General features: G+C 37.8%; 40 protein-coding genes, 2 tRNA genes and 1 riboswitch. Of the genes, 7 read left to right on the plus strand and 35 right to left on the minus strand.

Annotation, left to right across the window (positions count from 1 at the left end; translation table 11 throughout):
• Positions 1-86: 86 nt before the first annotated feature.
• Positions 87-1,643: an SLAP domain-containing protein gene (locus tag GYV61_RS05555; RefSeq protein WP_174795080.1), complete on the minus strand. Its 1,557-nt coding sequence runs from the start codon at positions 1,641-1,643 to the stop codon at positions 87-89.
• Between the two features lie 145 nt (positions 1,644-1,788).
• Complete coding sequence (locus GYV61_RS05560) at positions 1,789-3,141, minus strand: MFS transporter (protein WP_174795120.1); 1,353 nt, start codon at positions 3,139-3,141, stop codon at positions 1,789-1,791.
• Between the two features lie 410 nt (positions 3,142-3,551).
• Between GYV61_RS05560 and GYV61_RS05565 the strand changes: the two genes are divergently transcribed.
• Complete coding sequence (locus tag GYV61_RS05565) at positions 3,552-14,474, plus strand: SLAP domain-containing protein (RefSeq protein WP_174795081.1); 10,923 nt, start codon at positions 3,552-3,554, stop codon at positions 14,472-14,474.
• A 111-nt stretch (positions 14,475-14,585) separates the two neighbouring features.
• Here the strand turns inward: GYV61_RS05565 and glmU are convergent, their stop codons facing one another.
• The 11 genes from glmU to trpS all read right to left on the minus strand — a co-directional run bounded on the left by glmU (position 14,586) and on the right by trpS (position 26,708).
• Complete coding sequence (glmU, locus tag GYV61_RS05570) at positions 14,586-15,971, minus strand: bifunctional UDP-N-acetylglucosamine diphosphorylase/glucosamine-1-phosphate N-acetyltransferase GlmU (protein ID WP_174795082.1); 1,386 nt, start codon at positions 15,969-15,971, stop codon at positions 14,586-14,588.
• 63 nt (positions 15,972-16,034) lie between these two features.
• Positions 16,035-16,865, minus strand: a complete 831-nt coding sequence (gene purR / locus GYV61_RS05575; protein ID WP_122037953.1) for a pur operon repressor — start codon at positions 16,863-16,865, stop codon at positions 16,035-16,037.
• A gap of 122 nt (positions 16,866-16,987) precedes the next feature.
• A complete protein-coding gene (locus GYV61_RS05580) occupies positions 16,988-17,233 on the minus strand; it encodes a Veg family protein (protein WP_034978009.1) in 246 nt (81 codons plus the stop codon).
• An 84-nt stretch (positions 17,234-17,317) separates the two neighbouring features.
• Positions 17,318-18,211, minus strand: coding sequence for a 16S rRNA (adenine(1518)-N(6)/adenine(1519)-N(6))-dimethyltransferase RsmA (gene rsmA, locus GYV61_RS05585; RefSeq protein WP_174795083.1), 894 nt, complete (start codon positions 18,209-18,211; stop codon positions 17,318-17,320).
• The gene (gene rnmV, locus GYV61_RS05590; RefSeq protein WP_174795084.1) at positions 18,201-18,767 is read right to left on the minus strand and encodes a ribonuclease M5; all 567 of its coding nucleotides are present in this window, start codon (positions 18,765-18,767) and stop codon (positions 18,201-18,203) included. The genes rsmA and rnmV overlap by 11 nt, the downstream gene beginning before the upstream one ends.
• A complete protein-coding gene (locus tag GYV61_RS05595; RefSeq protein WP_174795085.1) occupies positions 18,754-19,521 on the minus strand; it encodes a TatD family hydrolase in 768 nt (255 codons plus the stop codon). The genes rnmV and GYV61_RS05595 overlap by 14 nt, the downstream gene beginning before the upstream one ends.
• Positions 19,521-21,497 carry a methionine--tRNA ligase gene (metG, locus tag GYV61_RS05600; protein WP_174795086.1) on the minus strand — a complete coding sequence of 659 codons (1,977 nt, stop codon included), beginning with the start codon at positions 21,495-21,497 and terminating at the stop codon, positions 19,521-19,523. The genes GYV61_RS05595 and metG overlap by 1 nt, the downstream gene beginning before the upstream one ends.
• Positions 21,498-21,613: 116 nt before the next feature.
• Complete coding sequence (mgtA, locus tag GYV61_RS05605) at positions 21,614-24,304, minus strand: magnesium-translocating P-type ATPase (protein ID WP_174795087.1); 2,691 nt, start codon at positions 24,302-24,304, stop codon at positions 21,614-21,616.
• A 90-nt stretch (positions 24,305-24,394) separates the two neighbouring features.
• A riboswitch (M-box (ykoK) riboswitch) is annotated at positions 24,395-24,561 on the minus strand.
• Between the two features lie 57 nt (positions 24,562-24,618).
• A complete protein-coding gene (locus GYV61_RS05610; RefSeq protein ID WP_238786756.1) occupies positions 24,619-25,275 on the minus strand; it encodes a TPM domain-containing protein in 657 nt (218 codons plus the stop codon).
• The gene (locus tag GYV61_RS05615; RefSeq protein WP_045928576.1) at positions 25,205-25,684 is read right to left on the minus strand and encodes a deoxycytidylate deaminase; all 480 of its coding nucleotides are present in this window, start codon (positions 25,682-25,684) and stop codon (positions 25,205-25,207) included. The genes GYV61_RS05610 and GYV61_RS05615 overlap by 71 nt, the downstream gene beginning before the upstream one ends.
• Before the next feature lie 4 nt (positions 25,685-25,688).
• Positions 25,689-26,708: a tryptophan--tRNA ligase gene (gene trpS / locus GYV61_RS05620; RefSeq protein ID WP_174795088.1), complete on the minus strand. Its 1,020-nt coding sequence runs from the start codon at positions 26,706-26,708 to the stop codon at positions 25,689-25,691.
• Positions 26,709-26,805: 97 nt separating this feature from the next.
• Here trpS and GYV61_RS05625 point away from each other — a divergent pair, with 97 nt between their 5' ends.
• Together GYV61_RS05625 and GYV61_RS05630 are read left to right on the plus strand one after the other, a co-directional pair.
• A complete protein-coding gene (locus GYV61_RS05625; protein ID WP_174795089.1) occupies positions 26,806-27,411 on the plus strand; it encodes an SOS response-associated peptidase family protein in 606 nt (201 codons plus the stop codon).
• A gap of 156 nt (positions 27,412-27,567) precedes the next feature.
• Positions 27,568-27,638, plus strand: a tRNA-Gly gene (locus tag GYV61_RS05630).
• A gap of 123 nt (positions 27,639-27,761) precedes the next feature.
• Here the strand turns inward: GYV61_RS05630 and GYV61_RS05635 are convergent.
• The 4 genes from GYV61_RS05635 to greA form a co-directional block, all read right to left on the minus strand.
• On the minus strand, positions 27,762-28,424 hold the full coding sequence (locus GYV61_RS05635; protein ID WP_174795090.1) for a CPBP family glutamic-type intramembrane protease: 663 nt from the start codon (positions 28,422-28,424) through the stop codon (positions 27,762-27,764).
• 88 nt (positions 28,425-28,512) lie between these two features.
• The gene (locus GYV61_RS05640) at positions 28,513-28,869 is read right to left on the minus strand and encodes a hypothetical protein (RefSeq protein WP_110446526.1); all 357 of its coding nucleotides are present in this window, start codon (positions 28,867-28,869) and stop codon (positions 28,513-28,515) included.
• Positions 28,862-30,175, minus strand: coding sequence for a Y-family DNA polymerase (locus tag GYV61_RS05645; protein WP_174795091.1), 1,314 nt, complete (start codon positions 30,173-30,175; stop codon positions 28,862-28,864). Before GYV61_RS05645 ends, GYV61_RS05640 begins: the two co-directional genes overlap by 8 nt.
• A gap of 78 nt (positions 30,176-30,253) precedes the next feature.
• A complete protein-coding gene (gene greA, locus GYV61_RS05650; RefSeq protein WP_174795092.1) occupies positions 30,254-30,715 on the minus strand; it encodes a transcription elongation factor GreA in 462 nt (153 codons plus the stop codon).
• Between the two features lie 209 nt (positions 30,716-30,924).
• On the opposite strand from greA, the gene GYV61_RS05655 reads away from it, so the two are divergent.
• Entirely contained in the window at positions 30,925-31,347 is a 423-nt protein-coding gene (locus tag GYV61_RS05655) for an Hsp20/alpha crystallin family protein (RefSeq protein ID WP_046325466.1), read from the plus strand.
• Between the two features lie 138 nt (positions 31,348-31,485).
• Positions 31,486-32,802 carry a C1 family peptidase gene (locus GYV61_RS05660; protein WP_174795093.1) on the plus strand — a complete coding sequence of 439 codons (1,317 nt, stop codon included), beginning with the start codon at positions 31,486-31,488 and terminating at the stop codon, positions 32,800-32,802.
• A 75-nt stretch (positions 32,803-32,877) separates the two neighbouring features.
• Here the strand turns inward: GYV61_RS05660 and GYV61_RS05665 are convergent, their stop codons facing one another.
• The 6 genes from GYV61_RS05665 to GYV61_RS05690 all read right to left on the minus strand — a co-directional run bounded on the left by GYV61_RS05665 (position 32,878) and on the right by GYV61_RS05690 (position 39,808).
• Entirely contained in the window at positions 32,878-33,813 is a 936-nt protein-coding gene (locus GYV61_RS05665) for a nucleoside hydrolase (RefSeq protein ID WP_174795094.1), read from the minus strand.
• 9 nt (positions 33,814-33,822) lie between these two features.
• Entirely contained in the window at positions 33,823-34,779 is a 957-nt protein-coding gene (locus GYV61_RS05670; protein WP_046325476.1) for an ABC transporter permease, read from the minus strand.
• Positions 34,779-35,924: an ABC transporter permease gene (locus GYV61_RS05675; protein ID WP_174795095.1), complete on the minus strand. Its 1,146-nt coding sequence runs from the start codon at positions 35,922-35,924 to the stop codon at positions 34,779-34,781. Before GYV61_RS05675 ends, GYV61_RS05670 begins: the two co-directional genes overlap by 1 nt.
• Positions 35,917-37,452: an ABC transporter ATP-binding protein gene (locus tag GYV61_RS05680; RefSeq protein WP_274600321.1), complete on the minus strand. Its 1,536-nt coding sequence runs from the start codon at positions 37,450-37,452 to the stop codon at positions 35,917-35,919. Before GYV61_RS05680 ends, GYV61_RS05675 begins: the two co-directional genes overlap by 8 nt.
• Positions 37,453-37,526: 74 nt before the next feature.
• On the minus strand, positions 37,527-38,597 hold the full coding sequence (locus GYV61_RS05685) for a BMP family lipoprotein (protein WP_174795096.1): 1,071 nt from the start codon (positions 38,595-38,597) through the stop codon (positions 37,527-37,529).
• A 119-nt stretch (positions 38,598-38,716) separates the two neighbouring features.
• Positions 38,717-39,808: a BMP family lipoprotein gene (locus GYV61_RS05690; RefSeq protein WP_174795097.1), complete on the minus strand. Its 1,092-nt coding sequence runs from the start codon at positions 39,806-39,808 to the stop codon at positions 38,717-38,719.
• A 281-nt stretch (positions 39,809-40,089) separates the two neighbouring features.
• Between GYV61_RS05690 and GYV61_RS05695 the strand changes: the two genes are divergently transcribed.
• Complete coding sequence (locus tag GYV61_RS05695; protein ID WP_174795098.1) at positions 40,090-40,623, plus strand: methylated-DNA--[protein]-cysteine S-methyltransferase; 534 nt, start codon at positions 40,090-40,092, stop codon at positions 40,621-40,623.
• Between the two features lie 57 nt (positions 40,624-40,680).
• Here the strand turns inward: GYV61_RS05695 and GYV61_RS05700 are convergent, their stop codons facing one another.
• The 12 genes from GYV61_RS05700 to GYV61_RS05755 form a co-directional block, all read right to left on the minus strand.
• Entirely contained in the window at positions 40,681-41,334 is a 654-nt protein-coding gene (locus tag GYV61_RS05700; protein WP_174795099.1) for an HD domain-containing protein, read from the minus strand.
• Between the two features lie 227 nt (positions 41,335-41,561).
• Entirely contained in the window at positions 41,562-42,398 is an 837-nt protein-coding gene (locus GYV61_RS05705) for a hypothetical protein (protein ID WP_174795100.1), read from the minus strand.
• 240 nt (positions 42,399-42,638) lie between these two features.
• Positions 42,639-42,711, minus strand: a tRNA-Thr gene (locus GYV61_RS05710).
• 63 nt (positions 42,712-42,774) lie between these two features.
• Positions 42,775-43,113, minus strand: coding sequence for a heavy metal-binding domain-containing protein (locus GYV61_RS05715; RefSeq protein ID WP_174795101.1), 339 nt, complete (start codon positions 43,111-43,113; stop codon positions 42,775-42,777).
• A 75-nt stretch (positions 43,114-43,188) separates the two neighbouring features.
• Positions 43,189-43,584 (minus strand): NUDIX domain-containing protein, encoded by a 396-nt coding sequence (locus tag GYV61_RS05720; RefSeq protein ID WP_174795102.1) that lies wholly within the window; start codon positions 43,582-43,584, stop codon positions 43,189-43,191.
• 98 nt (positions 43,585-43,682) lie between these two features.
• Complete coding sequence (tyrS, locus tag GYV61_RS05725) at positions 43,683-44,948, minus strand: tyrosine--tRNA ligase (RefSeq protein WP_174795103.1); 1,266 nt, start codon at positions 44,946-44,948, stop codon at positions 43,683-43,685.
• Positions 44,949-45,218: 270 nt separating this feature from the next.
• Positions 45,219-48,191 (minus strand): LTA synthase family protein, encoded by a 2,973-nt coding sequence (locus tag GYV61_RS05730; RefSeq protein ID WP_174795104.1) that lies wholly within the window; start codon positions 48,189-48,191, stop codon positions 45,219-45,221.
• Between the two features lie 21 nt (positions 48,192-48,212).
• A complete protein-coding gene (locus tag GYV61_RS05735; RefSeq protein WP_174795105.1) occupies positions 48,213-48,845 on the minus strand; it encodes a glycerol-3-phosphate acyltransferase in 633 nt (210 codons plus the stop codon).
• Entirely contained in the window at positions 48,845-49,969 is a 1,125-nt protein-coding gene (locus tag GYV61_RS05740) for an LCP family glycopolymer transferase (protein WP_174795106.1), read from the minus strand. Before GYV61_RS05740 ends, GYV61_RS05735 begins: the two co-directional genes overlap by 1 nt.
• A gap of 103 nt (positions 49,970-50,072) precedes the next feature.
• Positions 50,073-50,639: an aldose epimerase family protein gene (locus GYV61_RS05745; protein ID WP_122037983.1), complete on the minus strand. Its 567-nt coding sequence runs from the start codon at positions 50,637-50,639 to the stop codon at positions 50,073-50,075.
• A 258-nt stretch (positions 50,640-50,897) separates the two neighbouring features.
• On the minus strand, positions 50,898-51,185 hold the full coding sequence (locus tag GYV61_RS05750) for a type II toxin-antitoxin system HicB family antitoxin (protein ID WP_174795107.1): 288 nt from the start codon (positions 51,183-51,185) through the stop codon (positions 50,898-50,900).
• A gap of 139 nt (positions 51,186-51,324) precedes the next feature.
• Entirely contained in the window at positions 51,325-52,758 is a 1,434-nt protein-coding gene (locus GYV61_RS05755; RefSeq protein ID WP_174795108.1) for an MFS transporter, read from the minus strand.
• A gap of 345 nt (positions 52,759-53,103) precedes the next feature.
• Here GYV61_RS05755 and hflX point away from each other — a divergent pair, with 345 nt between their 5' ends.
• Positions 53,104-54,384, plus strand: coding sequence for a GTPase HflX (gene hflX, locus GYV61_RS05760; RefSeq protein WP_174795109.1), 1,281 nt, complete (start codon positions 53,104-53,106; stop codon positions 54,382-54,384).
• Positions 54,385-54,529 lie beyond the last annotated feature (145 nt).

Genomic DNA, 54,529 nt, shown 5'->3' on the forward strand with positions numbered 1-54,529 from the left:
AGCTTTATATAATTTACTAAAAAAGAACACAGTTCACATTTTCAGTGAATTGCGTTCTTTCTAGTTTATCTGATTTTATTTACACTTTATTTATTTGTCGTGACGTAATCAGTGATAGTTACAGGTTTTTGGAAACCATTAGCACTAATAATTGTCAGTATCGTATTATTGTTGCTAAATTGTACAGCACTCTTGTCTACACCATTTACGCTGGCAACTAGATCAACAATTTGACTGGCTTCAGTTAATGACAAGTTCTTTAAATCACTAACAATTATCTTTTTACCATTTAAAGCTGCTTTAGCAGTATTAATTTTAGTTAAAGCATCATTTACTTGAGTAACAGTTGACTTAGCAGTGTTAACCTGACTTCCACTGGATATAGCTGCGTCATAAGCATCGCGTAATGATTTAGCAGAAAGCTTATAAGCATCACTGGCTTTAACAGTTGTATCTTGACTCAAAGCATCCTGCAACGCTTTTTTATCGGTTGCTGAAGCAAAAGTATTTTCATTCTTAGCTGCTTCTGGAGTGTTGACTGGTGATAATTTAACACCATTAACATTACTAATATCTGATTCTCTCAGATAGCCATTTTTATCACTTTGCAACTTGTAAAACAGTGCAGATTGGTTTTCAGCTGCTACCCAAATATAACGTAATTCTGTTACACGTGCAGTGTGGCCTTTAGCAAAAGTCTTAGTTGATTGCAGAACACCTTTATTGTTGTAGACATTAGCGGTGCGAGCTAAAGTAACAGTGGTCACATTTTCGTCACTTTCAGGCTTTGAATTTGCAGGCTCAAGTTGCTTGCCAGTAACAATTCCCACATTATTCTTTTTAACCCATTGATCATTACCTGGGTAATTAGTGTCATTAATATGATAATAAAGCTTTTTACCTATATATTGTAATTTATCAACTGTGACTTTTTCACCACTCCTAATCAGAGTCTTGGTGGTGTCACCGTTACTATCATAGACATAAGCATTGTGATTAAGAAGAATTACAGTTGGGTCGTTTTGATTATCGCTTGGTACATTTTCATTTTTACCAGGTTTTTTATTTACTGGCTTCAGTTTAGCACCACTGGTTTTACCAACATTTGCGGCTTTTATAAACTGATTACTTTGACCACTAATTCTGTAAAACAACTTTTTACCAATATAAATTAACTGGTCGACGGTAACAGTTTGACCTTTCTTAATTTTCTTCTTGTCTGTTTTGCCTTTAGCATTATAAATATATGAATTATGCTTAATTTTTGCAGTAGCTACTGGTGCACTTTTAGTCACCTTTTTACCATTAACATAGCCAACATTAGCAGCTTTAATGAAGGCATTATTACCAATGCTGTAATAATCCTTCTTATTAATAGTTACTTTACTACTAAATGTAAGAGTAATGCCCTTAGCGATTTTAGTGTTTTTAGCACTACCCATGTAGGTCTTCAAGCGTTTACCATTTTTATCATAAACATAAGCATTATGACTCAACTTAATGGTATTCTTCTTTGTCGTCTTTTTCTTAGCGGTAGTCTTGTTAGCGGCCTGAACCACAACAGCTTGACTTGCACTAAGCACAGGACTGACACCTATTAATGCAGCAGCAGATACCATTAATAATTTTCGACTAATCTTCATTTGTTTCCAACCTCGTTATTTTTAAAATTATATCGGTACATAATATTGTATACTTAAAAACCGCTAATTCAAATAGCTTAAAGCATTACTTACCTTTTTTTAACACTCTTGCATCAATGTAAAATGTCTGCAAAATTCTTTTAATCTAATTATTGTTACTTTCTGCTTCTTGGCGCATCTTGTTTTCACTAATAGCGGTATAAATTAAGAAAATTAATGCCGCAAATGAGGCAACGTAAAGAACCGAGTTGCTGGCGATCCAGCCAAATTTATCAACTAGTATCCCGATTAAAGCTGTTGCTAGAGTTTCACCAAAAATGTATTGGAAAAAGCCCATGAAACCCGTTGACGCACCTACTGCATATTTCGGGACAACCTCATTAATCATTAGTCCCACAAGTGTCAGCGGTGCGTAAATCAAATTACCCATTATGATTAAAGCGGCAATTATCAGAGCATGATTATTACTGAAAAAATATAGCGTTAAGCAAATTAACGTCCCAATTACGCAGGCGATTGAAACTAATGCGCGGCGTCCTTTTAAAGCATCTGAAATCGCTCCAATAATAATTACTCCCGGAACTGATGCTAATTCAAAAATGCCGATAATCCATTTAGCAGCTGCAGGATCGAAGCCTTTATTCTGGACCAAATAAGATGGGATCCAGCTCTGAATGCCGTAGCGGACCAGATAAAGTGACATTGAAGTCAAAGTAACTGCCCAAACTAATTTATTTTGCAAGATATATTTAACAAAAATCTGGCCCACACTCAAATCAGTCTGATCCGCAGTAGAAACTTGGCCATTATCCAGAATAACTTTGTCACCTGTATAAGTAGAAATATCAGGTAACCCGACCACCTTAGGTCTATCAGCACCCAAAACTAAAATTAAGATGCAAATGATAAAGGAAACTGCTGAGGATGTATAAAAGACAGCTGGAATTGAACCTGAAAAAAGGAAAACCGCCAGTTGCACTATGGCCACACAAATAAATGAGCCGGCATTATGTGCTGAAGACCAAATGGAATACATTGTTCCCCTCATTCTTGGTCCCCACCAGAGCTGAATCATTTTTTGGCAAGCTGCAGCCCCCATTCCTTGTGTGACTGCCATTAAAAACATTAACAACATCATTAAATAAAGGTTGTGAGTTGAACCTAAAAAAATATTTAATATTGCAGACAATAACAGTCCTACCATTAAATACCGGTTGGAATCACACCTATCTGCCAATACCCCCATAAAGAGTTTTGCTATGCCGTAGCCAATACCAAAACAAGACAAAATGAGACCAATATTAGCTGTAGAGAAATGATATTCTTTCATAATATCATTTTGTTCTGTGGTAAATACAAGGCGAATGATGTAGTACCCAATATAGCCAATACAAGTTGCTAGTAAAACCCCTAATTGCCGCCATCTGTATGTTTGTGCCACTTTTTCTTTAGGAACTAGCATATTCGAATCAGGCTGTTTTAAAATCCATTTAAACATCATAAATGCCTCCTCCCCTTCAGGATATCATAGAACTTTCTCAATACTTAAAATGGTGCAACTAATTTGAAACATAACAAATCATGCATTGCGGCAACCGCATTTTTCCTTCGTATTTTAGCAAATTAAATAAATTATATAACAATATTATTTAAATATATATATAAATTTTAGCTGTCTTATTTTGAACAATTTTTTTAATATCATCATCTAATTTTTGCCTATAAAAGCCAATTATTGTTATCTAAAATTTAATGCTAGCGTTATCTTTATTTAATTTACGCTGTCTTATTTTTGCAAAACTTGTTATTTATAAACTAATACTTTATAAAACGCAATAATTGACATTTATATCATCATCTACTAAATTGATAATTATATAGTAAATGGAAATTAGAAAGGAAATTTCTATGTTAGGAAAGAATAATTACAATGAACGGGTGAAAAAAATGGCAAGGCAGGCTAAGCAAGACCATTTCTCAATTCGTAAATTGAGTATCGGTACTACTTCTGTATTGCTTGGCTTTACTTTTTTAGGCTTAAACAGCAAAACAGTTAAGGCTGATACAGTTGTTCCACCTCAACAAACTGAGAAGAAGGCCTATTCTCAAGGGGAAATCTTTTCGCAAGACAGCAACAAAAATACCGCACGAGATATATCTACTACTACATACAAAACAAACAAGCCAGAAGGGGAACCAAATTTAACCGCATTTTCTGGCTTGAGTTCGTTTTTGAGGGAGAATAATAGTAACAGTAAACAAAATGACACTGCTCAAACAGATCAAACTCCTGCCAATAATGACGAGCCAGACAAAGAAGAGCCTAACGCAAACAGTACAGATAACAATGAAATTAACAAGGGCAATATAGATAAAACAGATATTAACACTGATAATTCTGACAAGGAAGAGCCCAATGCAGACGATACTGCTAAGCAGGAAACTGGCAAAACAGATCAAAATAATGACGCCGCAAAGTCTAAGATCACCGCAAAAGATGCAAAAGACGCTGGTAAAAAAGTAAGCGTTGGTAACTGGAAGGATTTTATTAGCGCCCTAACCAATAGTAATGTAAGTGAAATTGATATTACCAATAATATTATTGCTGACAGAGAGACAGGTCATAATCGCCAGGCTTTTCAAGGTAGAAAATTATTAATTAAGTCTGCAGGTAATGCGAAATATACTCTTGATTTCAAGAGTAACCACCCTACTCTTACCGGTAATTCTTCTTTAGATATTACTTATGAAAACTTAATACTTAAAAGTACCGACTATTATGGTGTCGCTGACACTTACAATATGACTAGAGGGCAAACGGCTAAAATCACTTTTAGAAACATTATCTTTTATGGTTCACAATTAGCTTATACCAAAAACAATACTGACATTATTTTTGAAGGTCAAATTCACGCGGAAACTGTCAAAATTCCAAGCAACATTGGCGGTTGGTTTGACGGTAATAATCAGCAACTTTTAGAATTTACCAACAGCAATAATAGCATTACTTTTAAAGCAGGCTGCCACTTTGACGGTTCGACATTTGGTGGTACCTTGATTGAAATGAGAGGAGAAGGCAATTCTCTTACTGTTGAACAAGGAGCAGTTGTTAACCTGACCCCACTTAAAACGTATGATGGCTCAAATGGTGCTAATAATGGTGAACACGGCAATCCAATCAGTGCCATCTTTATTAGTGACGATGCGCAAGTAACTGTTCACGGTCAAGTGAATATTAACATCGGGCAAAGTGAAGGAATTAAGTATGCGGGCAAGCAAAATAACGGGCAAGCCAGAGCAATTTACCTAGATAGCGCCAAATCAAAAGTTAACATTGGAAAAGGCGGTATTATTACCGTTAGCACGAATGGAAATATTTCAACTAGAAATAAGCAAAACTTGATTTATATTGGGGGCGATTTTGCCATTAATTCTGGCGGTGCTCTCAAAATTACTGGGCAAAACATGGGCAATTATACTGGTTCGCTAGTGCAAATTGATGGTAAAGCTAACGTGCAAAACGGCGGCTTTGAAATCCAATTAGTTGGTGATGCCGGTACTGGTGCAATAAAATTGGTTGATGTGGCCAATACCGGGCAACTAATTGTTAATAACCCTACTTCTCTTGTATTAGATGCTCATCTGAACAACAATGACCGTACCAGCATTATCGGTGATAATAAAATTACGGTCACAAATGTTCGCCAGTCCTTAAACCTTGGTGAACTGTTAAATGGATCAGTTGCTGGCAGCAACTTAGTCTTGCCGCCTTTTCATGTTTTACAAGTCGAAAAAACTGCTAAAACTGTCGCAGTTAACAAACTGGAAGTATTAAACGGTCAAAGGATCTTCGACTTAGAAAAAGTCAAAAAAGATAGCCCCCAGCTTAGCGCCATTCTCAGTAAAGCACCTGAAAACTTCCAGAAATTGCTGAAAAATTACAATCATCAAAGCTATGACCAGCTCTTTCGAGCCATCGTGGAAGCAGCTTTTTCCAATAAAGACAACCCAGGCTACAATAACATCAGATTTACACCGGCCAATCAAAGCGGTTTCTTAGACATAGACCCAGAAGATGTGACGGTAATTAATCAAGAAGATGGTTCAAAACTAGTCAAAGGTCATGTATTATACTATGATCCTGCAAAAGATGGTCCTGATAGTGACAGCTTTTTTAAAAACATCTTACCTGGTGGTACCGAAGCCTATGTTTTAGCCAGGTTTAAAGATAGTGGTGTATACAGAAATGGTCAAGCTGTTATTGATTCAACAATCGCTAATCCCTACGCTGAAACTGTTGATACTTATCGCGGTGAAGCAAATGATTTGGCAGCATTACCTACCAAATTTGCCGCTAAAGTTGCTCCTGATGGCTCCTTCACCATTACCATCCCTGCCGAAATTACTACCAGGATGGCTAAAGACGCCACAATTCAACTAACTCCTCACGCAAACTTCATTGAATATAGTCCGTTAGACATTGCCAGTGGCGACCGCCCTACTACAGTTAGTCTTGGAATCAAACCATTTAGCGAGGTACAGCAAGAAGCAGCTCAGGAAATTACTGATGCTATTAATGCTGCTAAAACTAAAAAGCCGGCTAATTTAACTGCAGATCAGGAAAAAGCACTGACAGATGCATTGAATGAAGCCGCCCAGTATGCTGCTACCAATAAAAATAACAATTATGATTCTAAAAAATCAGTTTATGGCGTCCAATCTTCCAAGACGGCAATCAGTGAAATAAATAATAGGAAAAAGACGGCTTTAGACTTGGTCAATAAGGCTATACAAACAGCCCAAAGTCAAGGAGAATATGAAAAAGCTAAAGCGGCTGCAATTGACAAACTAACTCAGCAAGCTGAGGAGCAAGTTAAAAAGTTCCCTGCACAAGAACAATCTATCACTGCCGCTAAAAACCAAGCCATTAGTAAAGTACAGGCTGCAGCTACAAATAACACTAACATCGATCAGGTTGTTAATGACGGTATTAATGCCATTAATCAAGCAGGAAAAGATTACCGAGATAATGTAAAAACTGATATTAACCAGGCAATTACAAAAGTCGAAAATGCTATTGACACAGTCTCAAAAGATGAGAATGTTAAATCACCGGTAGACGAGTTAATTAACGGTATAAAAGACAAGCTCAAGCGACCAAAAGAAATTGTTGCTCCTGACGGTGATCTTGATCAAGACGAAGATGAAGCGGCTATTAATAACCATCAAAAAGAAGCCAAAGCTCTACTCCCAGGTGTGCAAGATACTATTGATGCAATTGCAGCATTAGAAGCTGCTGCTAAAAAGCAAATAGCACAGTATGGTGACGACCAACCTGAAATTCAAGCTACTTTAAATCAAGCTATCAAAGATATTATTAACAGCAATAATCCTAAAGAGGATCTTAACAATGGTATTGATAAGATTAATGGCACACATACGGATAAAGTAAAAGACCAAGCAGCAAAAGATATTAAGGAAACAGCTGCTCAAGCTAAAGAACGGATTCAAAATTCTGATTTAACAGCGGATGAACAAAAAACATACCTTGATGAAATAGATGAAGCAGTTGCTGCTGCAACAGCTACTACTGGTGATACTGCCCAATCTATTTATGGCACTGATGACGGTGAAATTATCAATAAGAGAAAAGCTGCTGCTAAAAGTTTAATTAACAAAGCAGCTGCCAAAGCTGAAATTGCTGGTTATACTAAGGGCTACGAGAATGTCCTTGGTCAAGTTGGCCAAGCCGAAACCGCCATGACAGATGCCCTAGCGGCAATTGATAAAATTGAGGATAATGCTGCAAGTAGTTCAAATATTGCCCAAGCAGAAAATGCAGCTAAAGAAAATATCTTAAACGCATTTAAAGAAAATGCTAAAGCTCAAGTTAAGGCAGACGCAGAGACAGCTAAAGGCAATTTAGGAGTTGAACAAGAGTCTAATATTGATGAGGCGGTTGCTAATGCTACCAAAGCGATTGCCAGTCATAGCTCTGCTCTTGACATCAAACAAGACATTATTGACGGCAAAAAGAACGTTTTAAATGCCTATAAGGCTGCTGCTAAAGCACAAATTGAGCAAGATGCAACTGAAGCTAAAAACAATTTAGGAGTTGAGCAAGAGTCTAATATTGATGAAGCTGTCACTAATGCTACCAACACGATTGCTAGCCATGACTCACTTACCGCTATTAACCAGGATATTATTGACGGTAAGCAGAACGTTTTAAATGCCTATAAGGCTGCTGCTAAAAAGCAACTGGAAACAGTTAAACAAGACATTGTTAACAAAATTCAGAATAATCCTAATTTAACGGCCAAGAATAAAGACGATGCTGCCAATAAAGCCAGTGAATTGCTTACCGGAAGTCAAGGCTATAATAGCCGCATTGATAATGCCGAAACTATAGCTGATACTAATACAGCTACTAAAGAAGGTACTGCCGCATTAAACAATTTACTTGATGAGCAAAACTTAAGTGGTCGACGTAATCAAGCTATTGCAGCAATTCAGGATGCAAAAGACAAAGCCATTGCTACGATTACAAATAATAAAAATCTGAGTGACGAGGAAAAAACCAAATATCAAGAACTAATTAATACTGCAACTGCTGCTGGTGTTGCTAAAATCACTCAAGATGAAAATGAAACTGCAATTGCAACAGACGAAGACAATGCTATTAAAAATATTACTGGTTATCAAGAAAATGCTGCTAATACCGGCTCTACTAATTTAAATAAGCAGCGCCAAGATGCAATTAAGGAAGTTGAAGAAGCAGCTAATAACGCTTTAAGTACAATTGACGACTTTGACGATACTGTTTTAAGTCCAGAAGATAAACAACATTATCAAGAAACTATTAATAAAGACTTAGCTAACGCCAAAGCAGCAATTAATGCAGCTAAAGACAATGATGGTGTTAATTCCGCTAGACAAGCTGGTAAAACTAGTATCAATGAGGATTTGGCGGCTGGTCAATTAATAGTCGCAAAATCTCAGGCAAATATAGCGTTGCAAGATGATAAGAAAAAAGACTTAGATACTATTAATCAGGCTTTTACCGATAATAAAATTAATAGCGAGCAAAAAGACGCCTTAACAGGCAAAATTAATAGCTTCTACGAAACAGCAACCAGCAAAGTTTACAATGACTCGACTGCTGAACAAGTGGCTAAAGATAGAGATGATGGCATTGCTGCTATGGCCAGCGTTGCTAGCAGTATTGCCAGTGAAGAAGCAAAATACTTAGAGCAACAAAAAGATGATGCTTTAACCAATAAAGACACTGGCCTAAATGCTCTAGCAGAGAAAATTCGGACAAGTATCGAAAAAGATCCTAACCTTTCCGGCAAAGAAAAAAGTGATTACTATGACGAAATTAGTTCTGCTTTAACTTCAGCCAAAACTGATATTCAAAATGCTCATTCTCAAGATGAAATTGCTACTGCAACAAACGCTGGTCGGGAAGCTTTAAATAAAATTCTTGCTAACGTTGTATTGCAATCAAGTAGAAGCGCTGCCCTTAAAGAATTGTTGAACACCTGCACCGATGTTTCTAATCAAATTACCAACTTACAAAATGTTAACAGCACTACTAAAGACGGATTAATTAAACAGTTAACTGATTACTATAATGATGCAGTTGCTAAAGTAAAGAATGTTCCTGCTGCTCAAGTCGATTCTGAAAAGCAGCAAGGCATTGATAATATGAACACAGTTGTTAGGGATGCGCAAAGCCTTGATACCAATATTGATCATGCTAAGCAAGAAGTCGACAAGCAGGCTGATCAAGCAATTTCTACCATTAATCAATCTGCGATGTCTGACGCGGATAAAACTCAAACCATTGCAAAAATCAACGATGAAAGAGCTAAAGCTAAGCAAAATATTGAATTGCAAAAAAATAATGATGCCGTAGACAAAGCCAAAAATGATGGTAAAGATGCTATTGGTCAGGTTGCAGCCACAGCTATGACAGCTGATTTGGAGAATGCTAAACATCACAGCGAAGAGGCTATTAACCAAGCTGCTCAAGAAGCAATTAGCAGATTAAAATCTTCATATGACACTCTAAGCGCTGAAGAAAAAGAAGAAGCTAGTTCCCAATATGAGCAGGCAATCTCTGATATCAATCAGGCTGTTGCGGATGCCAAGAGTAAATTACAAAACGGCAAGGCAAAAGATGGTATCAATAAAATCACTACTGATACCATTAATGCAATCAATAAAGCGGAAGCAAGTGGTAACTTAGCAATCACCAAAGCACAGACCAGAAAAGCTATTAAAGATGTCGCAGACGAAATCAAAAACAGCTTAAAAGATAAAAAGGATCAAGACAATGTTGATTCCATTCTAGAAAATGCTGCTGCAGAAATTGCTGCTGCAAAGGATAGTGGCTCTGTTTTAGGCATTAGAGATTCTACCATTAATCACATCAAAGGAATTAAGACTACAGCAGATTCTAATGATGCTGCCAAAATAAAAAATGCTAAAGACGAAGCAATTAAAGCATTGACAGCAGAACTAAACGGTCAAACTAATAATCCTGGTGCTCCGGGTATTTTAGCTCAAATTGATCAAATTACAGGCTTAAGTGCTGAAGAAAAAGCTCAGTATAAGAGTCAGGCAACTGCTGCCAAAAATAAAGCCGTTAGTCAGGTTAACGGTCAGCAAACAACAGACGATATTGCATCCGCTAAGACTACTGGTATTATCAACATTGACAAAGCTTTAAGCGCTGCTCAATTACAAGCGTCTAAGAATAATGCCAATAAATATTTAGAAAATATTGCCCAAACAGCTGCAGATAATATCCAGAAGATCGAACAGTCAGCTCTAAGTGATACTGAGAAAGCCCAGCAAATTGACTTAATCAACTCAAATAAAGAGATAGCTATCCAAAATATTAACAAGGCGCAAAGTCCAGACGAGGTAGAAAAAGCCAAACAAGGCGCTGAAAATGCCATTACCGGTATTGTACAAAATGCTAAAGATAACGCCGCTTTGCTGCAGGAACAAAATGCCGCCTACAACTCACTGGTTGAGCAGGCTAAAAAGCTGAGCCAGCGCTTAAGCGATGACCGTTTGCACAATAAAGTTGATCAAAATCAATATGATGACTTAAGTAAGGCTATTAGTGACGCTTTAAGTGCAGCTAAAGCCGAGATTTCTGCTGCCACTGATCTGGATAAAATTAATGCTGCCAAAGGTAATGGTGAGACAGCTCTTAACAAGGTCAATAATAATATTGCTAACGAAGAAGCTCTAGCCCAAGCTCTCAATGATTTACAAACTGCAGCCACCAACGCCAAAGCTAAAGCTGCTGAAACTGAAGACAGCACCGTTGCTGACCAAATGAAAGCACAAATAGATCAGGAACAAAAGAAAGCAGCAGCAAAGATTATTAACGCTAGGAGCAGTAAGCAAAACACTATTACGCAAATTCAATCAGCTGCAGAAGATGGCATTACCACAATTAACAAACTAGGTGAAGACTTTGATAATAAAAATCAAATAGTTAAAGGCCTAAAAGAATATGCTGCAAGTGCCAAAACTGATATTGATAGTATAGGTTTAGCCGGCAACGATGCCGCTAGTGGCTATCAAGACATTGACCAAGCCTTAAATGATGGTATTAGTTCAATTTATGGCGGGACAAGTGAACAGCTATCCCAGTTAGAACAAGATGCCAAAACAAACATTGATCAGGCAAAATTGCCAAGCAAACTGACTGCAGAAAAGAATAAACAAATTAACAAGTTTAAGGACTATGTTAACAGTAAAGGTGAAATTGCCAGTGTGGCAACCAACCTTGAGCAAGATCAAATTGACGCGCTTCAAAAGCAATTGGAAGAAGCCGTTAACAAAACCATTGCTAACATTGCCGGTATTAAGCTTGAAAACAACTACGAAGATGCTAAAACACAAGTTGAAAATACCGAACAAGGTATAGTGCCAGAAGGTGAAACTGCTAATTTTGGTGAGAAAGAAATCGACCGTATTTTCCAAGTTGCACAAGAAAAAGCCGAAATAGTTAGAGCGAAACAAGAAGCAATCTCTCAGGTAGAACAAGCACAAAAAGAAGCAAATGATGCCATAGAAAAATCTGGTTTGTCCCCAGCAGACCAGCAAAAGCAGAAGGAACAAGTTCAAAAACTTGTTGAACAAGCAAAAACTGACATTAATTCTGTTTCGCAATCTGAAACAACTGCTAAAGACCAAATAGATAATAATAGAAAACAAGCTATTACTAATATCAACAGCATTAAAGAACAGACAGCCCTGGCTGGACAAAAGACGAAAGCCGAGAGTGTTCTAAAGGATAAACAAACTAAGGCTTATGCTGTAATTGATCAATCTCAATTAACTGCCGAGCAAAAGGCAGCAGCCAAAAAAGCAGTTGATGATGCATACAAGCAGAGCTACCAAGATATCGAAAGTGCTGCTGCAAGTGCCGACATCCCAGAAGAAGCTGATATTGGGCAAAACATTGATCGGCTGTTGGCTAAGCCTGAAACTGGCACTGAACCAGAATGGTTTAATAATGAACAAAATAATGCCCTTAAGGGCGCTGAAGGAGTAGACGGCATTAACAATGCATATAGTAGATTAAAAGACAGGTTGAAAGATAAGCTGTCACCAGAATTGCTAGATCATATTGACGAGCAAATTAAAGCTATTAATAATGCTACTGATATCCAGACTACCAGTGCCGCTTATGATGAGGTTATGACTATTATCAATAAGGAGCAGGCTAAAGCTGACATTGACGAAGAAGCTGCAAAAGTAACTGCAGAAATCGACAGTAACGATAAATTAGCTGCTGAAACAAAGAACAGGCTGAAAGAGCAAATTAAAGATGATAGCCAGAAAGCCAAGGATCAAATTGATGCAATTATTGCTCCTAAAGGTGATACATTAGGCAAAAAGGACCAGATTGATAAAATCACAGAAACCGCTAAATCCGATATTGACAGTGCTGGTAATGCCGCTAAAGAGGAATCTATTAGTTCGCTTAAAGCAGAAGCCAACAATGAATTAGCTGCTGAACATCAAAAAGCAGTAGCTGAACTAAAAGACAAGTTTGGTGAAAATGCTGATACCACCAATGTTGATAAAGCATATCACGAGCACTCACAGGTGAATGGTGACTCAATTGCAGATATTACAGCAGCTAAGATTGCAGCTGCAAAAGAAATAGCTAAAGGCTCAGTAGCTGACACTGCTGCCAACGCTAAAAACCAAGTTGATAAATTAAAGCATCAAGATGGCAGCGATTATACTAGTGCTGAAAAGCAGGCAATTAAAGATTACTTTGACCAAGAAGCAGCTAAAGCTAACTCGGATCAAACGGGCACTATTGATCAGGCTCAAGATTCTGCTGGCGTAGAAAAGGCCAGAAAAGAAGCTGTCGAGCAAATAAACAATATTATTGGTGCTGATAGTAACGAACTGGATGATATTTTAAATAGCAACAGCACTGTACTAAAAGAGAGATTAACAGCTGCCTATGATTCCGCTGTTAAAGCTCTTACAGACAGGTTTAAGGATAAAGCAAACACCACTAGCGTTGATCAAGCATACGAAAGTGCTGAAGATGCGCTCATTGATCCTGCTAACGCGGATAAACTCGCTGCAACAGAATTAGCTGGTGAAAAGGCAATTGCTGCTGGAGCTCTGGCAGCCGCACAAAAAGCAGCTACAAGTGAAATTCAATCTTCAAGCAAATACACTGAGCAAGAAAAGCGAGCTATTATTAAGCAAATTGAGACAGATATGTCCCAGGCAAACGCTGCTCTCAAACAGCCTGAGGTTAATGACAGTCAGACAATTACCAAATTACGTGATGATGCTATTAAGCAAATGTATCTTAATGTTACGGATTCTGCCACAATAGACCATATTCTTCATGATATTAATCACGAAAATGAACATAGTTCTAGCAATCATTCCGTTCCTGCCCCTGCTAACAATACGGCTGTTAATACTACCAGCAAAGAAGATAATGAGGCAAAACTTGATTTAAGCAGCAGAGAAGAATTAACTTTAATGCATAACGCTTACCTTTACGATGAAAATGGCAAACGTGCTAACAAAGTTATTCTTGGTGCCGGCTCAATCATTACTTCATACGGCACCAAAGAAATTAACGGGCAGAGCTATTACGTCTTGGTCGATAAAGGCAATCAGAATAAAATTTACTATATTGCTCTGGGTAATGTTATTCCTACAAGTCAGAAATTAAAACATAATGCCTATGTTTACAATAAACATGGCAATCGCATAAAGAAAGCTGGTGTATTAAGAAAAGGCAATAATATTAAAACCTATGGGACTGCAGTCACAATTCGGGGCAAAAAATATTACATTATTGCACCAAACCGCTTTGTTAAGGCCGCAAATATTGCTTTACAAAAAGCCGCTAGTGCAGCGCCGAACAACGAACTCGTAACGGAAAAGGCGCAACCAGCAGCTGCAAAAACTATTATGCACAATTCCTATCTATATGATCAAAACGGTAAACGTGCTAACAAGATCGTTATACTGGCCGGTTCAATTGTTAATACGGTTAACCAGCGATTCATCAATGGTAAGAAATACTACGAACTGGATGATGGTTTATTCATCGCCGCTAACAATATTGATTCTAATATGCTTAAATTGAGGCATAATGCTTATGTTTACAGCCAACATGGTAATCTAATTAGCACAAAAGTTTTAAGGAAACAGCAAGTAATTAAAACTTATGGCAGTCCTGTCAAAATTAACCACGCAAAGTACTTTATCATTGCTAAAAATAAGTTTGTTAAAGAAACTAATTTTAAATAATTAGGTGTAGCTTACTAAAATAGCTCTTGAGTTTAAAGAACTCAGGAGCTATTTTTAGTTATTCTGCAAAATCAAACAGAGCTGAAAATTGATTTCAGCTCTGTTTGATTATTATTTCCAGTTAGAATCGTTAGACAGGGGCAATTTATGCCAGTAATCAGGCTTATTTACCTGTCGGCCACGCGCAATTGCCATATCATATTTAGCTACATCTTTAGTAATTGTTGAATCTGCTGCTACAAAAGCATGGTCAGCAATATTAACCGGTGCCACTAAGGTAGCACCTGAACCAATAAATGCATGATCACCAACGTTAGTGTGATCTTTTTTTACACCATCATAATTAGCAAAGATAGTACCACAACCAACGTTAACATCTTTACCTAATGTAGCATCACCAACATAAGTTAAATGACCAACTTTGGTGTTCTCGCCAATTTCAGCACTTTTAATTTCAACAAAATTACCAATGTGCGCACCCTTTCTAATAATAGCCTGGGGCCGCAAATGCGAGTTTGGCCCAATATCAGAAAAGTCATCCATTTCGGCCTGCTCAAGCGTGGATGAAGTCACAGTCACATTATTGCCAATTTTTGAATCAACAATTCTTGTTCCAGAGGTAATTACACAATTATTGCCAATCTCTGTATTACCCTTGATAACTACATTACTCTCAATTTGGGTATCACAACCGATTTTAACATTTACGTCTACATATGCCGTCTCCGGATCAATAAAAGTAACGCCATTAACCATATGCTTTTCATTGATTCTCTTCTGCATAGTCTTAGTAGCCTGTGCTAATGCCAAGCGATCATTGACCCCAAGGCTTTCACTAAAATCGGGCATTTTATATGCACCAATTCTTTCACCTTGATTACGCAAGATTTCCAAGACATCAGTCAAGTAGTATTCTCCTTGAGCATTATGGTTGTTAACCTGCTTTAAGGCGCTAAATAGTTTCTGATTGTCAAAACAAAAAACACCAGTATTAATTTCGTTAGTTTCCAATTCTTCTGCTGTGCCATCTTTTTGTTCAACAATCCTTAGGACGTTACCCTGGTCATCCCTTATAATGCGGCCATAGCCAAATGGATTAGCAGCTTGAGCAGTCAAAACTGTAGCTGCATTGCCCTTACTTTGGTGGTAATCAAATAATTTTTGAAAAGTTGCACCTGTAAATAAGGGGGTATCGCCAGTAATCACTAGAGTTGCACCATTTTCTTTCGCCAATTCATCAGCTGCAGTTAAAACAGCATCCCCTGTACCAAGTTGCTTTTTCTGCAAAACAAATTCGGACTTACCGGCCAGGACTTTTTTAACTTCTTCAGCGCCAATGCCAACAATTGTAACTATTTTATCCGGTTCAGTGGCCTGGGCAGCTTCGACCACATATTCAACCATAGTTTTCCCACATATCTTGTTCAAAACTTTGTATGATTTGGACTTCATACGTGTTCCTTTGCCAGCCGCTAGAACAATTACAAATTTTCTCATAGATTTTTAGCCTCTTTTATATTCTTAAATTACTATTTATATTTTAGTATACTGGCGCAGAAACTAAAAGCTGCCAAAATCAGTATGAGCAATCAACGAGCCTGGCTCTGCCATGATAACTTTCCTCTTATCATCTATTTTTTTAATTTTTACTAAAGAAAGATGACCTTCAATTAGTTTAACATCATCAAAATCCGCTTCACATAAAACACAAATACCGGCAATGTTGCCATTAAATTCTTTTACCAGTTGTTGCATTCCCGTCAGCGTTCCGCCAGCCATCATATAATCATCTATCAGCAGTACATTTGAGTTTTCTTTTAACACCCTTGTGGGTAACTCCATTTTAGAAACACGATCAAGTGAAGAAGAAATATAATTTACAGAAACTGTTGCTCCCTCAGTTACCTTTGAACGTTTACGAGCAATGATAAAGGGTACGTTTAAATAGCGTGCAACTGCTTGAGCCAAAGCAATGCCCTTGGTTTCGATAGTCATCACAATGTCAATATTAGAATATGCATACCTAGTAGCAATTAATTTACCGATCTTATCCAGGTCTTGTGGATTGCCAATAATATCAGACAGGTAAACAAATCCTCCAGCTAAAATGCGGTCAGGATCCTCAATGCGATTGGCCAATTCATTTAAATATTTTTGCGCGTGCTTTTTACCCCAAAAAGGAATATAACGCACACCCCCAGCCGCACCAGCGACAGTTTCTAAAATTCCGTCTTGATTACTTGCTAAGGTGTGCTTCAAGATTGCCAAATCTTCAGAAATTGAAGATTTGGCTGCACCATATCTCTTTGCAAAAAATGGCAGCGGAATTAAGTCATGTGGTCGTTCCATTAAATATTTAGTCATATCAACTAATCTCTCTGAACGTTTCATAGAAATTACCTCCTATTGTTTGCTTTTTGCCAGTTACTACTATACACTCAACCATAAAAAAAGGCACTAACATTTTACCAAATGTTATTGCCAAAAAGTAATCTTAAGATGACGCCTTAATCTTATTGCACAGCGTTATCAAATTTTAATGTTATATTTTTGGTTAATAAATCTGTGTAACTATAAGAAACATGTTCAAAGTTATTTGAATCTTGATCTAAATCAACTACAAAAACTGCAGGAAAAGTGTTCTTCAAAATTCCACGTCTTTTAGTTACCTTCTTACGTCCAGCTCTTGCAACTACAGTTAATGAATCACCTAAATGTGAATCCAGCTTACTCTTAATGGTCATAATAGATGTTGGCAATGAAAACAACTCCTTTGAGTTGTATTATACCACTTTATTATTATTTTTTCAATTCTTTTTAAAAACTACCCCAGAATATTTTCGTCAATTTTTAACCGATACCCTATGTGCAATTTCAACAAATTGTTCTAGTGTCAGTTGTTCTGGACGAATGCGTGAATCGACTCCCAAAGATTTAATCAGAGCTAAGCGTTGTTTTTCATCTGGCAGAAGAACTTTTAAGTTATTATTTAATGTTTTACGTCTTTGAGCAAAACACATTTTAACTACCCGGTTAAAGTGTTCAAGGTTAGCTATATCAGGTTTATTCGCTGCCGCTAAAGGTTTTAAAACTACGACACTTGAGTCAACCTTAGGCTGAGGTATAAATGAGCTGCTTTTGACAGTCAAATAGGACCGCACACTCATTTCGGCTTGAACTGCAATTGTTAAAGGCCCATATTCCTTTGTTCCGACATGGGCATGCAAACGGTCGGCCACTTCCTTTTGCATCATCAAGGTTAAACTGGTAAATTTCAGTTGAGAATTATTAAGAAAGAAAATGATTGGAGTCGTAATGTAATAAGGTAAATTGGCAACAACCTTGATCGGCTTATTTAAATCAAAAAAGTCAACCAGATCAGCTTCAAAATCAGCCTTTAAAATATCTTTCATTTTTAATTTAAAGCATTGTTTCAATGGCATACCATTTATTTTAGCGGGTAGTTCATTTTGCAATATTTCCGGGAGGTTTTCATCAACTTCATAAGCAAAAACTTTAGCTCCGGCATTGAGCAGTTGTTCAGTCAAAGAACCAATTCCCGGTCCAATTTCAATCACCTGATCACCGGGTTTAATTGCGGCAGCTCGAACTATACCTTGAAGTACATCCAAGTCTACTAAAAAATTTTGACCCAAGCTTTTTTTAGCCTTCATAAAATAGCGATTGATAATTGCTTGAGTTCTAACTGGAGAGCCAATAGGAATCTCAGTGTTCATCTTTAACCTCCTCAACAGCCTGTTTAAGTTCCGCAAGTGAAATACCAAAAGTTTGTAAACGATGGTAGAATTGTTTGCCATTACCATAGCCAACGCTCAGCTTTATCCCCACTTGTTCCCGCAATTTGCGTGAATTAGGGCCACTGGCTAAACCTAGTTCTTGATATTTTTTCCTGGTTAAATCACTGCTGGGCAGCTTCTTTTCATGTAAAGCACTTAGTGCCCTCACCAGTGCCTTTTTTGATGCATGCTCAACGCCAAGTGAACCTTTTTTATGAGGCTCACCCTCTTTACGCGTTATAAAAGCCTGCTTTGCGGTCGGCACTGCTTTAGTAACTAGACGTCTGATTCGCTCGCCGTTTAAATCAGGATCTGTCAGGACAATAATTTCTCTTTTATGAGCTAGTTCCTGCAACTCAGTAAGTACTGTATCAGGCACATCCGAGCCATTCGTTTCGATAGTTTCAATCCCGGGGAAAAATTGTTTAAGACGAATAGTATCGTCTTTTCCCTCAACGACAACAACGGCATTATATTGTTTTTTAGTTAAGACCATAGACCCTCATCGTATTCGCATATGTTGCCTGAGCAACTTTTTCTAACGGGAGATCCTTTAATTCCGCAATAGCGCGAGCTACGTAATAAACATTGCCCGGTTCATTTTGCCGGCCGCGATATGGCTTAGGAGTTAAATACGGAGCATCGGTTTCCACCAACAATCGCTCTAACGGAGTTTTTCTGACCGCTTCATGCACTGCAGTTGCCTTAGTAAAGGAAGCGACACCAGAATAAGAAAAATATACATTTAAATCCAAAAATTTAGTCAGCCATGAAATATCGCCATTAAAGCTGTGCAAAATTGCACCATATTCTAAGTTACTGCTTTTTAATATCTCATAGCAATCACCAAAAGCATCCCTCGTATGAATATCAACCGGTTTTTTTAATTCATGAGCCAGTTCAACCTGTCTGGCAAAAACCTCTCTTTGTTTATCACGCGGAGATTCATCCCAATAGTAATCTAGCCCTACTTCACCTAACGCCACAACGCCAGGAAGCTGCAACTGTTCAATTAGCAAGTCTTCTGCTTTTTGGTTATAATCTTTGGCCACATCAGGGCAATAACCCACCATCGCAGAGACTTGAGTAAAACGCTGGCTTAAATCAATTGCGCGCTTATTAAACTCTGGATCCTGTCCTGCACAAATTATCTTGGTCACACCTAATTTTTGAGCTCGATCCAAATAAAATTCTTCTTTGCCCCGAAATGGTTCATCTTGTAAATGAGTATGGTTATCAATTAATTCCATTAACTTAGTTGGGCCCCAATTTCATGTTCGTCACCAACTAAAGCCAGCTTTACTTCACCATGTTTTTCACTAGAAAGCAGCATACCTTGGCTTAGATGACCTAACATTTTACGCGGCTTAAGATTAGTGACAGCCAAAACCTTTTTGCCCAGTAATTCACTGGCATTAGGGTAATACTGCCTAATACCACTTAAAATCTGTCTTTCATCGCCATTGCCAAAGTCCATTTGGAACTGAAGCAATTTCTTAGAACCTTGAACTGGCTCAACAGACAGAATTTTACCGACTTGGATTTTAACCTTAGCAAAATCGTCAATAGATATTTCTTTATCCTTACCTTGTTCGCTGCGGCTTGCCTTCTTCGGCTTAGCTTTAGCCATCTCGTCTTTAATGTATTTAATTTCTTCTTCAGGCTTAACTCTTGGAAAAATCGGCTTGGGATCAGAAATGACTTGAGTTTCCCAGGTGCATGCACCAAATTCAAGTTGCTTGTGCTCATCATTCTGCCAGTCAAGACCTAATTGTCTGTACATTTCTACTGGAGTCCTGGTCATAATTGGAGCAATCAGCAAAGCAATGATACGTAAACTCTCTGCCAAGTTCGACATTACGCGCGCTAAATCTGCAGCTTTACCCTCCTTATTTAATTTCCAAGGCATTGTTTCATCAATATATTTATTAGCACGATTAATAAACTTCCAGATATCTTCAATTGCCTGAGTAAAGTGCAAAGTATCCATTTCTGTTTTATAGCTGGCAATAACGTCTGCTGCCGTTTGGGCCAAGTCCTTACCTAAGTCATCCTGCTCTTGGGCAACTGGTTCAACTTTGCCATTTTGATATTGATTGATCATGGAAACAGTTCTGTTGAGCAGATTGCCTAAGTCGTTAGCCAAGTCATAGTTAACGCGCTCAACGAAATCTTCTGGCGTAAAGACGCCATCAGAGCCAAATGGCAAGGCACGCATTAAGTAGTAACGCAATGCATCCACGCCATAACGGTTAATAATAGATTCAGGATAAACTGCGTTGCCCTTCGACTTGGACATTTTGCCGTCTTTCATCAAAACCCAGCCGTGACCAATCACATGCTTAGGTAATGGCAAACCTAAAGCCATCAACATAATCGGCCAGTATATTGTGTGGAAACGAACAATTTCTTTCCCTACCAAGTGAATATCAGCCGGCCAGTATTTTTTAAACAAAGAATCATCGTCTGAGCCATAGCCCAATGCAGTAATATAGTTAGATAATGCATCTATCCAAACATACACGACATGCTTAGGATCACTTGGAACAGGAATACCCCAAGAAACAGTCGTTCTGGTGACTGATAAATCTTCCAGACCAGGCTTTATGAAATTGTTGACCATTTCCTTTTCGCGAGAATGAGGCAGAATAAAATCAGGATGGTCTTGGTAGTACTGATAAAGTCTGTCTGCGTATTTGCTCATCTTGAAAAAGTATGATGGTTCTTTAACCAGTTGGACTTCATGACCAGATGGTGCCTTGCCGCCAATCACATTACCATCATCGTCTTTATAAACTTCAGCTAATTGTGATTCTGTGAAATACTCTTCATCTTCTACAGAATACCAGCCTGTATATTCGCCCAGATAAATATCACCTTGTTTTAACAGCTGCTCAAAAATCTTTTGAACGCCTTTAACGTGTTCTTTATCAGTAGTCCGAATAAATTTATCGTATGAAATATCAAGGCTTTGCCACAGCTTTTTATAAATAACCACCATTTTATCCACAAATTCTTGCGGTTTAACCCCTTGCTTTTCAGCTTTTTGCTCAATTTTTAATCCGTGCTCATCAGTACCAGTTAAAAAGAAGGTGTCGTAGCCTTGGCTGCGCTTGTAGCGCGCCATCACATCAGCTGCGATTGTGGTATAAGCATTGCCGATAGTCAATCGGCCGGATGGATAGTAGATTGGTGTTGTGATATAAAAAGTTTTTTTATCAGCCATATTCATTTGCTCCTTAATTTTCGCTTAATTATACTATATTATACTACACTAACAAAAAAGCGAATTCCTTACGGAGTTCTCTTTTTTAGTAGATATTTAGTATTCTGTACTTACTTTTAGATTAAAAATTTTTCGCTCTTTAAATAGAAATACTTGACAACTGAAGTCAATAAAATATATAGAACAAGTATACCGAATACTACCCACATAAATTCAATTGGCATCTTGCCGAAGCCCAGTTTTGTTGCCAAGAATGAAAATGGAATCAAGGTTCCAATTACCCCAGCACCAAATGTTGCTAGAGTAACTCCCGGTGCAGCGTGCTGCTTAATAAATGGCAAACGCGGATCACGCAAAGCGTGAATAACCATTTCCTGAGTCCAAAGTGATTCAATAAACCAGCCGGTGTGGAAAAGAGCGACAAATGCAACTTTTTGGGTTGCTCCCAAAGCGCTGTAATTTCCTCCTGTCAATTGTGGACAAATAATAAAGAATAATAACGCAAATGTCAGAATATCGAAGACAGATGAAGTTGGACCAAAGTAAAACATAAACTTAGGCAACTTCTTGGTTGACCATGTCCGTGGTTCTTTTAAGAACTTATCAGACATGTCATCAAATGGTAGCGCCAGACAACTAGTGCCATAGAGTAAATCTAAAACCAAGAGTTGCAGTGGCAGCATTGGCAAGAATGGCAAGAAAGAAGAAGCCACCATAATTGATAAAATATTACCAAAGTTGGAAGACAGCGTAATCTTGATATACTTCATAGTGTTGCCAAATACTTTTCGACCGATTCTCACGCCTTCTTCTAGTACATTCAAATCCTTATGCAGCAGAATAATATCAGCAGATTCCTTGGCGATATCCACAGCAGTATCAACAGAAATTGAGACATCAGCTGCCTTCATTGCAGGAGCATCATTGATACCATCACCCATATAGCCTACTGTATGACCATTTTGCTTTAGCAGATTAATAATTTTGGTTTTATCTTCCGGCGATAATTTGACAAAAATATTGCATTCTTCCACCATTTTTGCCAGTTCTTCAGGCTTCTTACCTTCAAGATCCGCACCTGAATAAACCGTATCGACATTTAAACCAACTTGTAAGCCAACCGTTCTGGTAACGGCCTCGTTATCTCCTGTAAGAATTTTAACGCTGATACCATCATGCTTTAGACGCGCTAGAGCATCTTTCGCACTCTCCTTAGGGGGATCAAGGAAGGCAAGATAGCCGCAAAGAATAAGGTCATTTTCATCTTTTACTGAAAATTCACCAACTGGTGCAGGATTACGTTTGTACCCCAGCATGATCACGCGCAAACCATCATCATTCATGTCATTTACTTTAGCCATTACTTTTTGCTTACGTTCAGGTGTTAAAGGTAAAATCTGACCGTCAACTTCAAGCTTGGTAGCAACAGCCATCATTTCTTCTGAAGCACCCTTAGTTACTAACAAGTGCTCGCCGTGCTGTTCATCAGAGTTTTCCACTACCACACTCATGCGTCTTCTGGAAAAGTCAAACGGAATTTCATCAATCTTATTGTAATCACGCTGAATTTCACTGATATCCAGTTCATCCCCAGCAGCTTCAATTATTGCTTTGTCAATCAGGTTTTTCATCCCCGTTTGGTAATTGGAATTAAGATAGCCTAACTCTAAAATCCGCGGATTTTCCCGTAAATTTAAATCATAATGACGCTCTAGAACTACTTTGTCCTGAGTCAGGGTCCCAGTTTTATCAGTACACAAAATATCAGCCGAGCCAAAGTTCTGAATTGAATTCATCTTTTTAACAATTGTGCCTTTTTTGGACATTTCAATTGAACCTTTAACCAGATTGGTGGTTACAATTACAGGTAGCATTTCGGGTGTTAGTCCGACAGCGGTCGCAATTGAAAAGATCAGGGCATTAACCCAATCGCCCTTAGTAATACCATTGATAATGAAAACCAAAGGTGCGATGATGGCAGTCATAATTATTAATAATCTAGAAACATTTTTGATACCAACATCAAAGGTCGTGTTTTTTACATCATTATGTGAAATATCATGAGCCAGTTTACCGAATATAGTTCTTTCACCAGTCGCAAAAACAATTCCTAAACCAGAACCGGAAACGATTGTTGTACCTTCGTATAAAATATTAGGATAATCCAGATAATCACGATCCGCCCCAATTTTTGGCTTGGCAGTGGCAATTTTTTCTACCGGATTTGATTCACCATTTAAAGAACTGGAAGAACAAAAGAGGTCCTTACTGGTTAAAAGGCGCATATCGGCCGGTACCATGTCTCCTGCAGCTAACCGAATTACATCACCTACAACCACTTCACTAGTATCAATTTCCTGGTCCTGACCATCGCGAATAATATCTGTCGTAACAGAAACGAGTTTAAGTAAAGAATCCACAGCATTAGATGACCTGACGTTTTGCACAAAACTGGTTATTCCGGAAATCAAAACCATCGTGACCATAATTGCTACGGTGGTTAAGTCCTTTTCTCCTGCTGGTACAAAAATATAGTCGGTAAATAAAGACAATGTAGCTAAGACCAGCAATACCAAAGTAAATGGCGTGATGAAAGCTTCCGCTAAAAAGCGGAGCTTAGAATTGTGTCTATTTGTGGCAATAGTATTAGAACCATATTCCTCCCGGTTTTTTTCAGCTTGCTCGCTAGTTAAACCGTTACTGCTAGCATGCAGCCGCGCTAAAGTCTCGGATCTATTTTCTTTAGCTATTGCTTTTACCAACTCCAAGTCTTTGTTGCTGGTAGTACCATTTGGTTTTTTCAGCATTTTCCCACTCTCCTCATCACACAACTAATTCAAACAAACTAAAAAAGGAGCCACCTAGCTAACCGCTTGGCGTCCCCTTTTCAACAGGTATTATTATACTCATCGTTCAGTTTTAACACTACGTGACGTAAGCTTGTGCTGCTAGCTATCTGGTTTGCGCCTTATATCGACGAAAACTATTTGACCCGTTGGCATCTCTGGATGTTTCCGGGCGATAGCATTTGTTCACGTAGGAGTCTCACCTAACAGTTTATTTGTTCTTATTTAATTTGCACTGTGAGTTTAATACATAACACATGATAAAGTCAACATTTTTACCTTTTTATGTTCAAATTATTTTTAAAAAAGTAAACTAAGCCGCTGATTACTAGTGCCAAGGCTAAAGCAATAGGTAAAGCCAGCCTATGAGGGTGGGAAAGTTGCGCACGTTCATCACTGGACAAGTCATATTTATCAAGTGAATATTGGTAACGCTGATCAATGGTAGTGGCACATGCCCTAAAAACAAAGCGTAATCCTTCATTAAATTTCTTTTTATTGTTACTACGCAATTTATCAGATTGAGACCGAATTATATTTGTCCGGACATCAGCAGAAAACGCACTGTGAAGATCTTTACTGGAATATATCTGCACGTTACGCTTCTTGTTTTTAGTACCTACAACGATAAAAACTGTCCGTTTATATTTATTTAATTTGGCGGGTGTTAAATGGTCAACCCGGTTTACCGTTTTGACAATGATTTGTGGTTGTTCACTGGTTTGAAAATAACGGTCATTTTTGGCTAAAATCAATTTACTGGTTTCGCGTTCAAGCAAATTACTATTGTCTTTAATGTTGGGACTTGCAAAGCCCGTCAGCGTCAGAAAAATACCGACTAAAACCGTAAATAACGCTAATTTAGTTTTCAGCGTCTTCCAGTTTATGGGCCAATTGCTCCACATATTGCCGATCGATTTTAATTTGTTCATAAGGAACCCCACAGTCTTTAAAAAGTTTAATCGCCAGCGGACTGTCATTGTAATCAAAATAATAATTGATTTTTTTAACTCCAGCCTGCACTAAAGCTTTAGCACAATTATAACAGGGAAAGTGCGTAACATAAATTTCAGTATCATCGGTTGAAACACCGTTACGTGCACACTGAATAAGTGAATTCATTTCTGAATGAATTGTCCGCACGCAATGGCCGTCAACTAATTGGTGACCTACATCATCGCAATGAGGCTGACCCGTAACAGAACCGTTATAACCGGTGCCAATAATACGATTCTTTTTAACTAAAACACTACCAACCAAAGCCCGGTCACATGTTGAGCGCTGGGCAATTACCAAGGCCTGCATCATAAAGTACTGTTTCCAGGGAATTCGCTTACGCATTTTTTTACCTCTTGAAATAATTCAAACCGATTGCGTCTCGTACCTCTTGTAAGGTTTGATCAGCTACTTCGTTTGCTTTTTTAGAGCCCTCAATCAGCATCTCATAAACAGCAGATATATTCTGTTCATATTGAGCACGCCGCTCACGTATTGGAGCCAGTTCTTTTTCCAACACCGTATTTAAGTAACGCTTAATTTTAACGTCACCCAAGCCGCCTTTTTGGTAATCTGCCTTTAATTGCGCTACCTTATTCTTGTCAGGATCAAAAATATCAAGGTAGGTAAAGACAGTATTGCCCTCTACTTTGCCTGGATCTTCAACATGGATGTGCTGGGGATCAGTATACATTGACATTACTTTTTGTTCAACGGTCTTGGCATCATCAGATAAATAAATAGCATTATTTAAGGATTTGGACATTTTGGCATTACCATCTAAACCAGGCAAGCGCCCCTCACCCTTTTCTGGGAAATAGCCTTTAGGTTCTACTAAGACATTGCAGTTATAGACACGATTAAAGGTCCGCACAATTTCACGTGCTTGTTCTAGCATGGGCTCTTGGTCATCCCCAACGGGTACCAAAGTTGCCTTAAAGGCTGTGATATCAGCTGCCTGTGATACTGGATAATTTAAGAAGCCCACGGGAATGGAATCGTTAAAACCTTTTTGCTTGATCTCAGCTTTAACAGTTGGATTACGCTCTAAGCGGCTGACTGTGACTAAGTCCATATAATAGGCTGTCAGTTCAAACAAGGCGGGTATTTGGGATTGAACGAAAACGGTTGAAACTTGAGGATCTATCCCCACTGCCAAATAGTCTAATGCTACTTGAATTAAACTTTTTTGAATCTTTTCAGGATTACGGGCATTATCAGTTAAAGCCTGGGTATCAGCAATCATGATAAATGGGTGATATTCACCCGAATTTTGCAATTTTACCCTATTCTTTAATGAACCAATGTAATGACCCACATGCAACTTTCCCGTTGGTCGATCACCTGTCAGGATAATTTTCTTTTTCAATTTAGTTTTCCTTCCTTAAATAATTAAAATCTTTTTAATATAATAATTTATAATAATTCTACCAAAAATCAAGCAATGATTAAACACGGAGGAAAAAATGTGTAATCAATTTCAACTACCAAGTTTGGCCGAAATTAAAAAATACTTAGCAAACGACTTAAACTTGCCTTTAATAGAACCCGCAAGTAACTTACCCCAAAACCAGAACATTTTCCCACAAGGAATTGCTCCTGTACTAGTATATTCGGATAAGCAATTACAGTTACTGCCTAAATCCTGGGGTTATCCCAGTCCATTCGACCACAAACAAGTGGTTTTTAATGCCCGGGTTGAACGCTTCTTTGAAGAAAAAAGATCAATGTGGGATTCTTCATTTGCCAAATCTCGCTGTATTATTGTTGCCAAGCAATTTTTTGAATCCGGTCATGAAACCTATCTGGGGGAAAATAACCATAGTTATCACGAACGCTTCAGTTTTAAAAATGCGAATGCCGCACTGACATTAATAGCCGGAATCTATCAAAAAGACCATTTTTCAATGGTAACTACTAAGCCTAACGCGTCCTATGCCCCAATTCATGACCGTATGCCCCTAGTTATTCAACCAGATGAATTGCGCCAATGGCTGTTTCAAAACTTCTCGTCTTTAGTTGATCGCAGCCAGTTGGAGCTTGATTCTGTCAAAATGCCCCATAGAAAGTAATTACTCTTAAATTTTTCTATCACCTATTATTACGCAAATAAGGCTAAAGCGCGCGAAAATATTAAGGGCTTTAGCTACATTTTATCTAGCCAGTTTTAAAAATCAAAAAACAAAACTTGGTTTCGCAAACGAAACATGGTAAACTGTTTGAGTAATGCGGGTATAGTTTAATGGTAAAATGTTAGCTTCCCAAGCTGAAGATGCGGGTTCGATTCACGCTATCCGCTTAATTAAAAGGCAATGACTTCGATAGTCGTTGCCTTTTTACTCTACGCAGATAATTGAAACCAAAAAATTCCCCAAATTTCGGACAAAATTTAGGGAATTATTTCATGTGCTAAGCTTTTATTTTAAGTCATAATTATTAAGATAATGCCATTTAGCACCGCTAAATAAATTGGCATCCATAAAGTTTGAGTATAAAGGTAAGACCAGGCAAAAAGCCCACCAAGTACAACGTTAACTACTAATAGTAACAGTGAATTTTGCCAATTAAGTAAGCTGAACAAGATACCAGAAGTAAGTATGCCCAGAATTGCTGTTAGAACAGTGTTACTTCTAAACGCATAATTAAATAAAAACCCAGTAATTAAAAATTCTTGCAGAATTGGTAAAACTATCCCTATTGCAGCTAGTAAAAACCAGTAAGTCAAACTTGCCTCCTGGTGCAAATAAGCAATTTGAAAATTATATAATTTTAATCTGCCATAGGATTGGAGCCAGGAAACACTAATACGTAATACCGTTACCACAGCAGTCAGACCAATTATTAAGCCAAAATTATTCAGCCAGGAACCCCCAAAACTACGGTCAAAAAAGCGCTGTTCTCTATTAAAACGATAAACAAAAAACAATGAAACCATCAGCGAGATAGTTGCAAATAAGATTAAATCCCAAATATGAATCGGTGAATTAGCAGTAACTAGCTTAATCACGCCGACAACCATCAAATAGCTAATAAAATAAACAAAATAGCGTATAATGTTGCCTTGCCTCGATGCTGGTGTATTCACAAAAATTACCTCTATACTATTATGTACCTTACAAGTTCCATATTATAGCAAAAAAAGCAACCTATATAAAATATCAAGAAAAATTTTCTCAATCGACACTGATATTGTTGATATCTTCTAGCGCAATTTTTTGGCCAGCAACAATAATACCATCATCACTATAGCCACTGACAAAACCAACTATATCGGCGGGCAGCTGATCATCACTGTTCATGACCTTAACTTGCAGGTGAACCATGCGGTGATTACCATACGCCTTAAGGAGTTGCAGGCTTATTTCTTCCATACTCATAGTTTGTTTAGCGGGATGCTTCACGCTGCGCTTTTGCTTATCTTTATTAATTGCCATTGTATGATCGCTTAAAAAGAAACCTTGCCACTTTTTCATTTTGCGATCTTGATAGTTTTTAAAAAAGTCTGTGACAATTTTATCAAAATCATTCATATGCATTTCCGCCATTATGCCCGCCAACTAAACTACTGCGCCTGATTGCTGTTGCACCTTTAGCCAAGCTCGATGCCTTGACCAAACTGGTAAAGCCATATTTCTTTCTGATTCTATCAATAGTTATATTTATAGTCCGTTTTTTTATCTGTTCAGAAGCTGGAACAAAAAAGGTCAATTGCTGGCAGGTATCCGGCTCTAAACGACTGCAGTTAACCCCTAAAGCACGGACTGTTTCGCCATGCCAATTTTTACGAAAAAGTGCCAGTACTTCTTGCACTAACAAGTCATTATCATTGGTCGGACAAATTTTTTGCTGCACATTAAAGCCCTTGCGCCTGCCATCTTGTTCATACCTGGAAAAGCCGACAAATAAACTAATGCAGCCAGCTTGCAAGCGGTGTGCCCGTATTCTGGCACCTACCTGCTCGCCAATTTCACGTAAGACTATCTCAATCTCCCGCTGATCTGTATAGTCACGGTTTAAAATCTGAGAATTACCGTAATTTTTCATTATGGAAAAATATTTTTCGCTAATAATGCTGCGATCCACCCCCCAGCTGATTGCAAATAACTGCTCACCAATCACGCCAAATTCTTTTTTTAAGATTGCTGGATCAGTATGTGCCAATTCATACATATTATTAATATGTAACCGACGCAAACGGACAGCTATTCTTTTGCCAATCCCCCAAACATCTTCCAGATCTTTAATTTGCCAAATAGTATCAGGTACATCAATATAATGCCAATAATCAATCATTGAACAACGGTGTTTAGCAGAAATATCCATGGCTAATTTGGCTAGCAATGGATTTTCTCCTATTCCGCAAGTAGTGTAAAGTCCAATTTTTGATTTGATTTCTACCTGAATTTTGCGTGCTACCAGATACGGATCGTTGCCAAACAAACGCCATGACTTAGTCATATCAATCATGCTTTCATCAATAGAATAGACATGGATATCCTCATCAGCAGCATACTTTTGAAAAATTGCCAATACCTGCATGCTGCGCTTGATATATAAATTCATATGAGGTTCTACTAAAATCAAATCCGGCGCTTCTTTTTTCGTGGGTAAATCACGTACCCGCATGACGTTAGTCAACCCATATTTCTTTTTCGCTAATGGTGAAGCCGCCATAATTAGCCCCGAGCCGTAATTTGTATGTGGCTGATGCGAAACTACTGCCAACACAGCTTTCATTGGGTTTAGACCTAATTGAAGTGCCTCACAACTAGCAAAGAATGATTTGTTATCAATCATAAAAATTAACCGGTGTGGTTCATAACGGTAATCATACATTGCTTTCACTTCCTATTGCAAACTTGTGTTCGCTAAAATAAATTATACAAACACAAGTTCGAATAATCAAGCAAAAATTTATTCAATTGCCGCAATAGTAACCTGATACTCCCCGGCAGGTGCTACAACACTTACAGTTTGACCAACTTCTTTTTTCATAATTGCTTGGCCCAATGGTGAGTCAAACGCAACTTTTCCTGCTCCAATATCAGCTTCCATACGGCCGACAACCTGGTATGTTTCAGTTTCTGGGTCGTCAGCAAACTTTAGTGTGACCGTCTTACCTAAATCAACTTTACCATCGGCCTTTTTTTCGATAATTTCGGCATATTTCAACTGCTTTTCCAGATAACGCAGACGACTTTGAAGATGACCTAAATCACGCTTGGCCTCCGTATATTCGGTGTTTTCCGACAAATCACCTAAAGAGCGGGCTTCCTGTAAAATTTTAATTCTTCTGGGCCTATCCTTTTTTAAACTGGCTATTTCATCTTTAATTTTTTGGTAACCCTTGGGCGTCATTTTTTGATAATAAACCAAAATATTCTCTCCTAATTATATTCTTAAAAATATTATCCACAAGCTATAAACACCAATTTAAAGCTATAAATTATAATTATATAGCACTCCAAAAATAATAGTGCTAATTATTTCCTTTTTATGAATCTGCATACTATAATAATAATTGCAAGGAAGAAATGAAAGTCTTCTGATACAAATATATAAATTTCGAAAGGAAGTTTTTTACTATGGCAAATGATATGATGAATCGGCACAATGACCTATTTGATGCGATGAACGATTGGTTTGATCTTCCGAGAAAATTTTTTGACGATAACGAAGTAGCAAAATTAATGCAATCAGATGTTGTTGAAAACGACAAAGAATACGTAATTAAAGTTGACATGCCTGGAATGGACAAGGACAAAATTCACCTAAATTATAATAATGGTATTTTGAGCGTATCCGGCTCAAGAAAATCATTTAAGGATATGTCTAAGGATAACAGTATCATCCACCGTGAAAGAAGTGAAGGCCACATTTCACGCAGCTTCAGATTACCAAATGTAGTTGCAAGTGATATTCACGCAAAGTATGATAACGGCGTATTGACTATTACCTTGCCAAAGCAGCAAGCTGGTGCAAATGATAACTCAATCCAAATTGATTAACTTATTACCACATTGCATAAGTTTTAAATAAATTACCAATACAATTCTCTAAAGCGAGTTCAGCTATTGAACTCGCTTTTATTTTAGCTTAAAATATATAGTAATTTAAAAATAGATTAAAAAAGGAGAATTTATTTTATGGCTCATAAATTAACTGTCCAAGAGTTGGAAGAATTTGCCGCAAACTTTAATGAAAAACCACAAAATCAAGTTGTTGCCCGAGCAGCTCAAAAAAGTGGTGTTTTAACAGCTGCTTACAATGAACGCGTTCAAGGTGAATTGACCCGTGTGTTTTCAACCGAACTTGATACAGAAAATGTTACTAATCAACGCCAATCAGGTCGTTGCTGGGAATTTGCCACTTTAAACATTTTACGCCACAATTTTGGTAAAAAATATCACTGCAAGAATTTCACTTTCTCACAAAGCTACAACTTCTTCTGGGATAAAATTGAACGGGCAAATATTTTTTATGACAATATCTTAGACACAGCAGACGAACCACTCGATTCACGTACTGTTAAAGCCCACCTAGATGGTGCAGGCGAAGATGGTGGCCAATTCCACATGGGCGCTGCTTTAATTGAAAAATATGGTGTCGTTCCTTCTTATGCAATGCCTGAGAGTTTCAATACCAATAATACTAATGGCTTTGCCAAAGCTTTGGGTGATAAGCTGAAGAAGGATGCTCTGGTCTTGCGTAAATTAAAGCAGGCCGGTAAAGACGATGAGATCGAAAAAGCCCGTAAGCAATTCTTAAGTGAAGTTTACCAGATGACCGCAATTGCAGTCGGTGAACCACCTAAGAAATTTGATTTGGAATATCGTGATGACGATAAGAAATATCACTTGGATAAAGATTTAACTCCACTGGAATTTCTGCATAAATACATGGGTGACGTTGATTTTAATGACTATGTCGTATTGTCTAACGCCCCGGACCATGAATATGATAAATTATACGGTCTACCTTTTGAAGATAACGTTGAGGGGTCATACCGCATCAAATTCTTAAACGTGCCAATGGAATACTTGGAAACTGCAGCTGTTAACCAGTTAAAAGATGGCGAAGCAGTCTGGTTCGGCAATGATGTTGGTGAACAAAGCGACCGCAAGAAGGGCTATCTTGACAGTGATTTGTACCAACTAAGCGAACTCTTTGGCGTAGACCTTAAGATGTCCAAGGCTGATCGTTTGCGCACTGGTGCAGGCGCTTCTACTCACGCAATGACTTTAGTTGGCGTAGATGAAGACGGTGGACATGTTCGCCAATGGAAGGTTGAAAACTCCTGGGGCGAAAAGAACGGTGACAAAGGATTCTTTGTTATGAACAACGACTGGTTTAAAGATTACGTTTACGAAGTTGTTGTCCACAAGAAATACCTGACACCAGAGCAAGTAGCTATAGCAGAGGGCCCAATTACTGATTTACCAGCTTGGGATTCACTCGCTTAAGCTGATCTATAACTAATAAAAAGACGAAATTCTATTGTGAATTTCGTCTTTTTTATTACAAATATTAATTAATGTCTAACTACGCAATAATAATTCATCAAACTTTTTAAAGAATAAATTTTTATCTGCTTTAGTCACTAGAGTTATTTCACGACCAGCAGGATCATCTTCCAAACGGCCTGCTGCCAAACCTTGGGTAATTACTCTTACCTTGTGTTTTTTAGTCGTCAAAACAACTTCAGGATATAGGGCACTAATGACCGTTAAAACGTCCCAGAAGTATAATTGCGCAGTTGGTATTGGCGGATTAACCAGAAGGCAATATCCTTGTGCAACTAAATCCATAGCTGGATGTTCACTTAAACTGGCCCAGTGCATTCTTAACTCATCAGTTAAAGGCAGTTCTTCACTGCTTTCAAGACCAATAACCTGCATGGGAATACTTGATTTCAAAACAGTTTCAAGCGCAAAAGGATCCCAGAAAGCATTCCATTCTTGAGTACCGTCAGCATTAACCTGAACAACATTACCATGACCATCAAGGGAACCACCCATCCAATACAGCTTTTCAATGTTATCCGCAATTTGAGGATTAGTTTCTAGTGCGCGCGCTAAATCCGTTAAAGGACCTGTCATAACTAAAGTTACAGGCTGCTCTGATGCCATAATTTTCTCAACCATATCTAAATGAGCCGGCTTGTCTGCCATCTTAGTAATCACTTTGCCAGAACGATTCAATAACGGCAGATAATTGAAAGAATATGCCGCTTTACGCCAATCTTCCGGAAACTGATTAACGGCGCGAGAATTTGATTTGGCAATTTCCAATTGATCACCGCGCAAGTTAAAGCGATCTGTCAACTTACGACATACTTCAACAGCCGGATCAACATAGCCATCCGCATCAATTGCACTAACGCCAATTAATTTAATATCTGGGGCTTGCAAAAACAGCAAGCAAGCTACTAAATCATCAATATTACCATCATGGTTAAAATAAATTGTTTTCATTAATACTCCCTATTTTGACTTAATATAATTTTGACCATCAGCTGCTGGAGCAACCGATTTTCCGAAGAACAGAACTAAAACTATGATTGTAATTACATAAGGAGCAATCTGCATGTAAACAGCAGGTATGTGGCTGAAGAACGGCAATTGATTGCCGATGATACTAATACTTTGAGCAAAACCAAAGAAAAGCGAAGCCATCATTGCACCTAACGGATTCCATTTACCAAAGATCATGGCCGCCAAAGCCATAAAACCTTGGCCCACAATAGTAGAAACTGAAAAGTTACCAGAAATTGCCTCTGCAAAAACTGCACCGCCAACTCCACCTAAAAAGCCTGATATTAATACGCCAGCATAACGCATGCCATAAACATTAATCCCCAGAGTATCAGCAGCTTGCGGATTTTCACCACATGAGCGCAAGCGCAAGCCAAAGCGGGTTTTATACAAAATCCACCACAATACTACGGACACCACTATTGCCAGCCATGCTGGTGCTGATGTATTTTGAAAGAAAATAGGCCCTATTACAGGAATATCAGCTAAGCCGGGAAAACTAAAATAACCAAAGCTTTGAGTAATGTTTTCAGTTTGCCCTTTATCATAAATAGCTTTAACTAAAAATACTCCTAAAGGCGGTGCCATGAGGTTAAGTACAGTCCCACTGATAATATGGTCAGCATGAAAATTAATAGTGGCAACAGCATGTAGTAATGAGAAGAGCAGACCCACAATTCCACCAATCAATAAGCCAAGCCATGGCGTTGCTTTACCAAAAGTAGAAGCAAAAGTCAGGTTAAACACAATGGCAGAAAAGGCACCGATAGTCATTATTCCTTCTAGGCCAATATTGGTAATACCTGAGTTTTCACTATAAACGCCACCTAAAGCGGTGAAAATCAACGGAGCCGAATAGACAAAAGTTGATGATACAATTAACGCTAAAATCGTAACTAAATTCATTAATTTTGTCCTCCTTGAGTTTTAGTAGAATCCGCCACCGCACTGTCTGAATCCGTATCAGCGGTTTTGGTGTCTCTTTGAATTGCCTGGGCTTTTTTAGTTTTAAATAGTAGTCCAATAACATATTGAATAGCAACAAAGAAAATAATAGCGGCAATAACTATCGAAACGATCTCATAAGGGATACCGGCAATGGTCTGCATCCCTAGACCACCAATTTTTAATATCGAAAATAATAATGAAGCTAGCAAAATACCAACAGCTGTGCCGCCACCAAGAAGGGCAACAGACAAGCCATCCCAGCCAATATCCAAACTAGTCGTCTGGGTAAAGTAGTTTTGATAAGTACCAAGGCCCTGAACAACTCCACCTAAACCGGCAAAACCGCCAGACAGGAGCATCGATAGCATAATATTCTTTTTAGCAGACATTCCGGCATAGCGACTAGCTGCAGCATTAGTACCAACCGAACGAATTTCAAAGCCGGTGGTAGTCTTCCGCATTAAATACCAATACAAAAAGACGGCGACTAAAGCAATAAAAATTCCCGCATTAATCCGTGAATCACCAAACATTGAACTAAGCCAGTCAATCTTTAAACTACCGTTGGCAGTAATTGTTTTAGTAGTATCAGTATCAATACGTAATTTCGCTGACATTACCTGCTGCATCAAATATTGACAGGAATAAAGCACAATGTAGTTAATCATAATAGTTGTAATTACTTCGTTAGTCCCAAATTGAGCACGCAGCCAGCCGGCAACACCGGCAACAAGTGCACCGGCAATAATACCGGTAATCACAGCCAGTGGCAGTAAAAACACTTTAGGCATATTGGGATTAGCCAGCACCACCCAGATGGATGACAACCAGCCTGCTTGCGCCTGACCGGGCAAACCAATATTGAAAAAGCCAGCAGTAGAAGCAATGGCAAATCCAATAGCAGTAAAAATCAGGGGGGTAGCTTCACGAATAGTTTCACCTATACCATTCATATTGCCTAAGGCGCTGGAAAACATTGAAGCATATGCTTGAAACGGGTTGTAACTCCAGACCAGCATGATGATTGCCCCAACTAAAAAGCCTGCTAAAATTGAAATAATTGGTACTAAAATTTTCTTAGTTTTTAGTGTTACTTTAAGCAAGAGCGCTGCCTTCTTTCTTAACGCCAGTCATTAACAATCCTAATTCCTCATCACTCGTGTTTTCCGGCCTGACTTCACCTGAAATACTGCCATTATGAAGGACAATAATCCGATCAGACAACTGCATAATTTCATCAAGTTCATACGAGATTAACAAAATTGCTTTACCTTGAGCTCTTTCGTTTAAAAGCTGATTATGAATGTATTCAATAGCACCAACATCAAGTCCGCGTGTCGGCTGAAAAGCAATAACCAAATTGCTGTTGCGGCTTAGTTCACGGGCAATTATCACTTTTTGTTGATTACCACCAGATAAATCACTCACAGGCATTTTTTCACTGGTCGTCCTGATATCAAATTGCTTAATCAAGTTTCTAGCATGTTCGTGAATGACATCGTAGTGCATGACGTTGTGACGTGAAAATGGTTCTTGATAATAAGTTTGCAGAGCTAAATTATCTGAAACTGAAAAAGGTAAAATCAAGCCATATTTTTGCCGGTCAGCAGGAATATATGACACGCCCTTTTCAGTTATTTGCCGCACCTTGTGATTAGTCATGTCTTCGCCGTCAATTATAATTTTGCCGGCATGAACATGTTGCAAGCCGGTTAAAGCCCTGACAAGTTCATCTTGACCATTACCATCAATACCGGCAACACCCAAAATTTCGCCAGCATGCAAATTAAAAGACATTCCTTTAATTACAGCCACGTTTTGCTTATTTTTCACTTGCAAATTTTCAACCTGCAACATCGTTTTACCAATTTTTGCCACTGGCTTATTAAGTTTCATGTTAACATGACGACCAACCATCAATTCCGCCAAACGATTATTATCAACGTTAGCAACATTAAAAGTTCCTACACTTTGACCAGCACGAATAACAGTGACACGATCAGCAGCTCTCTCAATTTCTTCCAGCTTGTGCGTGATTAAAATAATCGATTTACCCTCTTTAGCCAGTCCACGCAAAATTTGAATAAATTCCGTAATTTCTTGTGGCGTTAAAACAGCAGTAGGCTCATCAAAAATCATAATATCAGCCCCGCGATACAAAACTTTCAGAATTTCCACTCTTTGTTGTTGCGCCACTGTAATCTCACTGATTTTTTTCTGAGGGTCAATATTTAAATTATAGCGCTCAGATAAGGCCATAATCTGCTTTTCAGCTTTTTTAAAATCTAGTTTAGGTCCCTTGGTTGTTTCATGACCCAAAATAATATTTTCCAAAACTGTAAAGGATTCCATCAACATAAAGTGCTGGTGCACCATACCGATACCTAGGTCTTTGGCAACAGTTGGATTTTTAATATTAACCTTTTTTCCGCGAACTTTGATTGTACCTGAAGTGGGCTGAATCAATCCTGATAGAATGCTCATGAGAGTTGATTTACCAGCACCGTTTTCCCCTAATAACGCCAGAATCTCACCTTTTTTCAAAGTCAGATTAATATCGTTATTGGCTTTAAAGCCATTAAAATCCTTAACAATATGGCGCATTTCTATTACGTTCGTCATATTTTCCATTTTATGTAAATTTCCTTTTTCGTAAAAAACTCTTTGCATAAGTATACACAAAGAGTTTTAATCAATAATTTACTTTAATTTTGCGCTACAGTAATTTTTCCGGCAACTATTTGTTGTTTGGCCTTTTCTACTGCCAGCCATGCCTTTGGTGTAAGGTTGCCTTTAGTAATTGAAACACCATTGCCTTTTAAGGAGTAGACAAGATGCTTTCCTCCTGGGAACTTACCTTTAGCCGCATCGTCAGCCAAGGATTTAGTTGCAACGTTTAGTCCCTTCAATACTGAAGTTAAAGTAAAGTTAGCCTTTTTACCATCTTTCGTTTTATAGTTACCAAGATTTTTCTGGTCAACATCTACACCAATCACCCAAACCTTGTTATTTTCAGGTTTAGTTTGATTTAGGGCTTTAGCTTCTTGGAAGACTCCGCTACCGGCTGAACCTGCAGCCTGGAATACTACATCACATTTATTAGCATACATTGACTGAGCAATTGATTTAGCTTTATCGTTTGAAGTAAAGTTACCGATATACTGTACGCTGACATTGATCTTTTTATGCTGAGCTTTAGCAGCGTCTTTTACGCCTTGCTTGAAACCAGCTTCAAAAGTATCAATAATAGCTGACTTAGCTCCTCCGATAAAACCAACTTTGTTGGTCTTGGTAGAATAAGCGGCAGCCACACCACCTAAATATGATGATTCATTACTCTTAAAAGTTACTGAAGCCACATTTTTTTGACCAGTAATCACATCGTCAACGATTACAAAATTTTTCTTAGGATTCTTTTTAGCAGCTGCTTTAACCGAATCTTTTAACATATAACCAATACCAAATATTGTTTGGTAACCAGATTTAGCAGCTTGGTTAAAGTTAGGTGTATAGTCAGTAGCACTGCTAGATTGGAAATACTGATAGCCTTTACCTTGCTTGAAATTATGTTCTTTACCATAATCTTTAAAACCGGCCCATGCAGCCTGGTTAAAGGACTGGTCATTAATACCATTGCTATCAGTAATTAAAGCAATACTGTCTTTTTTGTTCTGACTGCTTGTTCCCTGCTTTTTTCCCGAGCAAGCATTCAAAACTAAAGTAAATGATGCCATTAAAAATCCTAACGACAAAAATTTCGTAAATTTCTTACCCATTGATTTTACCCTCCACAAAATACGAACTTTTCATAATTAATATTATAATAAAATACGCATTAATTCAAGAAATATTTTTTTGTGGTTGATTATAGGTAAAAATGTTGGCGTATTGCGAACTATTTACTTGGATGAATTGGTACTTTGATATTACCCTTAATAATTTCTGTACGAGCTTGACGTGAATATTGCCAAGCTTTTGCACTAATTTGTCCGCGTTTGATCGAAACTCCGTTAGTTTTTAGACCATAAACCAGTTGCTGACCGCCAGGGAATTTCCCGTGATAAGCGCGATTAGAAATGTCCCGTGTAGCTACATTTACACCGGTAATAACTGAAGTCAAAACAAAATTATCCTTTTTACCATCTTTAGTCTTGTAGTTACCTAAATGAGACTGGTCCGAATCGACTCCAATAGCCCAAACTTTGTTAGCAGCTGTTCTTGTCTGGTTAATTGACTTAGCCTCTTGGAACAAGCCGTTGCCAGCTAAACCAGAAGCATGGAAAATGATATCGGCTTTTTTAGCATACATTGACTGGGCAATTGCCTTTTCTTTATCAGCACTCTTAAAGTCGCCCACATATTGGTTTAAGAGTGTAATCTTTTTATGCAACTTTTTAGCCTGGTCATGAACGCCTTTGGTAAAACCGGCATCAAACAAATCAATAATATTGCCATGAGCACCACCGATAAAGCCAATGACATTCGTTTTTGTTTCTGTTGCCGCAACAACACCGGCCAAATAGGAAGCTTGCTCACTCTTAAAGTTGGCGGAGGCTACATTCTTTTGCCCCTTTATTACTTCATCGACGATGACATAATTCTTTTTAGGATTCTTTTTAGCAGCTGCTTTGACCGCATCTTTTAAGCTATAGCCTATACCAAAAATAGTCTGGTAGCCGGCTTTGCTGGCTTGATCAAAATTAGGCTCAAAATCCGCTGCACTGCCTGATTGAAAATACTGGTAACCATTGCGCCCGCGATTAAGATGATGATCTTTACCATATTCCTTAAAGCCTTGCCAAGCAGACTGGTTAAACGAATTATCATTAACACCCGCAGTATCAGTGATTAGCGCAATTGAGTGTTTGGCACTACTACTTGAATTGCTGGCGCCACCTTGCTTTTTACCTGAGCAAGCAGTAAGCGCTAACCCTGCAGCAACCGCTATCGCACTGATGGAAAAGATTTTTTTAATTTTTGACCTCATATTGTACCTCCTGTAAATATCACAATACCTAACATACCATATCTGGTAGTATTGTCAAAAATCAGCTACAAGATAAAGTGTTGATCTGATAGCATTCCTATTTTTTCATGAAAGCGAAACTGAGCCTTACTCATAATGTTTTGTATACCACAAATAAAAAAGTTAAAATTTTCGTATAGGTGTTAATTAAGTTAATCTGGCGCCATTAAGCAACCTTTGTTCATAAACCAACGTATAATAAAATATATGGTAAAATGTTCGTCAATGATAAAGGTAATCTAATGAAATTATATAAGGCATTTTTTAAATCAAAGTTAGGAACGTTAACGCTTTTAAGCGATGACAGCTATCTCCTAGGATTATGGTTTAACGGACAAAAATATTTTGGTGCCGGCTATGATTTGAGTCTTGTCAAAGTCTTTCCCAGTAGCCCGATTAAATCGGCCCAAAAATGGCTGACTGCTTATTTTGCTGGGCAAAAACCAGACCCATCTACCGTCCCCGTGAAACCTGACGTGTCAGCCTTTAGGCAAAAAGTACTTAAGGAACTGCAAAAAGTGCCTTACGGCGAACTTGTCACTTATAAAGAATTATCCGCTCGAGTGCAAAAAGGGCAAAAGAATAAAGTAAATAAGGCTCGTGCAATTGGCAATGCTGTTGGACACAATCCTATTAGCTTAATCATTCCCTGCCACCGTGTAATTAGCAGTGACGGCTCTTTAACGGGTTATGCTGGAGGTCTCGACCGCAAAAGGGCATTATTAAAAATGGAAAATCCCCAAATCAAATTTTCCAGCCAATTAGACTTGCGATAAAGCATTTAATATTCGGTTTTAAAGCAAAATAAAAAGCTGCATGGAGCTCCACGCAACTTAAACATTCCATTCAGACATAAATTCTTTGACATAGTCACGCATAAATTCAGTTCTTTTTTGCGCTTCCTTTTTCCCTCCGACTGTATTCATTAAGTCAGCCAAATGGAATAATTTTTCATAAAAATGATTGATTGTTGTTTCCGTGTGCTTTCGATATTGATCATGACTAACCAGCTTTTGCGGTTTGATTCTGGGGTCATATATAACATTGCCATGGGCACCACCATAAGTAAAAGCCCGCGCAATACCGATTGCACCCAGGCTTTCAATGCGATCAGCATCTTGGACATATTCTCCAGAAACTGGCAGCTGATAATGATGCTCGATATTGGCTGAAAAGGACATATGCTGTATTGTAAATAAAATATCTTTTACTTCTAAAGCAGTAAACCCTGCTTGTGGCAACAATTTTTTAATACTGGCAAGAACCTGATCAGGATCTGCGCAAATTTTTTCATCAATAGTATCATGCAAATATCCAGCCGCCTCGATAATAGCAACCATACGGCTGTCTTTATGTGCAGCAGGATTATCCTGCAAATACATTTTGCTAGCCAAATGCGCTACCCGTTGGCCATGATAAAAATCATGACCAGTTTTTTCATCTTGCAGCTGCTCTTTAACAAATTCTGTTACTTTAGCTAAATCCAAATTAATTTCCTTTCCTCATCCAACTATTAAGCTTGTATTCCCTTAAAATATAACTTAATGACGATTTTACTGCTTTTTTACTAAAAAAAGACAGACCACAAATTCATAGCTTTTACTACTTGTTTAATAGTCTATCTCTTTTGATTAATTTAACCAAACCATTTTATGTTAGTCACCAAGATCAAAGAAACACTAGCTTTTGAGATAATTCTTACCAAATATCAATGCTAAATGTTTAATTTCTTATGGGCTGGTTTGAACTTATGATTTTTAGTTATAGTACCAATGTGATTATAAGTTACTGTTGCTGGTTTAAATTGACTTAAATCTTCCGTCTTAATATAAGTCACAATTAATTCACCATTGGGCACATAGTTATACAGCGGGTAATAATTTTCATAGGTATTAGTACCGTCAACTCTGAATTTAATCGGTGTGCGCCCAATCCAAAAACCTTTATGTTTACCTTTTGTTTGACCATCTTGCTTCAGGGAAACTGTAAACGTAGCGTCTTCCTTATTACTATATATAATGTTTTCATTAGTTAGCGTTTTACCATATTTATGATCTGATTCACTGTAACCATTATAAGCATTAGCCAAAGAACCATTGTAATCATGAACTACCGCGTGTCCCTTTTTAAGTTGGTAACCATATGGGACCTGGCAATATGCGGCTGGAATAATATATTTTCTTTTGCCATCTTTTTCCTTAATATTACTAATAAAATAGCGTGTGCCGTTGATTGTGCCAGCACCTATAAAGACATCCCAGTCATCAATCCCAGGATCAGACTTAGTTCCTATTAATTTTAGTGATTTAAGATCACGATACGCTTCAACATTGTCACCTGGAATAAAACTAGCGTACCATTTTCTTTTTTTGATGTAATGGACACCAGACTTTTTAGAAAGTTTCTGGAGCTTGTTATAATCCTTAGTTGTCGCAACCGGTAGTGATTTGGCAGCAACGGTTTGAGAGTTTAAACAAGCTAGTGTAGTAATGCCAGCAGTCAATAACACTCCCGCAATTATGATTTTTTGGAATAATTTGGTTTTCTTCATAGCAAATTGACATCCTTTCTGTAAGATACAGTTTGACCTTTTATAATAGATTATTTACCTGACACTATTAGTTATATAATCAATAATAAAATTAAGCAATATAAAAATTAGATAATAATGATTTTTAATTTTCAATTTTTCGATACAATTTTACCGCTAAAACTGATTACGACACTTAATGCAAAATAGTCCTTAACCTATCACAGCAATATTTTGATAAATTACTGATATTAAAAATTAAGCCACTTCCCAGATTTGAACTGGGGACCTCCTCCTTACCACGGCGGTGCTCTACCTTCTGAGCTAAAGTGGCGAATTAAATTCAATAAAAAAGCATTCACTTTCCATAAAGCGAATACTTCAAATAATACTATATCTAGTCATTATCTGCAATAAATCTTACAGCAGTACCGTAGGCAACCACTGACTGCATGTCGCCACTGATTGAACCAGAGTCAAAACGCATCATCACAATTGCATCTGCGCCCTTATCCTCTGCAGCTTGACGCAGCCTTTCTAAAGCTTGATTGCGAGAATCTTCCAGCATTTTGGTGTAACTGCGAATTTCACCACCAACAACTGATTTTAATCCTGCACCAAAATTTTTAACAAAATTTTTGGACTGAGTAGTCAGACCAAATACTTCTCCGATAAGTTCGTATTTTTTACCAGGTATATTTTCTGTAGTTGTTATTAAAATCTCTCTTTGTGCCATTTTGCCCTCCTAGCAGTATGGTTATACGTTACTAAATTAATAGTATGAAATCCTATAACTTTTTTGTCAAATTAGTCAAATCAGATTTATTATTTTACAAGCAATTTTAGGAGGCATTAAATTAATCTGAGTTAGGTCTTTGACAGCTACCCAATCAGGCTGATAAACATTTGCATTATTTGAGCGTTCTTTTTCTTCTCCACTAATTTCTGGTGCAGCTATAAAGGAAATTTCAGCATAAAAGAAATGTTCATTTTCTTGACTTTTGTATTCAAATAGCTGGTTTAAGGCAGCTGGTTTTAGCTGAATACTTAGTTCTTCATCAATTTCTCTGATTGCGGTTTCAACTGGGGTTTCATTCCCTTTAGCTCCACCTCCCGGAATTACCCAGTAGTCTCGACCATTTTTTAATCTATGAATTAATAAAATCGCATCATTTTCAGAATTATAAAGAATTACACGTGCACGCATATCAACCACTCCTTCCGAAAAAATAATGTTTTCTTATATACTCTCTTAATTGGAGTTAAAAAAGGGCAGTTGCGAAAATAGCAACTGCCTCTTTTAGATTAATCTTTAATTGTTACCAAAGTATATTTTCTTTTACCTTTTCTAATAATCACGTATTTACCGTCAAAGGCTTTAGCAGGATCGACCTCAAAGTCAACTGATTGCTCGCGCTCACCATTAACATAAATTGCTCCGTTAGCAACATCTTCTCGTGCCTGACGCTTAGAAGGCTCAATCTTAGTATCAACTAAGAAGTCTATGATATTTTTGCTCTGAGAAGGTGCTGCGGCTGCAGGAGCACTCTTAAGTCCCTGCTCAATCTGTTTAACCGACAAGTTTTTAATATCACCGGAAAACAGGGCGTCTGTGATCATCTCTGCCTCTTTTAGTCCTGCTTCGCCGTGAACAAACTTGGTTACTTCCCTTGCAAGTGTTTTTTGTGCTGTCCGTTTCCATGGTTCGGTTTTTACTTGTTCAGCCAGATCATCAATTTCTTCGTGACTAAGAAAAGTAAAGTACTTCAAATACTTAACCACGTCCCGATCTTCCTGATTAATCCAAAATTGGTAAAATTCGTAAGGACTGGTTTTTTCAGGATCAAGCCAAACAGCCCCACCTGCTGATTTACCAAACTTAGTGCCATCAGCTTTTAACATTAACGGAATTGTTAAACCAAATGCCTGTCTGTCTGATCCCATTAACTTGTGAATTAAATCAATGCCAGCTGTGATATTACCCCACTGATCGCTACCACCAATTTGCATTTGGACACCATAATTTTTATTTAGCTGGTAAAAATCAATGGCTTGTAAAATTTGGTAGGAGAACTCAGTAAAGGAAATACCATTTTCCAAACGACTGGCAACTACATCTTTATTAATCATGTTATTAACTTGGAAGTGCTTGCCATATTCACGCAAGAATTCAATTAAACTTAATTTATCAAGCCATTCAGCGTTATTAACGATTTCAAAGTTGTCAGTGCCAAACAGCTTTTCCATTTGTTTAGTCAGAGCTACCTCGTTTTCATGCAATTTTTCTGCACTAAGAAGAACCCTCTCTGATTTACGCCCAGAAGGATCTCCAATTGTTCCCGTACCACCACCTATAACAATCACAGGATGATAACCAGCCAATTGAAATCTTTTTAATATCATGAAAGGAATAAGATGGCCGATATGTAGTGAATCACCTGTGGGGTCAGTACCACAATAAAGGGCTAAATCATCGTGCTCTTGTAAATACTTGGTTAAGCCAGCCTCATCGGTTTGCTGGTTAATCGCTCCGCGCCACTTCAAGTCTGCTAAAATATCAAAGCTTGCCATCTTTTTTCCTCCAATAAAAAAGTCCCCAGATTCATTTTTGAATCTAGGGACGACTAATTACCTTTTCAGCCGTGGTACCACCCACGTTTACACTTAATCACAAGTGCCTTAACTATGGTCTTTACGGGAACCACCCAACTAGTATTTCGCTACTCTTGACCTGTCTAGCTCACACTAACCGCTAGTTCTCTGAACGCTGAATCAAGGTGCTACTTAAAATTGTTATAAATGATAATACTCATTTTTTCTTAATAAGTCAATATAATTTTATTACTTATAGAAGCCTTTAATCTTTAAGCCATATGCTTTACCTGCTGTCATATCATATTGGATAGCTTCATAGTCAGCTAAAATTTCTTGTTGTTTTTTGGTGAGATATTTTGGATCAATTACTTGTCCTTGCCGTCCAATTAATTCGAAGCCTTTATCTCCTTTAAAGTTAATCGTAATTGCCGGCAATTTCTTATGTACTTCAGTCAGCAGCGCTTGGTAAGGGGTAACTTTCGAATTAGTCTGTTCTAGCATCATAGCAATAAAGTCACTCGAGCTGACGAAGTTATTAGCCCTACGCGGCAACCTAGTCTTAGCACCATGTTGACGAGCATACTTGTTTGAGTAAATAAAGTAGCGCGTTGAATGCATTTGTACCGGATACTTAGCAGTATAGTTTTGAGAAATAATGCTTGGATAGTGATCGCCATAAAAGACTAGAGTAATAGGCTTTTGAATTTTATCAATCTGTTTGATAAATTGCTCAACTGCCTTGTCAGTATATTGCGTACCCTTGACATAGGTAGCCATTTGATCACGTACTGCTGGAGACTTGAACAACTCTCCCGAAATCTTACCCATGTATTCGTTGTTGGGGTACCAGTTATTGTATGGCATGTGGTTTTGAATTGATATCAGGTTGATAAACTGGCCGCCATTACGGGAATTGATTTCTTTTAGTCCGTTGGCGTAGGTAGTGAAGTCAGAGTTATAACCGCTCTTACCTAGCTTCTTTTGGTCAATAATTTTATATTTTGAACCAACATAGATAAACTTATCAAACTTAAATCTATGGTAGTCTTCCTGACGTGAGTAATATGTACCGATAAATGGGTGGACTGCAGATTTATAATCAAAGTTCATCCCTATTGTTGGGTAGAAGTCATAATTTGGCACAATTTGAACGTAAGGGGTCAAAGTAGACTTGAACATACCCATATTCAAACCAGTTAAGGTTTCCCATTCCATGTTGGCAGTACCACCACCATAACCAGCACTCAACATATTACCGTAGGTTGAGCGTGACTTCATCGACTGGATAAATTTAACTGGATTTGGAACATCACGATCGAATCTAATCGTAGGGAAGGTGCTTGGATCAACAAAACTTTCACTCAGATTAAAGACAATGGTTTGATTCTTCAGATCATTTTTACGTTTCTTATTAATTTTGGCAGCAACTTTTTCATACTTGGTATTTAGTTGCTTAATGCTTGTTTCTGAATAACCTTCAGGCTGATCCATAATTTGCAGGTCAATGTAATTCAAGAAATTAAGGACAGGCCCATTAACCTGAATATCACGCTCTGGGTTACGGAACCTTTGCCTGTTGTCAAAACCGCGATTAATATGATAGATTACGCCACCATCATGGTTAAAACGCAGCGGCGTAACAAATAGTAACAGACTTAACAGTGCCCAAATTCCACGCCGTTTCCATGATCCGCGCTTTTTGATTGGACACTTTAATTCTAAGAAAATATCCAGCGCAATTATTACAACCAATGCAATTAAAATTACAATGACAGTTGTTTTACCAATCATTGGGATCAAGGTTCTCCAGTTGACTATCTCACTTAATTCAGTGGGGTAGATTGGTTCACCACGGAGTAAGAGCTTAATTTTATTTGCGATAGCCCAGCCGATAGCTATCAGACTTACCAGAATATTCGAAGTCCAGTAACGCGTTGTTACGAAATAAAATACTGAGAACAATGCATCTAGAAAAATGGTTGTTAGAATCATGGCAAAGAACTTAGTGCCGAGAAGATAAACTATCGCATTAATCGTTGCCGCCGTGCTTATCTGAATTCGTAAGTTATCGGATTCAATTAGGAAAGAGCCAAAACTTAAAATGTAGAACCAGGCCCAAGTTAGCAGATTAACCCTGTTTTTAATAACAAAGTTGGTAAATATTGCCCAACCCTTTTCACAAATTTTGGCCAGATTAGGTTCATGATCTAAGTAATTGATAATCTTAGCAAATGGATTTATTTGGAACAAATAGCGCTCAAGCAATTGATACCAGACAACCACAATGATTGTCATCACTAGCAGCAAAATCAGCTTGTCAATAATGGATGATCTTGTAAAGCTAAAAGCTCTCATAAATCTGGGTGAAATAGGTGCATCCATGATCATGATTACTGGGATAAAGTAGCGCATCTGATTTTTGTTAAAAGTTAAGATTAACTTCTTAAACAATAAAAAGACGGCCACCACCAGTAAAAACATAAATGGTGACGTAGGATTATTTAAAAATTCTCTGTTCCAGTCGCCACCACCATTACCGGAAATTATCTGAGACCAGTAAACAGCGTCAAAGCCGGAAACGCCAATCACTACAATGAAGAAGGACAAAAAACCACTGATTAAAGATAATGTCAGCAACTTATTATTGATGGGAACATTGGCTAAAAACATGCCCCAGGCAAAGAAAAGCACTAAGTACAAGCCATAAAACGAGTATTGAAAAGATAAATTACCGGCACTGAGGGCAAAACCTAATAATGTCAGCAAACTTAGTACTAAGAGATTTTGCTTAACAGTTAATTTATGCAAAAAGTCATACAGGTGTGGCTGGATTAGTAAGCAGAAAACCAGGCCGGAGAACAAAACTGAAGTACTGGTAATGATGGGAAACAGCATTCCCCAAACGCGCCACATATTAAAACGGGTTGGAACTATAAAGAAAAAGAAAATGTAGTAAACGATCAAAGTAACACTGGCTAGCAGCCAATATTTAAAGCTTTCACTAACACTTTGCTTTTTCCTGCTGTAAACAGCACCAAATACCATAGGCACTATCATTAAAGTTGCGTTGTGCAACATGTTAGGCATAAAGTGAATAAATGAAAAGTGCGCTCTGGCAGCAAATCCTTTCAAATTAAACATTTGCACTAGCATAAACAGAGTTGCCACCAGTAGGAAAATTATCTGAATAGCTTTTAAAGATTTCTTATTTTTATTCATATTCCTAAGTTATATTCCTCACTAAAAATGATGCTGTTGACTATCATGCAATAGACCCAATTTTTTCTTAATTGAGTATAAAACATCAACCTTTTTCCCGTTGCCAGTAAAAAAGTCACGTAGGTCATATCTAAATTTGAAAGTCATGACCAGAGTCATTATTAATAATACGATTCCCGCTTCTTTAACTTTAAAAAGTTCATACAAACTGAACAATATTATAAAAATTATCGGCGGAATCGTCAAATTTTGTAATAGTATCAGTAGTATTAAACAAACTAGAAGTGTCACCGCAGCAGCAGGAGTATCATACAGCGCCGCTACTATCACGGCTACCGTGACGCCCTTTCCCCCGTCAAAATGGTTCCAAAAGGGAAAGCAGTGCCCCAGCTCCAAGCCTAAGCCAGCATACAAAAGAGCAATATTGTCTGAGAAAAGATAGTGTACGATAAGAAGACAGATGAGCGTTTTTAACAAGTCACCAATACAAGTTAATATACCCCATTTTTTCCCAAACACTGCTCCGACATTAGCCGTTCCTGGGTTACCCGAACCCACCTTTGTGGGATCCTCGTGTAAAGCAAAGCGGCAAATAAAAACCGCAAACAGCAAGCAGCCAAATCCATATCCGATAGCGATTGACCACAAACGCATTACCAATTGTCGCCTTCTTCCTGGTAACTTTGATCTTGATAATCCTCGTAAATATGATAGTCTTGATTTTCAGGATTTTTAAAATCAAACCCTTGATTTTTATTACGTTTATTTTGGTAGGTTTCGTTATTGTCTACTGCTACAACAGACAAGCCTAATTCCGTTCGTAAATAATCTGATACTCGCTGCAATTCCTTAGTTGATTGCACCTGATAAGACGCACCGTCAATTGTCGCATTGTGTCCGTGAAGATAATCATTTTTGACATTCTTAGTAGAATCACGGTAGTTAAACGCAATTTGACGCAGCGCATCAAAGGGCAAATTAGTTTTAATGTTATCAGAAATTGCGGACAATACTGAATCTAACCTAGCTAAAGTATTGATTGACACTGACTTCTTGATGATAGTAGTTATCACTTGGCGCTGGCGCTTCTGACGGCCATAATCACCTTCTGGATCGTCATAGCGCATACGTGAATAGGCCAGAGCTCCACCGCCACCCATGTGAGTCAACTGGTTTTTCTTAAAAATGTAACCACCATACTCAAAACTCAAAGTAGGTTTGATATTAATGCCACCGATATAGCGGATTAGTCGCATAATACCTTTCATATTTACCAAAACATAATATTTGAGAGGCACATTAACTAGTTTAGAAACACTGGCCATGGACATAGCAGCCCCACCAACAGGATAAGCAGCATTAATTTTCTTAACTTGAAATTTTTCTGCTCCTATCATTTGAGCCATTGTGTCTCTTGGTACCGACATCAATGAATAGCGCTTTTTCTGCGGATTAACGACGGCAATAATAATAGTATCAGTATTACCTATTTTTTCTTTACGATCAAGTGCCCCGGTATCAGTGCCCATTAGCAATACAGCAAATTTTTTCTTGCCATCAAACTCGCCATTTTTGATCTGCACACTGTTTTGATCATCGTAGGCATTATCAACTGCATCTTTCGTGCGCAAATAAACATATGCGGAATATGCACCAACCGCCACAGTCAACAGGACTGCAATGCTTAACACCCAAGCTAAAATCCGCTTTCTTCTGTGGTAGTCCTTTGCGTGCAATTCGACCCGACTCTTATGCGGGTGATTCTCGTTGTGATCCATAACTTTTTACTTACCTAAAATCTAGTTACAATGAGTATATTATAGCAAAAAAACAAACCGACGACGGTTTGTCAATTTTATCTTATTAAAAACATTAATTTGTTTAACTCAATGTTAAGGTCAATGTCAATTCTTCATCACTATCACTGGCAAGACTGGCCTGGTCGATACTGGCTTTAACTTGCTCATGAGCAGCTGTTAACGCGAAATGAGCAGAATCCAAAGTCAAAGTAGTATCGTCTCTACTCAGCTCGAGTTCATTTGCGTTGGTAGTGATTGACCAGCCTGTGAAAACAGGCATTAAGAATTGTAACGAAAATGGCAAATCTTTATGCGAATTGTTTTTTAAATAAAACTTAATATCAATTCTATTTCCCTCCAAAGCATATGTCAGAATTGCCTCAAAATGGTAAGGAAAGTTTTTATAGCTTGAGTTGTCGTCAATTAACGCTAAGCTTACTCTGGAATCTCCCTTATCTACAACTGTCCATGGCAGGATGTCAGCCAGGTTTTCCCCTTGACCTGCTCCCTTAAAAATAATCTCTAATTGTTTTTGCTCATTCTCATCTTTAAAATAATCAGTCTGCTTATTTTGGGCAATAAAGTTAACTAACTTGGCACCCTTTTCAGAAATAGAAATTCGCAAAACAGAACTTTCAATCGTTTGCATAATTTACTCCCACACTTTTTTCTTTCTCAAAAATAGCACTCAAATAATGTTATTGTCAATTTGTATCGAATATCTAAAATGCTTTTGTACATTTAATTAGAGCTTATTGCAAACACTTTTTAGTAAAACAAGCTAAAAGTATTAGCAAAATTTTGTTAGATATATTATAATAGACTTGTTCCCGAGAATTAAAAGAAAGTTTTTGGAACAAGTTAATAAAAAGAGCATCCCAAGAAATTGGGGTGCTTTTTTTGTAAATCAAATTTCATAATTAATCCGATCGCGCGACGCCTCAGTTAAATCTGCAGAAACCGGTGCAACAAAGGAACCATCATCTGGCAACTTAATATCACTAGCTTTGCTAGCCTTCGGCAATACCGTTTTATTGTATAAACGACTCGCAAGTGTATCAGCAGCCATTTTCATTGCTTCATGCAGACCCTGCCCTTCGGTTATTCCCCCTTTAACATCAGGGAAACTAATTACATATATATCATTTTCCAGTGGCTTAAAAATGGCTGGATACGTCACAACTTTATGGTTCATTCTAAACCTCCTCGTTTTGCACTTTCCCTCTACAATAATATACCCAAATAAGTAAAAAGAAGAAAAAATTATTAAAAAATTATTTTTTAAAGCAAAAAAGTGTTGAAAATTTTTATTTTCGACACTTATTTACAAGTTATTATTTATTATTTTTGAATAGTCTCCAGCCACTTAAGATAACAGTAATTAGACAAATTATCATTGAAATAATGAAAACTACATGCATACCATAAATAAAAATTTCAGGTTGCTTGGGTAAATATGCGGTGACTCTAGCTCCTTTTGCTTTGCTCATTGCCGCAAATAATACGGTAGTTGCACTGGAAATACCAATAACCATACCTAGATTACGGGATAAAGAGTTAATACTGCCAGCAACACCTAAATCCTTTTGTTCAACAGAACCCATGACAAGTGAATTATTAGGAGAACTAAAAATGCCGCTTCCCAATCCCATTAAAGCGATGCTGATAATGAACAGCCAAATTGGTGAATTTAAGTTGCACAATGTGTAACCCACCTGGCTGATTAACAGTAAAACCAAACCTATAAATGTGATTAATTTAGAACCTATCTTGTCAGAAAGAGATCCTGCAACCGGTGCGGCAACCAGCTGAACTACAGGCAAAATCATTAAGATATAACCAGTTAGACTCGGAGGCAAGTGCCGCGCATTTTCCAAGTAAAAAGGTGTGACCACATTGAAGAAAAAGTTCGTAATAAAAATTAATAAGGCACAGAGCAGACTAACTGAAAAATCCGGATTTTTAAACAATTTGAATTGTAACAATGGATTAGCAGCATGATTTTCCACATAAACAAACCAAATAAAACTTACAAGACCAATTATTAACATTAATAAAACCAGTGAAGAACTGAAACCTAATTGCTGGCCTAAGAAAACACCACCAAATAGAGTAATCATGCCGAAAGCAAAGCTGAACGAGCCCATTTTATCCAGAGGAGCTTTGGTAAAAGTAATGTCTTGTGGTAAAAACTTGGCGCCAATTAATGCAGCAATGATTCCCACCGGCACATTAAGCCAAAAAATGTAAGACCAGGACAGGTGACTTAATATTAATCCACCTAAACCGGGTCCAGCGATTGAGCCCAGAGCAACAAAGGAGCCAATAGTTCCTAACGCTTTTCCTCTTTCTGTAGTGGGAAAAATTTCTGTGATAATACCATTATTAGTAGCCATAGTCATAGCGGCACCAACTGCTTGCAAGGCCCTTGCGCCCAGCAAAAACAATAGATTGATTCTAAAACCTGATAAAAGTGACCCCGCAATAAAAAAGATTGCGCCTAAGCGAAAAATTTTAATCTTGCCCAAGATATCACTTAACTTGCCAAAAAACAAAATAAAGCTGCAGACTACAATTAAGTACAGCGAAACTACCCATTCGGACTGGCTCATTGGAATCCGCAAATCTTTACTGATTACTGGCAAAGCAATATTAACAATTGTGCCATCTAAAGTTGACATGAACGTGAAAAGTCCCACGGCAACCAGAATCCACCAGCGATTCTGTTGTACCTTTTGATTAGTTTGATAGCTTATTCTTTGTGCCATTTTACAAATATCTCCGTTTTTACAAAATTAGTTAGGTACCTTAACAGATTGAATTATACTCCTTTTTTTCTCTCTGCCAAGTAATAAAAACTATTGGCAGTAATTTTTGCAAAACCTAGCAGGTAAAAGAGCCGGCTCTGACATAAATCAATTGGGGCAGTTATCCTAAAAAGCTTTATTTTTGCCACTAAAATTGGCGGACAATTAATCTTCTTTTTGGTAAAGAGACATAGATGTATTAAAATTAAACTAATAGCAAAGCAAAAGAGGTATGAATCATGAGGATTAAAAAATATTAATTTATAAGATCACTATTAATAACTTCACATACAGAAAGAGAATTAAATGATTGAAAATACTCCCCATAAAACAAAGGCATTTATTGCAGGAGTTAATTTAAATGACCCCAATTTTGATTATTACATGAATGAACTTGCCAATCTTACAGAAGCCGCAAACATGCAGGTTGTGGGACAGGCGCGACAAAATGAGGAACACATAATAGCTGGAACTTATTTTGGTCCGGGAAAAATAAATGAAATTAAAGATATGGCACGGGGCCTAAAAGCAAAAGTATTAGTGCTTAATGATGAGCTAACACCTGTACAAATTCGTAATTTAGAAAAACTGACTAAGCTGCGGGTAGTTGATCGCACAGAATTAATCTTAGAAATATTTTCAAGCCGTGCCCGGACTAAGCAAGCAAAATTACAAGTGCAGCTGGCGCAATTACAATATGAATTACCCCGCCTGCATCCCTCAGAAAACTCGTTGGATCAACAACGCGGTAATGGCGGTTCTACCGGTGGTGGTTTTGCCAACCGTGGAGCTGGTGAAACGAAACTGGAATTGAATCGGCGCACAATTGGTAAACAAATTTCTATTATAAAAAAGGAATTACAAACTATTAGTAAACAAGAAGAAATTAAAGCCAAAAGGCGCAATCAAAATCATATCCCTAAAGTAGCACTAGTCGGCTACACTAATGCTGGCAAATCAACCACTATGAATGGGCTGTTAACGGAATTTTCCAAGCATAGTGCTAAACAAGTTTTTGTTAAAAACATGCTGTTTGCGACGTTGGATACAAATGTTCGTCGTATCGACTTAGATAATAATTTTAGCTTTATCCTGTCAGATACAGTTGGTTTTATTTCTAAATTGCCCCATAACCTGATTGAATCTTTTAAAGCTACGCTGCAGGAAGTAAAAGATGCCGATTTATTAATTAACGTCGTTGATGCTTCTGATCCCAATATGATACAGATGATCCGCACCACACAAAACGTGCTTGCTGAAATTGGTGTCAAAAACACGCCGATGATTACTGCCTATAATAAAGCTGACAAGTCAGAGCGCAATTATCCGCAAATTGAAGGTAGCGGTATTCTATATTCTGCAATTGATACCAAGTCTATCGCAACCCTTGCTGATTTAATAACCAAGCATATTTTTAGCAGTTATAAGCAAATTAATCTGCTTTTACCCTTATCTGCGGGAAAGATTTTAGCTTACTTGCATGAAAATGCTCAAGTATTAAAAGAAAACTATCAAAATGATGGTATTCATGTTGTTGCGCGTCTTTCACCCCAAGAACAAGCACGCTTAGCTAATTATATTAACTAAAAAAAAGATCCTCGCATATGATATGACCCCCAAATTTAGGACAAATTTGGGGGTCATTTTTATGTCTAAATTATCTAAACAAGATAAAATTGAAATCTATCATCTTTGGCACGATTATCAAATAAGCCCTGCTGAGTTAAGTCAG

Source organism: Lactobacillus melliventris (assembly GCF_013346935.1).
GTDB lineage: Bacteria > Bacillota > Bacilli > Lactobacillales > Lactobacillaceae > Lactobacillus.

Coding starts and splice junctions, on each gene's coding strand:
- GYV61_RS05555 (WP_174795080.1), bottom strand. CDS start 1,643: ATGAAGATTAGTCGAAAATTATTAATGGTATCTGCTGCTGCATTAATA.
- GYV61_RS05560 (WP_174795120.1), bottom strand. CDS start 3,141: ATGTTTAAATGGATTTTAAAACAGCCTGATTCGAATATGCTAGTTCCT.
- GYV61_RS05565 (WP_174795081.1), top strand. CDS start 3,552: ATGTTAGGAAAGAATAATTACAATGAACGGGTGAAAAAAATGGCAAGG.
- glmU (WP_174795082.1), bottom strand. CDS start 15,971: ATGAGAAAATTTGTAATTGTTCTAGCGGCTGGCAAAGGAACACGTATG.
- purR (WP_122037953.1), bottom strand. CDS start 16,865: ATGAAACGTTCAGAGAGATTAGTTGATATGACTAAATATTTAATGGAA.
- rsmA (WP_174795083.1), bottom strand. CDS start 18,211: ATGAACACTGAGATTCCTATTGGCTCTCCAGTTAGAACTCAAGCAATT.
- rnmV (WP_174795084.1), bottom strand. CDS start 18,767: ATGGTCTTAACTAAAAAACAATATAATGCCGTTGTTGTCGTTGAGGGA.
- GYV61_RS05595 (WP_174795085.1), bottom strand. CDS start 19,521: ATGGAATTAATTGATAACCATACTCATTTACAAGATGAACCATTTCGG.
- metG (WP_174795086.1), bottom strand. CDS start 21,497: ATGGCTGATAAAAAAACTTTTTATATCACAACACCAATCTACTATCCA.
- mgtA (WP_174795087.1), bottom strand. CDS start 24,304: ATGCTGAAAAAACCAAATGGTACTACCAGCAACAAAGACTTGGAGTTG.
- GYV61_RS05610 (WP_238786756.1), bottom strand. CDS start 25,275: ATGAACAAATTAAAATCGATCGGCAATATGTGGAGCAATTGGCCCATA.
- GYV61_RS05615 (WP_045928576.1), bottom strand. CDS start 25,684: ATGCGTAAGCGAATTCCCTGGAAACAGTACTTTATGATGCAGGCCTTG.
- GYV61_RS05625 (WP_174795089.1), top strand. CDS start 26,806: ATGTGTAATCAATTTCAACTACCAAGTTTGGCCGAAATTAAAAAATAC.
- GYV61_RS05640 (WP_110446526.1), bottom strand. CDS start 28,869: ATGAATGATTTTGATAAAATTGTCACAGACTTTTTTAAAAACTATCAA.
- GYV61_RS05645 (WP_174795091.1), bottom strand. CDS start 30,175: ATGTATGATTACCGTTATGAACCACACCGGTTAATTTTTATGATTGAT.
- GYV61_RS05655 (WP_046325466.1), top strand. CDS start 30,925: ATGGCAAATGATATGATGAATCGGCACAATGACCTATTTGATGCGATG.
- GYV61_RS05660 (WP_174795093.1), top strand. CDS start 31,486: ATGGCTCATAAATTAACTGTCCAAGAGTTGGAAGAATTTGCCGCAAAC.
- GYV61_RS05665 (WP_174795094.1), bottom strand. CDS start 33,813: ATGAAAACAATTTATTTTAACCATGATGGTAATATTGATGATTTAGTA.
- GYV61_RS05670 (WP_046325476.1), bottom strand. CDS start 34,779: ATGAATTTAGTTACGATTTTAGCGTTAATTGTATCATCAACTTTTGTC.
- GYV61_RS05680 (WP_274600321.1), bottom strand. CDS start 37,452: ATGGAAAATATGACGAACGTAATAGAAATGCGCCATATTGTTAAGGAT.
- GYV61_RS05685 (WP_174795096.1), bottom strand. CDS start 38,597: ATGGGTAAGAAATTTACGAAATTTTTGTCGTTAGGATTTTTAATGGCA.
- GYV61_RS05690 (WP_174795097.1), bottom strand. CDS start 39,808: ATGAGGTCAAAAATTAAAAAAATCTTTTCCATCAGTGCGATAGCGGTT.
- GYV61_RS05695 (WP_174795098.1), top strand. CDS start 40,090: ATGAAATTATATAAGGCATTTTTTAAATCAAAGTTAGGAACGTTAACG.
- GYV61_RS05705 (WP_174795100.1), bottom strand. CDS start 42,398: ATGAAGAAAACCAAATTATTCCAAAAAATCATAATTGCGGGAGTGTTA.
- GYV61_RS05715 (WP_174795101.1), bottom strand. CDS start 43,113: ATGGCACAAAGAGAGATTTTAATAACAACTACAGAAAATATACCTGGT.
- GYV61_RS05720 (WP_174795102.1), bottom strand. CDS start 43,584: ATGCGTGCACGTGTAATTCTTTATAATTCTGAAAATGATGCGATTTTA.
- tyrS (WP_174795103.1), bottom strand. CDS start 44,948: ATGGCAAGCTTTGATATTTTAGCAGACTTGAAGTGGCGCGGAGCGATT.
- GYV61_RS05730 (WP_174795104.1), bottom strand. CDS start 48,191: ATGAATAAAAATAAGAAATCTTTAAAAGCTATTCAGATAATTTTCCTA.
- GYV61_RS05735 (WP_174795105.1), bottom strand. CDS start 48,845: ATGCGTTTGTGGTCAATCGCTATCGGATATGGATTTGGCTGCTTGCTG.
- GYV61_RS05740 (WP_174795106.1), bottom strand. CDS start 49,969: ATGGATCACAACGAGAATCACCCGCATAAGAGTCGGGTCGAATTGCAC.
- GYV61_RS05745 (WP_122037983.1), bottom strand. CDS start 50,639: ATGCAAACGATTGAAAGTTCTGTTTTGCGAATTTCTATTTCTGAAAAG.
- GYV61_RS05750 (WP_174795107.1), bottom strand. CDS start 51,185: ATGAACCATAAAGTTGTGACGTATCCAGCCATTTTTAAGCCACTGGAA.
- GYV61_RS05755 (WP_174795108.1), bottom strand. CDS start 52,758: ATGGCACAAAGAATAAGCTATCAAACTAATCAAAAGGTACAACAGAAT.
- hflX (WP_174795109.1), top strand. CDS start 53,104: ATGATTGAAAATACTCCCCATAAAACAAAGGCATTTATTGCAGGAGTT.